Annotated in this window: 53 protein-coding genes and 2 pseudogenes (2 of these 55 cut by a window edge); 31 read left to right on the top strand and 24 right to left on the bottom strand. The window is 39.1% G+C overall.

The features are described 5' to 3' along the window. A protein-coding gene (locus tag D5018_RS01740) for a phosphoketolase family protein (protein ID WP_121837260.1) crosses the window boundary here: on the top strand, positions 1 to 1,630 show its 3' portion. The gene continues 737 nt to the left of window position 1, outside the view; 1,630 of the gene's 2,367 nt are visible here — the last part of the coding sequence; the start codon falls outside the window, past its left edge; its stop codon occupies positions 1,628 to 1,630. Between the two features lie 78 nt (positions 1,631 to 1,708). On the opposite strand, the gene D5018_RS01745 is transcribed toward D5018_RS01740, so the two are convergent. Next, complete coding sequence (locus D5018_RS01745; RefSeq protein ID WP_121837261.1) at positions 1,709 to 3,175, bottom strand: hypothetical protein; 1,467 nt, start codon at positions 3,173 to 3,175, stop codon at positions 1,709 to 1,711. A gap of 434 nt (positions 3,176 to 3,609) precedes the next feature. Here D5018_RS01745 and D5018_RS01750 point away from each other — a divergent pair, with 434 nt between their 5' ends. The 8 genes and pseudogenes from D5018_RS01750 (at position 3,610) to D5018_RS01785 (ending at position 11,125) form a co-directional block, all read left to right on the top strand. Further along, on the top strand, positions 3,610 to 4,098 hold the full coding sequence (locus D5018_RS01750) for a YqaA family protein (protein WP_243637356.1): 489 nt from the start codon (positions 3,610 to 3,612) through the stop codon (positions 4,096 to 4,098). Between the two features lie 204 nt (positions 4,099 to 4,302). Then, a complete protein-coding gene (tal, locus tag D5018_RS01755; RefSeq protein ID WP_121837263.1) occupies positions 4,303 to 5,259 on the top strand; it encodes a transaldolase in 957 nt (318 codons plus the stop codon). A 108-nt stretch (positions 5,260 to 5,367) separates the two neighbouring features. Continuing rightward, positions 5,368 to 7,005 (top strand): glucose-6-phosphate isomerase, encoded by a 1,638-nt coding sequence (gene pgi / locus D5018_RS01760; protein ID WP_121837264.1) that lies wholly within the window; start codon positions 5,368 to 5,370, stop codon positions 7,003 to 7,005. 193 nt (positions 7,006 to 7,198) lie between these two features. Beyond that, entirely contained in the window at positions 7,199 to 7,384 is a 186-nt protein-coding gene (locus D5018_RS01765; RefSeq protein WP_121837265.1) for a DUF3545 family protein, read from the top strand. 86 nt (positions 7,385 to 7,470) lie between these two features. After that, positions 7,471 to 7,953 (top strand): annotated as a pseudogene (locus D5018_RS01770) (FKBP-type peptidyl-prolyl cis-trans isomerase); the annotation flags it as partial. A 166-nt stretch (positions 7,954 to 8,119) separates the two neighbouring features. Then, positions 8,120 to 9,175, top strand: a complete 1,056-nt coding sequence (locus D5018_RS01775) for a bifunctional transcriptional activator/DNA repair enzyme AdaA (RefSeq protein ID WP_121837267.1) — start codon at positions 8,120 to 8,122, stop codon at positions 9,173 to 9,175. A 66-nt stretch (positions 9,176 to 9,241) separates the two neighbouring features. Next, on the top strand, positions 9,242 to 9,697 hold the full coding sequence (locus tag D5018_RS01780) for a c-type cytochrome (protein WP_121837268.1): 456 nt from the start codon (positions 9,242 to 9,244) through the stop codon (positions 9,695 to 9,697). 159 nt (positions 9,698 to 9,856) lie between these two features. Then, the gene (locus D5018_RS01785; protein ID WP_121837269.1) at positions 9,857 to 11,125 is read left to right on the top strand and encodes an IS4 family transposase; all 1,269 of its coding nucleotides are present in this window, start codon (positions 9,857 to 9,859) and stop codon (positions 11,123 to 11,125) included. Positions 11,126 to 11,146: 21 nt separating this feature from the next. Here D5018_RS01785 and D5018_RS01790 read toward each other — a convergent pair whose 3' ends face one another. Further along, entirely contained in the window at positions 11,147 to 11,824 is a 678-nt protein-coding gene (locus D5018_RS01790; protein ID WP_121837314.1) for a cytochrome b/b6 domain-containing protein, read from the bottom strand. A 239-nt stretch (positions 11,825 to 12,063) separates the two neighbouring features. Here D5018_RS01790 and hpf point away from each other — a divergent pair, with 239 nt between their 5' ends. Next, positions 12,064 to 12,420, top strand: a complete 357-nt coding sequence (hpf, locus tag D5018_RS01795) for a ribosome hibernation-promoting factor, HPF/YfiA family (protein ID WP_121837270.1) — start codon at positions 12,064 to 12,066, stop codon at positions 12,418 to 12,420. A 137-nt stretch (positions 12,421 to 12,557) separates the two neighbouring features. On the opposite strand, the gene D5018_RS01800 is transcribed toward hpf, so the two are convergent. From D5018_RS01800 to rpsP, 6 genes are all read right to left on the bottom strand, one after another. Next, complete coding sequence (locus D5018_RS01800; protein WP_121837271.1) at positions 12,558 to 15,248, bottom strand: magnesium and cobalt transport protein CorA; 2,691 nt, start codon at positions 15,246 to 15,248, stop codon at positions 12,558 to 12,560. A gap of 85 nt (positions 15,249 to 15,333) precedes the next feature. Beyond that, entirely contained in the window at positions 15,334 to 16,476 is a 1,143-nt protein-coding gene (gene tyrA / locus D5018_RS01805; protein ID WP_121837272.1) for a bifunctional chorismate mutase/prephenate dehydrogenase, read from the bottom strand. Positions 16,477 to 16,607: 131 nt separating this feature from the next. Then, the gene (rplS, locus tag D5018_RS01810) at positions 16,608 to 16,958 is read right to left on the bottom strand and encodes a 50S ribosomal protein L19 (RefSeq protein ID WP_121837273.1); all 351 of its coding nucleotides are present in this window, start codon (positions 16,956 to 16,958) and stop codon (positions 16,608 to 16,610) included. Positions 16,959 to 16,993: 35 nt separating this feature from the next. Next, positions 16,994 to 17,737 carry a tRNA (guanosine(37)-N1)-methyltransferase TrmD gene (gene trmD / locus D5018_RS01815; protein ID WP_121837274.1) on the bottom strand — a complete coding sequence of 248 codons (744 nt, stop codon included), beginning with the start codon at positions 17,735 to 17,737 and terminating at the stop codon, positions 16,994 to 16,996. A gap of 2 nt (positions 17,738 to 17,739) precedes the next feature. Continuing rightward, positions 17,740 to 18,270, bottom strand: coding sequence for a ribosome maturation factor RimM (rimM, locus tag D5018_RS01820; RefSeq protein ID WP_121837275.1), 531 nt, complete (start codon positions 18,268 to 18,270; stop codon positions 17,740 to 17,742). A gap of 20 nt (positions 18,271 to 18,290) precedes the next feature. Then, positions 18,291 to 18,542 (bottom strand): 30S ribosomal protein S16, encoded by a 252-nt coding sequence (gene rpsP / locus D5018_RS01825; protein ID WP_121837276.1) that lies wholly within the window; start codon positions 18,540 to 18,542, stop codon positions 18,291 to 18,293. A 310-nt stretch (positions 18,543 to 18,852) separates the two neighbouring features. Here rpsP and D5018_RS01830 point away from each other — a divergent pair, with 310 nt between their 5' ends. Next, complete coding sequence (locus tag D5018_RS01830) at positions 18,853 to 19,905, top strand: hypothetical protein (RefSeq protein ID WP_121837277.1); 1,053 nt, start codon at positions 18,853 to 18,855, stop codon at positions 19,903 to 19,905. Positions 19,906 to 19,934: 29 nt separating this feature from the next. Here D5018_RS01830 and ffh read toward each other — a convergent pair whose 3' ends face one another. After that, a complete protein-coding gene (ffh, locus tag D5018_RS01835) occupies positions 19,935 to 21,308 on the bottom strand; it encodes a signal recognition particle protein (protein ID WP_121837278.1) in 1,374 nt (457 codons plus the stop codon). 563 nt (positions 21,309 to 21,871) lie between these two features. Here ffh and D5018_RS01840 point away from each other — a divergent pair. The 3 genes from D5018_RS01840 (at position 21,872) to D5018_RS01850 (ending at position 24,720) form a co-directional block, all read left to right on the top strand. Further along, entirely contained in the window at positions 21,872 to 22,660 is a 789-nt protein-coding gene (locus tag D5018_RS01840; protein ID WP_121837279.1) for a cytochrome C assembly family protein, read from the top strand. 96 nt (positions 22,661 to 22,756) lie between these two features. Beyond that, entirely contained in the window at positions 22,757 to 24,028 is a 1,272-nt protein-coding gene (locus tag D5018_RS01845) for an HlyC/CorC family transporter (protein WP_121837280.1), read from the top strand. Between the two features lie 242 nt (positions 24,029 to 24,270). Beyond that, positions 24,271 to 24,720 carry a hypothetical protein gene (locus D5018_RS01850; RefSeq protein ID WP_121837281.1) on the top strand — a complete coding sequence of 150 codons (450 nt, stop codon included), beginning with the start codon at positions 24,271 to 24,273 and terminating at the stop codon, positions 24,718 to 24,720. 35 nt (positions 24,721 to 24,755) lie between these two features. Here the strand turns inward: D5018_RS01850 and D5018_RS01855 are convergent, their stop codons facing one another. Next, the gene (locus D5018_RS01855; protein ID WP_121837282.1) at positions 24,756 to 25,283 is read right to left on the bottom strand and encodes an Mpo1 family 2-hydroxy fatty acid dioxygenase; all 528 of its coding nucleotides are present in this window, start codon (positions 25,281 to 25,283) and stop codon (positions 24,756 to 24,758) included. Positions 25,284 to 25,448: 165 nt separating this feature from the next. On the opposite strand from D5018_RS01855, the gene D5018_RS01860 reads away from it, so the two are divergent. The 4 genes from D5018_RS01860 (at position 25,449) to D5018_RS01875 (ending at position 30,437) form a co-directional block, all read left to right on the top strand. Further along, entirely contained in the window at positions 25,449 to 27,281 is a 1,833-nt protein-coding gene (locus tag D5018_RS01860; protein WP_121837315.1) for a DUF885 domain-containing protein, read from the top strand. A 167-nt stretch (positions 27,282 to 27,448) separates the two neighbouring features. After that, positions 27,449 to 27,964, top strand: coding sequence for a TRAP transporter small permease subunit (locus tag D5018_RS01865; RefSeq protein WP_243637357.1), 516 nt, complete (start codon positions 27,449 to 27,451; stop codon positions 27,962 to 27,964). Next, the gene (locus tag D5018_RS01870; RefSeq protein WP_121837283.1) at positions 27,964 to 29,328 is read left to right on the top strand and encodes a TRAP transporter large permease; all 1,365 of its coding nucleotides are present in this window, start codon (positions 27,964 to 27,966) and stop codon (positions 29,326 to 29,328) included. The genes D5018_RS01865 and D5018_RS01870 overlap by 1 nt, the downstream gene beginning before the upstream one ends. Before the next feature lie 14 nt (positions 29,329 to 29,342). After that, positions 29,343 to 30,437: a TRAP transporter substrate-binding protein gene (locus tag D5018_RS01875; RefSeq protein ID WP_121837284.1), complete on the top strand. Its 1,095-nt coding sequence runs from the start codon at positions 29,343 to 29,345 to the stop codon at positions 30,435 to 30,437. Between the two features lie 336 nt (positions 30,438 to 30,773). On the opposite strand, the gene D5018_RS01880 is transcribed toward D5018_RS01875, so the two are convergent. Then, positions 30,774 to 31,262 carry a hypothetical protein gene (locus D5018_RS01880; RefSeq protein WP_121837285.1) on the bottom strand — a complete coding sequence of 163 codons (489 nt, stop codon included), beginning with the start codon at positions 31,260 to 31,262 and terminating at the stop codon, positions 30,774 to 30,776. Between the two features lie 262 nt (positions 31,263 to 31,524). Here D5018_RS01880 and D5018_RS01885 point away from each other — a divergent pair, with 262 nt between their 5' ends. Beyond that, positions 31,525 to 32,556, top strand: coding sequence for an ankyrin repeat domain-containing protein (locus tag D5018_RS01885; protein ID WP_121837286.1), 1,032 nt, complete (start codon positions 31,525 to 31,527; stop codon positions 32,554 to 32,556). 4 nt (positions 32,557 to 32,560) lie between these two features. On the opposite strand, the gene D5018_RS01890 is transcribed toward D5018_RS01885, so the two are convergent. Next, positions 32,561 to 33,094 carry a LysR substrate-binding domain-containing protein gene (locus D5018_RS01890; protein ID WP_121837287.1) on the bottom strand — a complete coding sequence of 178 codons (534 nt, stop codon included), beginning with the start codon at positions 33,092 to 33,094 and terminating at the stop codon, positions 32,561 to 32,563. A 3-nt stretch (positions 33,095 to 33,097) separates the two neighbouring features. Here D5018_RS01890 and D5018_RS01895 point away from each other — a divergent pair, with 3 nt between their 5' ends. After that, positions 33,098 to 33,334, top strand: a complete 237-nt coding sequence (locus tag D5018_RS01895) for a hypothetical protein (protein ID WP_207819189.1) — start codon at positions 33,098 to 33,100, stop codon at positions 33,332 to 33,334. Between the two features lie 390 nt (positions 33,335 to 33,724). Here the strand turns inward: D5018_RS01895 and D5018_RS01900 are convergent, their stop codons facing one another. Together D5018_RS01900 and D5018_RS01905 are read right to left on the bottom strand one after the other, a co-directional pair. Further along, positions 33,725 to 34,666: a LysR family transcriptional regulator gene (locus D5018_RS01900; protein WP_121837288.1), complete on the bottom strand. Its 942-nt coding sequence runs from the start codon at positions 34,664 to 34,666 to the stop codon at positions 33,725 to 33,727. Positions 34,667 to 35,051: 385 nt separating this feature from the next. Next, positions 35,052 to 35,237, bottom strand: a complete 186-nt coding sequence (locus D5018_RS01905; RefSeq protein WP_165904977.1) for a hypothetical protein — start codon at positions 35,235 to 35,237, stop codon at positions 35,052 to 35,054. Positions 35,238 to 35,355: 118 nt separating this feature from the next. Between D5018_RS01905 and D5018_RS01910 the strand changes: the two genes are divergently transcribed. Further along, on the top strand, positions 35,356 to 36,015 hold the full coding sequence (locus tag D5018_RS01910) for a nitroreductase family protein (RefSeq protein ID WP_121837290.1): 660 nt from the start codon (positions 35,356 to 35,358) through the stop codon (positions 36,013 to 36,015). 21 nt (positions 36,016 to 36,036) lie between these two features. Here D5018_RS01910 and D5018_RS01915 read toward each other — a convergent pair. The 4 genes and pseudogenes from D5018_RS01915 to trmB all read right to left on the bottom strand — a co-directional run bounded on the left by D5018_RS01915 (position 36,037) and on the right by trmB (position 38,791). Then, positions 36,037 to 36,729: pseudogene (locus D5018_RS01915) on the bottom strand (substrate binding domain-containing protein). Positions 36,730 to 36,750: 21 nt separating this feature from the next. Further along, complete coding sequence (locus tag D5018_RS22070) at positions 36,751 to 36,963, bottom strand: helix-turn-helix domain-containing protein (RefSeq protein WP_243637358.1); 213 nt, start codon at positions 36,961 to 36,963, stop codon at positions 36,751 to 36,753. A 127-nt stretch (positions 36,964 to 37,090) separates the two neighbouring features. Then, the gene (locus tag D5018_RS01920; protein ID WP_121837291.1) at positions 37,091 to 37,903 is read right to left on the bottom strand and encodes a YggN family protein; all 813 of its coding nucleotides are present in this window, start codon (positions 37,901 to 37,903) and stop codon (positions 37,091 to 37,093) included. A 171-nt stretch (positions 37,904 to 38,074) separates the two neighbouring features. Further along, the gene (trmB, locus tag D5018_RS01925) at positions 38,075 to 38,791 is read right to left on the bottom strand and encodes a tRNA (guanosine(46)-N7)-methyltransferase TrmB (RefSeq protein WP_121837292.1); all 717 of its coding nucleotides are present in this window, start codon (positions 38,789 to 38,791) and stop codon (positions 38,075 to 38,077) included. 108 nt (positions 38,792 to 38,899) lie between these two features. On the opposite strand from trmB, the gene mutY reads away from it, so the two are divergent. From mutY to nhaC, 5 genes are all read left to right on the top strand, one after another. Continuing rightward, on the top strand, positions 38,900 to 39,976 hold the full coding sequence (gene mutY / locus D5018_RS01930; RefSeq protein WP_121837293.1) for an A/G-specific adenine glycosylase: 1,077 nt from the start codon (positions 38,900 to 38,902) through the stop codon (positions 39,974 to 39,976). A gap of 3 nt (positions 39,977 to 39,979) precedes the next feature. Then, positions 39,980 to 40,252 (top strand): oxidative damage protection protein, encoded by a 273-nt coding sequence (locus tag D5018_RS01935; RefSeq protein ID WP_121837294.1) that lies wholly within the window; start codon positions 39,980 to 39,982, stop codon positions 40,250 to 40,252. A 155-nt stretch (positions 40,253 to 40,407) separates the two neighbouring features. Beyond that, positions 40,408 to 43,998 carry a hypothetical protein gene (locus D5018_RS01940; protein WP_121837295.1) on the top strand — a complete coding sequence of 1,197 codons (3,591 nt, stop codon included), beginning with the start codon at positions 40,408 to 40,410 and terminating at the stop codon, positions 43,996 to 43,998. Positions 43,999 to 44,163: 165 nt separating this feature from the next. After that, positions 44,164 to 47,739 (top strand): hypothetical protein, encoded by a 3,576-nt coding sequence (locus D5018_RS01950; protein ID WP_133309217.1) that lies wholly within the window; start codon positions 44,164 to 44,166, stop codon positions 47,737 to 47,739. A gap of 103 nt (positions 47,740 to 47,842) precedes the next feature. Beyond that, positions 47,843 to 49,294: a Na+/H+ antiporter NhaC gene (nhaC, locus tag D5018_RS01955; protein WP_121837298.1), complete on the top strand. Its 1,452-nt coding sequence runs from the start codon at positions 47,843 to 47,845 to the stop codon at positions 49,292 to 49,294. 38 nt (positions 49,295 to 49,332) lie between these two features. On the opposite strand, the gene D5018_RS01960 is transcribed toward nhaC, so the two are convergent. The 6 genes from D5018_RS01960 to D5018_RS01985 all read right to left on the bottom strand — a co-directional run bounded on the left by D5018_RS01960 (position 49,333) and on the right by D5018_RS01985 (position 55,059). After that, on the bottom strand, positions 49,333 to 50,661 hold the full coding sequence (locus D5018_RS01960; protein ID WP_121837299.1) for an NAD(P)/FAD-dependent oxidoreductase: 1,329 nt from the start codon (positions 50,659 to 50,661) through the stop codon (positions 49,333 to 49,335). A 68-nt stretch (positions 50,662 to 50,729) separates the two neighbouring features. Next, entirely contained in the window at positions 50,730 to 51,914 is a 1,185-nt protein-coding gene (locus D5018_RS01965) for a hypothetical protein (RefSeq protein ID WP_121837300.1), read from the bottom strand. Between the two features lie 89 nt (positions 51,915 to 52,003). Beyond that, a complete protein-coding gene (locus D5018_RS01970) occupies positions 52,004 to 52,789 on the bottom strand; it encodes a hypothetical protein (protein WP_121837301.1) in 786 nt (261 codons plus the stop codon). Positions 52,790 to 52,842: 53 nt separating this feature from the next. Next, entirely contained in the window at positions 52,843 to 53,403 is a 561-nt protein-coding gene (locus tag D5018_RS01975; protein ID WP_121837302.1) for a GNAT family N-acetyltransferase, read from the bottom strand. Continuing rightward, positions 53,400 to 54,422: a low-specificity L-threonine aldolase gene (gene ltaE, locus D5018_RS01980; RefSeq protein WP_121837303.1), complete on the bottom strand. Its 1,023-nt coding sequence runs from the start codon at positions 54,420 to 54,422 to the stop codon at positions 53,400 to 53,402. Before ltaE ends, D5018_RS01975 begins: the two co-directional genes overlap by 4 nt. Before the next feature lie 82 nt (positions 54,423 to 54,504). Next, complete coding sequence (locus tag D5018_RS01985) at positions 54,505 to 55,059, bottom strand: DUF4136 domain-containing protein (RefSeq protein WP_121837304.1); 555 nt, start codon at positions 55,057 to 55,059, stop codon at positions 54,505 to 54,507. A gap of 160 nt (positions 55,060 to 55,219) precedes the next feature. Between D5018_RS01985 and D5018_RS21540 the strand changes: the two genes are divergently transcribed. The 5 genes from D5018_RS21540 to D5018_RS02005 form a co-directional block, all read left to right on the top strand. After that, complete coding sequence (locus D5018_RS21540; RefSeq protein WP_133309218.1) at positions 55,220 to 55,531, top strand: hypothetical protein; 312 nt, start codon at positions 55,220 to 55,222, stop codon at positions 55,529 to 55,531. A gap of 164 nt (positions 55,532 to 55,695) precedes the next feature. Beyond that, entirely contained in the window at positions 55,696 to 56,025 is a 330-nt protein-coding gene (yciH, locus tag D5018_RS01990; RefSeq protein ID WP_121837305.1) for a stress response translation initiation inhibitor YciH, read from the top strand. Positions 56,026 to 56,054: 29 nt separating this feature from the next. Further along, positions 56,055 to 56,618, top strand: a complete 564-nt coding sequence (locus D5018_RS01995) for a YqgE/AlgH family protein (RefSeq protein WP_121837306.1) — start codon at positions 56,055 to 56,057, stop codon at positions 56,616 to 56,618. 9 nt (positions 56,619 to 56,627) lie between these two features. Next, complete coding sequence (gene ruvX, locus D5018_RS02000) at positions 56,628 to 57,053, top strand: Holliday junction resolvase RuvX (RefSeq protein WP_121837307.1); 426 nt, start codon at positions 56,628 to 56,630, stop codon at positions 57,051 to 57,053. A 193-nt stretch (positions 57,054 to 57,246) separates the two neighbouring features. Beyond that, a protein-coding gene (locus D5018_RS02005) for an HAD family hydrolase (RefSeq protein WP_121837308.1) crosses the window boundary here: on the top strand, positions 57,247 to 57,671 show its 5' portion. Its footprint extends 1,216 nt past the window's final position; 425 of the gene's 1,641 nt are visible here — the first part of the coding sequence; it begins with the start codon at positions 57,247 to 57,249; its stop codon lies beyond the right edge, outside the window.

A 57,671-nucleotide genomic window follows, 5' to 3' on the forward strand; every position in this document is an offset into this window, starting at 1 on the left:
TGAGGCTATGGACAAAGCATACGAAATCATCAATGACGTTCAAACTCGTGCTCGTAACGGTGAAGATGTAGAAAAACCACGTTGGCCTGTAATCTTAATGCGTACAGCTAAAGGTTGGACTGGTGTTTCTGAAGACAACGGTAACAAGCTTGAAGGCAACTGTGACTCTCACCAAGTTATCGTTAACAAGTGTGCGACGAATAAAGAACACCTTGAAGCATTAGATGCTTGGTTAGCAAGCTACAAGTTCGATGAGCTATATAAGCAAGACGCTCATGGTCATTTAACTTTCGATAAAGACATTCAGTCTTTACTTCCACCAAAAGAGTTATGCTGTGGTCGTCAACACCTAAGCTATGGCGGTGAAGTTGTTCGCGCACTGAACAACCCAGATCTAAACAAGCTATCTTATGGTCCAGAAGTACCTCGCGGTCACCGTGGCTTCTCGATGAACAAGATGGGTGAGTGGATGCGTGAAGCGTTTAAGCTAAACCGCGATCAACGTAACCTACGTATCTTCAGCCCTGACGAAACATACTCTAACCAGCTTCAAGCGGTATTCGAAGAAACTGACCGTGCATGGCAGTGGCCTATCGAAGAATGGGATAAAGACATGGCTCGTGATGGTCGTGTACTAGAACTACTTTCTGAAAACTTACTGTTCGGGATGCTTCACGGCTACACAGTAACGGGTCGTCACGGTATGTTCCCAACTTATGAGTCTTTCTCACAAGTTATTTCTTCAATGGCTGACCAATACTGTAAATACGTTTATGCAAGCCAAGGTGTACATTTCCGTAAGCCTTTACCATCTTGCAACGTAGTATTGTCTTCACTACTAGAGCGTCAAGATCACAACGGTTACTCTCACCAAAACCCATCGTTCTTAGGTGCGATGCTAGAGAAACACCCTAAGATCACTTCTGCATACTTACCAGCGGATGCAAACAGCACTCTGGTATATACAGAAAAAGCATATGCAGGTCGTGACAAGCTAAACATTCTAGTTGCTGGTAAGAAAGAACTTCCTCAATGGTTGAACCTAGAAGAAGCTCGTAAGCAAGCTGCTGATGGTGTAATGGTTTGGGACTTCGCTTCTGACGAAAACCCAGATGTAATTCTAGCGGCATGTGGTGACTATGTAACTCAAGAAGCCATGGCTGCTCTAGTACTTATCCGTGAAATGCTTCCACGTGTACGTGTTCGTTTCGTGAGCGTTACTGAACTAACTTCAAGCGGTCTAGGTAGCCCAGAGTTCCAAGCTAAACCTTGGCTAATGGATGAAATCTTTACTGAAGATAAAGGTGTTGTATTCAACTATCACGGTTATCCAAACACCATTAAGAAACTTATCTTTGATTACAAAGGTTGTAAGCGTTTCCGTATTAAAGGTTACGAAGAAGAAGGTTCTACTACAACTCCATTCGATATGGGTGTACGTAACGGTACTTCTCGTTTCCACTTAGTCATTGATATGGCTTACAAGTTGTTCCAACAAGGTGTTATCGACGAGCCACAGCATGTTGATATCACCACAGATATGTTGCAGCGTCTTGTTGACCATAACAACTACATCAAAGTACACGGTGTGGATCCTAAGCACATCGAAGACTGGGTGTGGACTCGCTAATCTAAGCGCATTCGCTTTAATGGCAAAAAGGCCGTCAGTATAAGCTTGACGGCCTTTTTTATAATATTAGATCTAATTTTAATTCCATTTTGCCCAATTAAAAACAAAAACCGTACCTACTTTAGGTGCATATTTCCCTGTTGCGGGTTGACCATTATGCAGTTTAAGAAATGCGTATTTTCCTCGAGGATCATGCCAACCAAGGTAGCCATCTCTAATAACTAATTTACCGCTAAGGTCGGTTGAAAACCAACGAACAGAACTTCCATACCAGACTTTATCGCCATTAGCGATGTCTTTTAAACTGATATTTTGCGCTGTTTTATCTTCACCGTGTAGTTTATTTAGTGGCTTTAACTCTATACGACCCTCTTTATCATACTTGCTTACAATATAAAATCGCTGTTTATGAAATTCTGGCTGTTCCAAGGGCTTAGGATCAAAATAACGATTCCCTTGGGAAGTATTGACGTGAGTGATGAGCGAAACAATTTCGCGGTCTAACTCTGACACTCTAACATTGGGTTTGTTAGGTTGCTTTTTAATCGTTCCAAAATCGCTTTGATAAGGATATCTTGCACTCATGTATAAAGAGGGTTCATACCAACCAGAACTTAGCCCTTTTCCAAAGATGTCATCACCAAGAATGACCGTACTCGGTAAATACCCAAGAGGTAAAGCATAAACGCTTCCAGGTGCATGACCTAGTTCTATCTCTTCATATGTCTGGAAAAAAATGCTATTCCGTTTGGGATCTGAATAAATTTTATTTGATGATCTTTGTTGAGGTCTAACGTAATCATTGACATATGAAACTAAGTGATTTGTTGTATATGTTCCTTCTTTTTTTTGCTTAACTTTATTGCTTTTTAAAGCATAAAAAAAGTTTCTTACTGGATATGAATCAGGAATATCGATCCTACCTGTTCGTACTCTAACGTCATTAAAATATGTTTCCCCTTCAATATAAATGTGAGTTTTATAATTAATATTGACAATCTCAACAGGTATAGATGTCTTAGTTATTTCTTCAGCAACACCACTAATAATATTTTGATTCCCATCAATTAAAAAAATGTCATAGAATCTGGAACCTTCAAGGTCAACCCTATCTGCTCGATTTTTGAAAGGCGTATCAATGACGAAACTTTTGAAATCAACTTTTATCCGACGAATTCTTTGCCCCTGCCTGAACACATCACTAACGATATCATCGTATAATATTTCCCCTCCCAACACAGCCCCCTCACCTGAAACAGATGCTGTTTCAGCACCTAGATCATAGGGAGATATTCTTATTTCTTTTTTTGATCTTCTCTCCCTTAAAAGCAAACCGTATCTTGGTAATGTATCTATGTTATTAACCCTAAAAAAACCAAGTGTTTTGTTTATCTTAACGGTCGATTGCCTTTGGTTTTTTATCCCTATCTCTAATAGAATACCTCCATCTACTTTAGCTGCATCTTGCCCTTCACCTGCTATAGTTGATGCAGAAATGCAAACTAATATCACTAATGAAACTATTCGTATTACTTGACTGTACATAACTCGTCCTTGCCCATAGTTATAACTAACGTTAACTATAGACAAAAGAATTCCGCTAAGCAGATACGAAAAGCACATAGCTTAATATTTAACGAAGTTCAGTACGTATATTTTCTTCACTCTGTAGTTTTCTCAACCTAGGGCGTGTTGATCTTTCAGGATTAAATTTTGTGCTATTTGAGCACTTTTCTGTTCAAGGCGTGAGCAGTGAAGCTTAGTCAACTCAGAGAGCTGCTCACAACAAAGAACAGGAAGTGCTCAAAAGCATCGAAGACAACGTAAATTGGTCACTTCTGCTGCGTTATCGTCTGTTTATGTGGGGCAGCCACACTTCACAAACTCTGCCTTGCATAAGATAACCAATTTATCGCTGCAAAAATAAACACGAAAGATCAACACGCCCTAGAATACAAAAACGATTTAAGCCAAGCATCTTGAAATCCACTTATGATAAAATTCGACTTTTGTATCAATCTAATTTTATGGATTTTTTAGTTGATTTTGGGTATGCAGGACTGTTTTCTGCCGCATTTTTAGCCGCTACGATACTCCCCCTTGGCTCAGAAGTTATTTTGGTTTCTTTATTGATATCAGGGTTATCACCGACAGCATTAGTCGTTGTAGCCAGCATAGGTAATGTTCTTGGTTCTTACACCAACTATCTTATCGGTGCATATCTTTCCCAAAGCAAAGCGCAACGTTGGCTAAAAATCTCAGACAAAGAACTTGAGCAAGCTCAACAAAGATTTAAAAAATACGGTACTTTATCGTTGTGTTTTGCATGGTTGCCTGTCATAGGTGATCCTCTAACATTAATTGCGGGAGTATTAAGAGTTAAATTACTTCACTTCTTCACACTCGTCACAATAGGAAAAGCAGGTCGTTATTGTGTTTTAGCCTATTTAACGTTATACGCCCTTTAACCCAGAGACTATATGGCCTCTAGTTTACTTCTCCCTCCTAAAGCAAAAATGTAAATAAAGTTACATTTTTGCTTTAGAATGCGCATTAGCTGCCACAGAAATTATCTATTTCAAGTATTTTTAGTAATTTAATTTCAAGATATTGGAATTTACTTTAAAATAGTTTTTAATACTGAAAACTCTTTTTATGTTAAGAAGTATCTCATGACAAACAGCTTAGAACAGCTAAAGCAACACACCACTGTAGTTGCCGATACTGGTGATATTGAAAGTATCAAACGATACCAACCAGAAGATGCCACCACCAACCCATCACTTATTTTAAAAGCATCTGAAATTCCACAGTATGCGAATTTAATTGAAGACGCCGTAAATTGGGCAAAATCTCAAAGTGGTAACCTTGAGCAACAAATTGAAGATGCTGCTGATAAACTGGCAGTCAACATCGGTGTTGAAATTCTTAAATATGTACCAGGCCGCATGTCTACCGAAGTAGACGCACATCTGTCTTTTGATAAAGAAGCATCTATCGCTAAAGCTCATAAGCTTATCAAGCTATATCAAGATGCTGGTATCGATAAGTCTCGTATCCTTATCAAACTTGCTTCAACTTGGGAAGGCATTGCTGCTGCTAAGGAACTTGAGCAAGAAGGCATTAACTGTAACTTAACGTTATTGTTTAGCTTTGCTCAAGCTAGAGCTTGTGCTGAAGCAGATGTATATCTGATCTCACCTTTTGTCGGTCGTATTTTAGATTGGTACAAAAAAGCACATCAAAAAGACTATACAGCTCAAGAAGATCCTGGAGTTCAATCTGTTACTGAAATTTACCAGTACTACAAAGAACATGGCTACAACACTATTGTAATGGGTGCTAGCTTCCGTAACACTGGGGAAATCTTAGAGTTGGCAGGCTGTGATCGTCTCACTATCGGTCCTTCACTATTAGAAGAGCTTACAAATTCAGAACTTACAGTTGAACGCAAGCTAAGCCCTGTTGAAGCCAGTAAAAAAGAACCTACACAACTTACTGAAGCAGAGTTCCGTTGGCAGTTTAACCAAGATGCTATGGCGGTTGAAAAACTGGCAGAAGGCATTAGAAACTTTGCGATAGATCAAGACAAGCTTGAAGTGATGCTTAAATCTAAGTTACAAGCTTAAAAAACTATAAAATACTCAGGCGACTTAGGTCGCCTGTTTTATTTATTCTACATAACTAATTTAACAGTTATTAAATCCTAAACGGACTTAACTCAGGAGAAGCGTTACATGTCCCATCTAACCGAATCTTCAGCTTGGCAAGCTCTTTCATCTCATCAGCCAAGCATCAAGCATATGCGTGAGTTATTTAAAGAAGATCCACAACGTTTTGAAAAAATGTCTTTAAAAAGCTGTGGCTTCTTATTCGACTATTCTAAAAACCGTCTCGATGATAAAGCGCTCGAACTTCTTATTGAATTAGCTAACTCAGCTAATCTCCCAGCAAAAATAAAAGCCATGTTCGCTGGTGAAGCCATTAATACCACAGAAAATCGAGCGGTATTGCACACAGCACTTCGCGCAGATTCAAATGCAGACATTCGAGTCAACGGTGAAAACATTGTTCCTGAAGTTCAACAAACACTGGCTAAAATGGAGCAATTTGTTGCTGACGTTCACCAAGGTACTTGGAAAGGTCACACAGGTAAAACCATCACAGACATCGTAAGTATCGGTATCGGCGGTTCATTCTTAGGCCCAAAAATCGCATCTCAAGCGCTTCGCCCATTTTGGACTGGCCACCTTAACTGCCACTTTGTGGCCAACGTAGATGCCACTTCAATCGTTGAAAAGCTAAAAGGGTTAGATCCTGAAACTACATTGTTCGTTATGTCTTCTAAGTCGTTTTCGACTCAAGAAACATTAACTAATACCTTATCAGCAAGAAAATGGCTGTTGGATTCTGGCGCTGAGCAATCAGCAGTAGCAAAACACTTTGTTGCGATTACGTCGAACGTACCCAAAGCCACCGAGTTTGGTATCGATGCCAATAACATTTTCCCTATGTGGGACTGGGTTGGCGGTCGCTACTCCATGTGGTCTGCTATCGGCTTACCAGTAGCGCTGTTAATCGGCTTTAATGCGTTTAGAGAGCTTCTAGCTGGTGCTGCTGAAATGGATGAGCATTTTGCAACTCAGCCATTAGAGCAAAACATGCCTGTATTAATGGGAATGATTTCTTTGTGGTACAGCAATTTCTACGGTAGCCAGTCACAAGTCGTATTGACTTACGATCACTACTTACGCGGCTTACCAGCCTATATTCAACAGTTGGATATGGAAAGTAACGGTAAATCTGTAAACCTTGCAGGTGACGAACTTGATTACACCACAGGCCCAATAATTTGGGGTGGTGAAGGTACAAATGGCCAACATGCTTATCACCAGTTAATCCACCAAGGTACTGCGTTAATTCCCGCTGATTTCATCATGCCATTAAACAGCCATAACCCACTTGGCGAACATCACGCTCAGTTGGCCTCTAACTGTTTTGGCCAAACTCAAGCCTTGATGCAAGGCCGTACATATGAAGAATCATTGGCAGAATTAGCAAACTCATCACTATCTGATGCAGAAAAAGATGTAATAGCTAAACACAAGGTTATGCCAGGGAATCGCCCTAGCAACACCATTTTGATGGATAAACTTACACCTAAGACGCTGGGTTCACTGATTGCACTTTATGAACACAGAACGTTTGTTCAAGGCGCTATTTGGGATATCAACTCATTTGATCAATGGGGTGTAGAACTAGGCAAAGTACTTGGTGTGAACGTATTAGCTGAACTTAACCCATCTAATCAATGCAATAAATTTGATGCATCTACTAATGCACTTATAAACTGCTTCAATAGTAATCAAATCTAGCTTTTCTTTTAGGCGCTCAATCGAGCGCCTTTTTTAGGCTCAACTCGCTCCTGTCATTTTAAAGTAATAATTACCTATTAGATTGTCCCTAAGTCAGAACAATAAAATTTAACAAAATGAAAACAAAGTATTTGCACTAATCATACAAATCATGATATCTATGAATTGTTCGATCAAACAACAGGAGGTTGCTATGGGACAGTTGGATTATGCGAGCGTATTGGACAACGTTGTTGAAAGACCTACAAGAACGAAAAGCTCTAATAAAAAGCGCAAATGGCGTGAAATCGAAACCCTAAAAGATAAACATAAGCTATTAAAAGAACTCAAAGAAATAGATAATAACTTTCAGTTGGATTACAACGATATCCTAGCTTAATACCTTTCTAGTAACCCCAAAGAGCGCCCACTGGCGCTCTTTTTGATTTGTGTTATCATCCACACAAAATCAAATCCGGAGTAAATATGAAAATCACCAAACACAGTGCTGTTACCGTACATTATCGTCTTTCTGAAAAAACGGGAGAGCTGATTGAGGATTCATTCGCAGCAGAGCCTATGTACTATCTACATGGTGCTAACAATATGATTCCTGCATTAGAATCGGCGCTTGAGGGCAAAGCCAAAGGCGAGAAAGTTGACGTTGAAGTTGCAGCCAAAGACGCTTACGGTGAGCCACAAGAAGAACTAATCCAAGAAGTACCATTAACAGCGTTTGGTGAAATTGAAGATATCGTTCCGGGTATGCGTTTTATGGCTGAAACCGATAACGGCCAAGTACCAGTTGTAGTAACTGAAGTTAAAGATGAAAGCATCATCGTTGACGGTAACCACCCACTAACAGGCAAAGATTTAAGCTTCCACCTTGAAGTTGTTGATGTGCGTGAAGCTACCGAAGAAGAAGTTGCCCACGGTCATATCCACGCTCCTGGCGCAAGTTGCGGTCATTAATGATTTAAAAAGAACAGCCTAATCAAGGCTGTTCTTCTCTATTTTGCATACATTAAAACACCCTATATCCATTTCAAAAAAATACTTGTCAATTTTTCGGTTGCGGCTACAGCTAAGTATTTCTAAAGTAGCGGTTATCGAATTATTTTATTAGTAAGCTCAAATGCACATAACCGATCAGCAACAAATCAAGACCTATTACAAAGCATTACTTAATAGAGATGCCAGTTACCTTGGTAGTTTTATCGTCGGCGTAAAAACCACTAACATTTTTTGCATTGCGACCTGCCGAGCTAGAAAGCCTAAATTCGAGAACGTGGAGTTTTTCTCTGAGATTAAAGATGCACTTAACGCTGGTTATCGTCCATGTAAAGTTTGTAAACCAACGGCGAATAACCAAGAGACACCTGAGGACGTTCAACAAGCCATTCAATTAGTCCAAGATAACCCTAAGCAAAAAGTAACCGACTATCAATTAAGACAGCAAAACCTAAGCCCCGAGAATTTAAGGCGTTGGTTTAAAAAGCATTACGGGATCACATTTCAAACTTATCAGCGAATGTTCCGTGTCAATACCGCCTTTGAAGAGTTGCAATCAGGCAAAACGACTACGGAAACCGCTCTTGATAGCGGCTATGACTCACTCAGTGGCTTTGGCTATACCTTTAAAAAGGTCTTAGGAAAGTCTCCTAAGCAAGCCCACGAACAACAAACCATTTTAATATCACGAGTTGGCACCCCCATAGGTCCAATGTTTGTTTGCGCCACAAATAAAGGAGTTTGTTTGTTAGAATTTGTAGATAGACGAATGCTTGAAACTGAATTTAAAGACTTACAAAAGCGTTTAAATGCTCACATTGTTATTGGCGAAAATGAACACAGCTGCCAAGCTAAACGTGAGATAAATGAATACTTTCAAGGTAAACGGAAGCACTTTGAAGTTAGTCTAGATACTCCGGGGACAGAGTTTCAACAACAAGTATGGGAAATACTTCAACACATCCCTTATGGTGAAACTCATTCATATCAGCAACAAGCGCAAGCAATCAATAACCCTAAAGCGGTAAGAGCAGTGGCTTCAGCCAATGGCATGAATCGTGTCGCTATTATTACTCCCTGCCATAGAGTCATCGGCAAAGATGGTTCTCTAACCGGTTATGGTGGAGGGCTTGAAAGAAAGCGCTGGCTACTTGAACATGAAAGCAAAAATGTGATTTAGATTTAAATCAATAAACGAATTGTTTACAATCGAAATCACAAACAAATAATAAATTGGGACGTATCCATGTTTAAAAAACTCATTGTGGCATCTGCATTAGCTACAACAATGATGACACCAGCCCTAGCTAACAACTTCAAAAAGCCAGAAAAGGCTATTGAGTACCGCCAATCTTCATTTAGCATGATTGCCTATAATTTCGGTGATATGTCTAAAATGCTTAGAAAGAAAAAGCCAATGGATGCAGCAGTTTTCAAACAAAGAGCTGAAAATGTTGCTGCGCTAGCTAAATTACCTTTAGAAGCATTCATCCCTGGTACATACAAAGGGAATACTGAAGCACTCGCTAAAATTGATACTAAAATGGCTGACTTTGAAGGCAAAATGAAAACTTTTATCAAGAATTCAGAACTGTTGGCTCAAGCTGCAAATAATAACGCAAGCCATGGTCAACTGAAAAAAGCCTTCGGTGCAGTAGCGAAGACATGTAAAAGCTGTCATGACGCTTATAAGAAAGACTAATTAGTCTTTCTTAACAAAAAAGCGAGCTGATAAGTAGCTCGCTTTTTTATGTTCAACTCATAGACAGGATCTTAAGCATAAGATGATAAAAAGATAGAAAAAAGGCTTCATTCGTGATCAAATCATTTCGCCAAAAACAAACAGATTACTCAGAAGCCGATGAGTATTATTTCAGTAAAGCAACAAATTACCAAATTCTTTATTTCATCAAACCTAGATGCTCAAGCGAAAAGTACAGGTTTTATGAAGCGGATTCGAGCCATAAAGCCACTTGAGTTTGTTACCAGCCTCGTCGCAGCTTTGAGCAAGAGTAACATTGCTTCGATTAATGAAGTCGTTAGACAGTTTAATGGTATGAGACTATCTGAAGATGAATTTGTTGCCTATAAACCGTTTCATAATCAGTTAGCTAAGAAAGAGTTTCCAAAGTTTATCAAGCAAATAACAAAACAAGCTTTGGCAACTTTATTACCACAAGAACAAGAAATTCCTGAGAGGCTAAAGCAATTTAAACAGGTTATTTTGCATGATGGTTCATCGCTCACAGTTCACCCGGAATTAGCTACGGATTTTAAAGGACGTTTTACCAAACATGCGCCAGCGGCTATTGAGTGTCACGTCAGTTTGTCATTGTTTGAACGCAAAATAATTCACATGGATATTGATGCTGACTCAGTTTCAGAACACGATTACTTACCAGCAGCATCCACCCTAAGAAGTTGTTTATTTCTCGCTGACTCTGGTTATGTGAATACACCTTACTTTGCAGAACTAGATACAAATGATGCGAGCTTTATTGTAAAAGGGAAAAGTAGTTTAAACCCAACGATTACCAAAGCTTACAACGGCAATGGTAAAGAGCTAAAGCGCCCTATAGGTAAGAAGCTTAAGGACGTTTCGCAAAAACAAAATAGCCAGAAAGTTATGGATTTCGATGTTGAGTGGGGTAAATACAAATGTCGCCTAATCCGACGCTGGGTCGCATCAGAGCAAAAATTTGTACTTTGGTTAACGAACTTGCCTCGCTCCGAATTTAGCGCAGATGAAGTTACCATGCTTTACCGTGTACGTTGGCAAGTTGAGCTGCTGTTTAAGGAGCTGAAATCTCACAATAACCTGAGGAAGTTTAATACTCAGAAAAAGCCAATAGTAGAAGGGTTGATTTGGGCGAGTTTACTCACGCTTATTATAAAAAGAGCAATAGCCACTCAAGCGGTAAATGCCATCTCAATGTTCAAAGCCTCAATGAACGTAGATGTTTGGTTTATTCCAATACTTCAAGCGGTCGCAGACAGGGAGTATATTGCACTAAAAGAACGAGTTGAGTGGGCGTATATTTATCTCCAGAATAATGCCGTTACCAGCCAGCAGAAAAAGTCTAAAGGTTATAGTAAGTTAGACAATATTTACGCCCACTTTAATTCTTAAGGTTCAGTCTATGATGTTCAACTATAACTGCTTTAACAAAGGCCAAATTAAGATATAACCAATGATCCCCAATATAGTGGCTAAAATGGTTAGTCCTACAAAGCTAGAACGAAAACTAAGGGGTTTTGATGGCTGTTCAGATAAATATTTCTTACCATGAAACATCGCTGGGACAAGGTTTTCACCTTTGATAGTATGAATAATTACCGCAATTACATGGAGTACAATTAACCCTAAAATCAGATTAAATGTATTTTTATGTAGCCAAGTTAGTAGACTCGCGACATCTTCACTTACAAGGCTATATAACGGCCCTTCAGTAAAAATATCATCGGTAGTAAATAATCCAGTTCCGAATTGAAAGCTGATAATGAGTACTAGCGCGATAACCATATAACCGCCTACAGGGTTATGACCTGCAAACTCAGGCGCTTTTTTATTCTTTAGTTGAGAGATGTATTTCAGTGTCTTTACCGGGTGAACCACAAATTGGCTAAAACGAGCACTATCACTGCCTATTATTCCCCAAATCACACGGAAAATTAGGATTGAAACCAAGCTATAGGCAAAAATCTGGTGTAATTCCATTTCACCATTCTCACCGCTCCACCAAAGCAAACCCATTAATACAACTAATGACCAGTGAAATAAACGAGTAGGAACATCCCAAACTTTAACTTCAACACTCGCTTTTGACATCATTTCTCCAAGGACAAAAAGTGATTTTTTATAATTCTTCTCAACAAATCCCATCAAATATGCGGCTAATTTGTTCCTTATTCAAGCAAATTTTACCAGTTTGTAATTAATTTGAGACTGTTCGAACACTTTTACTCCAAGTAAACCTTTTTCGAAAAAAAATGTGATAAAGATCATATCTTTTGTGCTGGCTTTTGTTAGTCTGGGTACACGGAAGCAATAACAAGAAGGTTCGAAATATGTTAAAAATTACGAGCAAACACCTTGAAGTAACTCCTAGCATCAGAGAGCGTATCGAAGCAAAACTAGAAAAACTCTCGAGACATGATGTACCACTGATCAATCCTCATATCATTATTACGCAGGAAAAACAGCTATTTAAAATTGAAGCGACAGTGGGTATTCCAAATGGAGAACTCTTTGCTCAAGCAAAAAGCGATAACCTATATTCTGCCATTACAGCGATGGGACAGAAACTACAAAAGCAATTGAATCGAACCCAAGATAAACCAACAGCTAATCGTCGAGATACTCCCGAGTATGTTGAGGAAGTGATCGGTGATGAAGAGTTTGAAGATGAAGAATATGCGGCCTAGCAAGGCCGCTTGTTAAAACCTTACATGGAGGAAACTAGTTATCATTTGCAACTAAGCTGAGAATCTATCCCAAGATAAATGATAAGATTTCATTAATGACTTTGGTTACAACCAGAATTGATGGATCCTCAGCACTCTTATAGTTTCTTAATTAAATCTTTACTTTGTGCACCTTTCGCTAACATTTCAGCATTTATCTCTTCGATTTTAGTCTTTGGTAAGTAAGCAACGTCATCACATAAAAAAGCTCTATCCTTAACCATTAATTCGGCTATCACGGTAGAAGGCAATTGCTCTAAGCAGCTTATTTTCAAAGGCATCGATTGAATACTTCCCAAATAACCTTTAAGTGCCACGATCTTAATTGGTGCTTGACACACTTTCTGTAAAGCATCAATGAAGCATTGCGTACTCAGTTTTAAGCTCGCACTCCCCAATTTAGACATTAGTGCGCCATCATATTGAGCGCAGAGAAAAACATCAGCTACCGAGTTTTTGTGTAACTCTTTTATCATCCGAACAATCCATTCTTCTGGAAGAATATTAATTAGACGAAGTAAAGTTATGGGCAGCATCCCATGAGTTTCAAGCAATAGCTCTTTTATAAAATCATTATCTTGCACTCTTAATATTTCAAGAACTTGTCGAGCCTCTTCGACTTCTAATTTTTTCAATATTTCTATTTTGTATCCTTTTATCTCGGCAACAAAAGGGGCAAAACACTCCACTAACGATTGGTCATGTAGCATTAACCTTATCTTAGTCAGCAGTTCATTAGTATCCCCCTGCTCCATGAGTGCTCTTTTAGTTTTCTGCTGCATAATAGGTACAAGTCCCATTAAACATGATTGGGTATTACTATGTGTGGGCACCACTGTTGCTATGGCTGAGATGGGGAATTCAGCCATTAAATAGAACAAACAACTGTGCTTTTGGTTTGCGAAAAACTGTATTAATCTGGCTAAATCTTCTCTGTTCTTCCATGTATCAAACATCAACTGGCTAGCACGAATATAACTAATCCTCTCAGGCATTCCTTTAAAGTCTCTAGGATCTAGATTTAATAACAACTCACGAAAAGTAACATCAGTATCTAGTACTCTTGTGATGAACAAATAGTGTTCTTCATCTAAACACAGTAATACTGTAAGTATTGATTGAGATGGTTGTGTAAATAACGACCTACACATAGAAATGAAAACCGCAGAATCGGATCTACATGATAAAGCATTCAACGCTGTGGCTATGACCTCAGGAGAGTTAATATAGTCAGTGATCGTGGGAAAACTTGCTTTATTGCATACCCTTACACTTGCTTTTGCTTGAGTTTCTGAATCATCTCCAACTGATTGAGATCTAGAGCTATTGCATTCAATAGATACATTTTGAAAAGTAAGACAATTGAGTTGCTGCGCCAGTAAGTCAACGATTAAGTAATTAATAATATTATCAATGTAATGTAATTGAGATTTCATTGTTTCAAAAGGTAAGGAATTCTGTTGATATTTTAAAACAATAACCCTTCGTTTTTGGTCTAAAGCCGAAAGCCATTCATTACAAGTTACTTTGTTGAATCGGGAAAAAACGATTACTTTAATTCCATTAAAACAACTGGATGTCGACATATGTGCAATAGTCTCAGCCGTTAATAAAAAGCTCCACTGGCTTGCTATTGGCTTACCGACAATTATCATCATGGATTTAAACTCTTCCGGAGCAGAAACAGCAAACTGGTTCAATTTAATCGCAAATATTTCTGGATTATTAAGTTCAATTCTTTTGAAGCACTCCCCGCATTCATCTGCCTTCAGCGATTTAAAATATTCGCTGCTTACCTCTTTATTTGCAGTGACTAATAAAGCCATATAGCGCTTATTGAGGTGAGCTTTTCGTTCTGGCTCATAATGTGTCGTATTACGGAACACATCCAGTAAAACATAGGGCATTGAAGTATCAAACGTTTCTTCTTCGTCCAATTGCAATGCATAGAGCACCCCCGCCGCTTTATCTGGTGACAAAAGTGCTAACACCGCTTGAGCCTTATCAAACGGAAGATCCGATAGTAAGAGAGCCGTTAGCATAGCGGGCCATAAATTGGCGGCCCCAGCTAACGACTCAGGCTTGAGCTTAGCAATAAATTGAGGGTCAAAATAAGCGGCTGTATTGCCATCAACCTCTATGAGCCCTGGAAGTCCACTCTTAGCTCTCAAAACAGTAGCTTTTTGTTTGTCATCTAAGGCTTCTATCTGGGCAATTAACCCTTGATGATTGACCACACTATTTATAAAACTATAATCACTGGCTCCAGCTTTAAGTAACAGTTTGATATTATCCTGTTGCTCGCAAATGACGGTTAAAACATCCTCACAAATATCTGGAGTGACACGATTTAGTTCGCTCAATAGCTCAATGATTTCAGCTATCGATTTGACTTCATCATCTCCACCTACCCGTTCTAATAAATAATTTAGCCAAACCAAACGCTTTTCCGGTGAGCATTGTAAGAAAAAATCTGTAAACACTTGAAGATTACAGCGACGTAGAGTTTTAGCTGTTATCTCTACAGGTGTTGAATTCGAAACAAGCACGCTATTTCGATATTGAAGTGCAATCTGCTGCTCATCTGAGCTTGGCCATTCAGTTGTCACTTGTTCTCGTCGATTTCCCGAATCAACTAAGAAAGCCCTTAATTCTTGACTTTCATCAACTACGGCTACTTCATATACATCTTTAAAAATAATACCGGTCGTAAACCTTGCTGGAGTTTGTTGAAGATCTATATAATCATTTTGTAGAACAGAAGAAAAATGCTCTGTCTTTAGAAACATCAATACCTCTCCACAACCAAGTTTTATATCTTTGTATTGGATGTTTAATATATTGATTTATCGACGTAACATCATGAATGGAGTATTAGCGATTGTTAATCATATCAGCAGCAGACTGAAGCAATACTCGACTTTCTTGTTGAAACTGTTGAGCAAAATCACCTAAGTAGTTTGAAACCTCTATAAACTTATTGATGAATTTTTCTCTATCTCCAGATTCCAATAATGACAATAATGATTGATAGCTATTGGCATAGGAGCTAATTTTTTCAATGCTCTTGGTTTGAGCATAAATGATATCAGCATAGAGTTTGGGGTTTTGCGCAAACAAACGCCCAACCATAGCCAGCTCTAACCGATAAATGGGTGAACTATATTGCAAGAGCTTTTCAACATCTGCTTGCGAATCAAATAATGCAACACCATACGCAAAAGTAGAAAAATGTCTTAATGCTTGTACCGTTTGCATGGCTTCATCATGTTCATTTGCACAGGCTTCAACTAAACTGGCTCCCCATATTTCCATTTGTTGAATAAGCCATTGATATTGTACTTGCCCTCTTCCGTGACAAACCACAATAATTTGTTTTGCCAAACTCTTTACATCACCACCAAACATAGGGTGAAATCCGACTACAGGGCCTTTGTGAGATTTCATCATCGCTTGTAACGGCTCTGATTTGATTGAGGTTAAATCAGCTAAGATGCAGTGCGGTGGAAGCTCAGTAAGTCTTTGACGGATCAATTCACAAGTTGCTGAAATTGGAACAGTAACAATAATGACACCTGCTTGTTCAAACCATTTGGGCGCCTGTTCCCAATCACCTTCACCTAAACAACGAACACGATAACCAGATAGTCGGAACATTTCAGTAAACAACTGTCCCATGTGCCCTTTACCACCAATGATGACAATATCACCACAATCTGGATTCAATTGCTTAAAGCCACTTTTGTTTTCACTCCGATAGGACTCACGCATTAAGCGCCTAAGCACATCTTCGATTAACTGTGGTTCCACTCCTATCTCTTCGGCTTCTGCGCGGCGCTTGCTGAGCATAACCGCTTCTCTTTCTGGCGCATAAATAGGTAAACCCGCCTCATGTTTTACATGTCCCACTTGCTTGACTAAATCTAAACGTTGTCTCAATAAATCCAACAATTGCTGATCAACAGCATCAATTTGAGTCCGCAACGCCTCTAATGACTCTGTGGTTTTTTCTGACATGACAAAGGGTTACCCTGAATGAATAAACCTTGATTATGTCGTTGAACTAAAATTTAGACAACAAAAAACCGCCACTAGGGCGGTTTTCTGTGCGAACACTACGTCTTTGTTTACTATGGCTTAAGTAAAAATTACTTAGCCAACTTTTCGCGGATACGTGCAGACTTACCTGAACGCTCACGTAGATAGTAAAGCTTAGCGCGACGAACGCGACCACGACGTTTAACTTCAATCTTAGCTACTGCTGGGCTGTGCGTTTGGAAAGCACGCTCAACACCTTCACCGTTAGAAATTTTACGAACAGTGAATGCAGAGTGCAAACCACGGTTACGTTTAGCGATAACAACACCTTCGAACGCCTGTAGACGCTCTTTGTTACCTTCTTTTACACGCACAGAAACAACAACAGTGTCACCTGCGCCGAACTCTGGTACGTCAGTTTTCATTTGCTCATCGTTGAGCATTTTAATGATATTGTTCATTTATTACTCCGTCCTAGTATTAACTGATGCCTAGGCTATTTGTTTTCTGTCTTACTTGTTACTTCAGACAAAAGCGCCATTTGATGGTCAGTCAGAGCTAGTTTTTCAAATAGTTCTGGTCGTCTTTGTAAAGTTCTTAACAAACTTTGCTGATGACGCCAGCGTTCAATTTTTTTGTGGTTGCCACTTAGCAATACTTTTGGGACACCAACACCATCCAAGGTTTCAGGTCGCGTATAGTGGGGACAATCCAGTAATCCGTCAGAAAACGAGTCCTGCTCGGCTGAGGCTTGCTTTCCTAGTACACCAGGAACCAATCTCGATATTGAATCAATCAAAGTCATCGCTGGTAATTCACCGCCCGAAAGCACGTAATCACCAATTGACCACTCTTCATCCACTTCTTGCTGAATAATGCGTTCATCAATACCCTCGTATCGACCACACACTAAAATCAGCTTTTGATTTTCTGCCAATTCCTCAACCCCGTTTTGGGTAAGCTTACGCCCTTGAGGGGACAGATAAATCACTTTTACACCTTCACCCGCTGCCGCTTTAGCAGCATGAATGGCATCTCTTAAAGGTTGCACCATCATCAACATCCCAGGGCCACCACCAAAGGGTCGGTCATCCACAGTACGATGTTTATCATGGGTGAAATCACGTGGATTCCACAATTGCACCTCTAATAAGCCGTTTTTAACGGCTCGTCCAGTAACTCCGAAGTCTGTAACCGCACGAAACATCTCTGGAAACAGAGTGATGATCCCTAGCCACATGCTTAGAAGTCCGGCTCCCAATCCACTAAAATTTGTTTCTCAGGCAATTTCACCTCAAGGATGAATTGCTCTGTGACAAAAGGAATTAAACGTTCCTTTTTGCCAAACGCATCTTTGATATTGGCTTTTACCATGAGTACATCATTGGAGCCAGTTTCAAGTAACTGTTCAACTTTGCCCATGTTGTAGCCTTTAGTATTGATTACTTCACAACCTATTAGATCTTTCCAATAGAACTCGCCTTCCGGCAATTGTTGCATTTCATCTGGCATCACTCCAATTTCACAATGAGTGAGTAGTTGAGCTTGCTCACGGTTTTCGATTCCTTCTATTGAAGCAATCACCGCTTTGCCTTGCTGACGCCAGTCAGTAACCTTTACCTCTCGCCATTGACCGTTTTCTTTAAGCAGCCAAGGTGAGTAATCAAAAATACCTTTAACAGAGTCGGTATAAGCCGTGATTTTCATCCAACCCTTAACACCATGACTGGCGCCAATTTTACCAAGTACGACTGGTTGTTGGTTACTGCTCATCAATTTATACCTTAACGCTATTAAGCAGCTGCTTTACGAGCGTCTTTGATCAGTTTTGCAACACGATCGCTTAGTTGAGCACCAGTACCTACCCAGTGTTCAACACGGTCTAGGTCGATACGTAGAGTCTCTTCTTGACCTTTAGCTAAAGGGTTGAAGAAACCTAAACGTTCGATGAAACGACCGTCACGAGCATTACGGCTGTCCGTAACTACGATGTTGTAAAATGGACGCTTCTTAGCGCCACCACGAGCTAAACGAATGGTAACCATGCGTTATAAATCCTCTAACGATTTACCTTTCGGTAAAAAATAAAACTGGAACCCTGTGTTCGCATAGAGTTCCAGAAATGAAAGCCGCAAAATTCTACCTGAACTGGCGGTAAATGCAACTAAAAACCTTTTTTTTATGTGAACCAGCTAGACATATAACTATTACAATTAAGTTTTATTCATAATGATGCAGAATGGCTTTAAATTTGAAATGGATAATTTTAGACTGCTAGGAATTTAAGGTATTGATAAGTTAACAAAATGAATAACTCTTTAGTGTTTATTACTGTTTTAAGATCACTCTAAATAGATGGCTTTTGCAGATCAAACTGGACAGCCCAAACTTTTACAAATCCCATCAGGATATTTTTATTATGATGTCAAAAAGTCCATTGAAACCTGCCCATTAGGTGATAGTGACACGGTTGCTTGTTGGGAAAAAATCTCAAAACTTTGCCCCCAAGAAGCCACATCAAATTTATTTACTTTATTTCGGCAAGTTACTACTACATGTACGCCCTCATTAATATTGAACTTGCTCGGAGAAATAAATTTTTTAATTGAAGGTTCCTGTTATCGATTAGTCTACTTATCTAAAAAAAATGCTCCTCAAAGTTATTCTTGCATCAATTGCATACATCTAATAAAAATTAAACAAGAAGATGAGCCCTGTATTAGGAGGTTCTTCAGTTCAACACGACCTGTTTTTAATTTTAGTGAGATCCCAACTAAATGCAGTGTCAAAATACAGCCTACAATCAGTCTTTCTTCACAAACTGACAAGCCAAAACTTACAAGGGTAAAACTAGAACCTTGTTATTTAGCCCCTAAACAAACACAAACGTCCAGTTGCCAAACTGACAAACCAACGCTTTCAAGGGTAACACTTGAGCCTTTTTCTTTTGCTCCGAAGCATAAACAAACTGCCAGTAGTCAAACTGACAAACCAACGCTTTCAACTGTAACACTTGAGCCTTTTTCTTTTGCTCCGAAGCATAAACAGGATACTAGTACTCAAACCAAACTACCTTCACTCACAATTACAAAGCAGGCTAATGTCCCCACTCCACTAGTTACCCCCAAAATACCAAAACCAAAGACGCCCCAGCAAGAACCCACCCTACCATTACCTGAACTTCAACCTGCGCTTACAATCGTAAAAAAAACTCAACATGAGCCCAAACAAGCCTACAAAAACAAATCGTTAATACCTGATGATTACGCAGTAAACAGAACTTACATGCTACGCTCAGAGAAACAGCGGATTGCTATTTGGTGCTGCTACACACATTCGGGGCCAAAACCGAAAGGAGTTGAAATGAAATACCTCTGCAAACAAAAAAAAAGCAATAAAAAAGGTTAGCTTTTTGGCTAACCTTTCGAGTCGTTACCTTATCTACCTGGCATCTTCATACCCGGTGGGGTCATACCTTTCATGCCACGCATCATTTTCGCCATACCGCCTTTTGATGACATCTTCTTCATCATTTTTTGCATTTGGGTAAATTGTTTAAGCAGTTTGTTGACGTCTTGAATTTGGGTACCCGAACCTGCGGCAATACGACGCTTACGAGAACCTTTAATTAGATCTGGACGAGCGCGTTCTGCTTTAGTCATAGAGTTGATGATGGCTTCCATTTGATTAGTTAACTTACCATCTTGAACTTGAGCTAGTGCTTCTGGTGGTAATTGTCCAACACCCGGCAGCTTTTCAATCATGCTCATCATGCCGCCCATGTTTTTCATTTGAGCTAGCTGTTCACGGAAATCTTCAAGGTCGAATTTACCGCCTTTCTTCACTTTCGAAGCCAGCTTCATGGCTTTGTCTTTATCTACGCCACGTTCGATTTCTTCGACAAGTGACAGTACGTCACCCATACCAAGAATACGAGAGGCAACACGATCTGGATGGAATGGCTCAAGCGCATCCGTCTTTTCACCCACACCCAAGAATTTAATTGGCTTACCAGTAATGTGACGAATCGAAAGCGCCGCACCACCTCTTGCATCACCATCTACTTTAGTTAAAACAACACCTGTTAACGGCAATGCTTCATTAAAGGCTTTAGCAGTATTCGCCGCATCTTGACCTGTCATGGCATCAACAGTAAATAAGGTTTCTACAGGGTTGATACTGGCATGAAGCTCTTTGATTTCGTCCATCATGGCATCGTCAACATGCAGACGACCTGCGGTATCGACGATCACAACATCAATGAATTTTAATTTAGCATGAGCAATTGCGGCATTGGCGATGTCAATTGGCTTTTGGCTGATGTCAGATGGGAAAAACTGTACATCAACTTCATTGGCAAGGGTTTCAAGCTGCTTAATCGCCGCAGGACGGTATACGTCAGCACTTACTACCAATACTGATTTTTTATGGCGCTCTTTTAACAGTTTAGAAAGCTTGGCTACCGAAGTGGTTTTACCCGCACCTTGTAAACCCGCCACCATAACAACCGCTGGTGGCTGAGCCGATAAATCTAATGCTTCATTAGATTCACCCATGGCTTTTTCAAGCTCACCTTGAACGATTTTAACGAAAACTTGACCAGGGGTAAGGCTCTTAGCAACTTCCTGACCAACCGCACGTTCTTTTACGCTTTTTACAAATTCACGAACTACAGGTAAAGCAACATCGGCTTCTAATAAAGCCATACGCACTTCACGTAGTGTTTCTTTAATATTGTCTTCAGTCAGGCGACCACGGCCACTGATATTCTTTAAGGTACGGGACAGTCTGTCACTAAGATTCTCAAACATATCTTGAGCTTTACCTATAATCCATCTAAAAAATTGGGACTATTATCCTAAAAACATCAGCCGAACGCTAGTTAAGTTAATGACTATCTGCTGAGCCACTAATTTTTGAGTTTTCACATTCCTTAAATTTAGTAATATGCTCTACACTCACAAGCTTGCTAAAATACCCGCTAGCTGTGTTGTAACTTTTGCAAGTAGAGCAATTACTTGCTGCAAGCTACGCCTTGCTAGCAAACATTTTTGCTACGCTTGAGAACGTACCCAGCTAATATTTTTAGGATTATACGCAAATACTTATCAATGAGGGCATTCTCAATCAAAGATTTTTGATTTATCACCAATCAGGACTGGTAAAGATTCTCATTTTTATCTAGAAAAATAAAATTAAACTCGCTCTTAGCGCAAAAAACAGTTAAATTTTACCGTATCAATCAAAACCTAGAAAAAACGTTAAAGCTCTCTGTTTTTTAGCGATATTTTGATTTTGTAGAAGAGAGTTTAATTAAGGCTCTTAACCTCTTTTCTAGGCTTAAGGACACTAATTCAGGACAGGTTATATACTAATGGTTATTTTTTCTGCCGCCGCTATTTTCTTTTACTGCTGGGCATTTTATCTAGTCTCTAGCCGTTTATTTCATACCGAAGGGCCAAATAGAAAACTGGTCGTGCTTATTGCTGCGTTTGCTGTTTCGCTTCATGGTGCAGCCCTTAGCGAAGCCATTATCACCGCTGATGGTCAAAATTTTAGCCTTACCAATGTAATATCTTTAGTTAACTGGATTATCGCCCTTACCTTTACGATTGTGTTGATCAGAATGAAGGTTATTGTCGTTGTTCCTGTAATTTACGCCTTTTCCATTATTTCTGTGGCATTGCTTTGGTTAGTGCCGCCTGAATATATTTACCACTTTGAGCAATATCCTGAAGTGCTCGCTCATGTCATTTTATCTTTAATGGCATACAGCACCCTGATGATTGCCGCTCTGTATGCTATTCAATTAGCCGTCATTCAACACAAGCTTAAAAGTAAGCAATTAATCATGAGCTCTGCAATTCCACCGTTAATGACTGTTGAAAAGCAGCTTTATCACTTGGTTGTTATTGGCGTTATTTTACTGAGCTTGGCTTTAGCTACTGGCTTTATCTTCTTAGATGATATGTTTGCAGAAGGTAAAGGTCACAAAGCCGTATTGTCTATAATTGCTTGGTTTGTTTATATCGCGATGCTTTGGCAGCAATATCAAATCGGAGTAAAAGTTAAAACAGCGGTGATTTATACTCTTACTGGTGCAACCCTGTTATCGGCTGGTTACTTTGGCGCGAGAATTGTCAAAGAGCTGATACTTTCGTAAAATTGTTGACACAGAGGCTATTTAACACAATGATAGCCTCTCAGTCCCCTAAACAATTGGACTGATTGTAAGTTTAATCACCTAACGGAGCCCTTCTTGGACGCTATCTCAACCGGAACCCTTCTGGTTACCTTAATAATCCTCATCATGTGTTCGGCGTATTTCTCAAGTTCAGAAACTGCCCTAATGACTCTAAACCGATACCGCCTTCGTCACCTTGCTGACAGTGGAAACCGTGGGGCACAACAAGCTGCAAAACTATTAGAAAAACCCGATCGATTAATTGGCTTGATTCTCATTGGTAACAACATTGTAAACATCATTGCTCCGGTAATTGCCGCAGAAATTGGGCATCGTATGTCTGGTGACCTCGGTGTCGCTGTGGCAACAGGCATTCTTACATTAGTCATTTTGGTTTTTGCAGAAGTAACGCCAAAAACACTTGCTGCACTCCACCCAGAAAAAGTCGCTTTTCCATCCAGTTACATTTTGCGAGTGCTCGCCGTAGTAATGCAGCCCTTGGTCTACGGGCTAAATCTGATAACCATGTTCTTCTTGCGCTCTTTGGGTACAGATAAAGAAACTTCAGCTAATGCCTTAACTCAAGAAGAATTAAGAACCGTGGTTAACGAAGCTGGCGCACTTATCCCACAACGCCACCAAGACATGCTACTGTCGATTTTAGATTTAGAAAAAATGACAGTGCAAGATGTGATGGTGCCTCGTTCAGATATTTATGCCATCAACATGAATGACGACTTTAAACTCATCAATAAGCAAGTGATCCAAAGCCCTCATACTCGTGTTCTGGTTTATCGCGATAACATTGATGATGCTGTTGGTTTTGTCCATTTACGAGATGCGCTACGTCTTCAATCGAAGCAACAATTTAGTAAATCTTCTCTACTTCGTGCGGTAAAAGAGCTGTACTTCATTCCTGAAGGTACACCACTCAACACGCAGCTTGCTAATTTCCAGCAAAACAAAGAGCGAGTCGGTTTGGTTGTAGACGAGTACGGTGATATTCAAGGCCTTGTTACAGTAGATGATATTCTTGAAGAAATTGTTGGTGACTTTACTACCTCAATGCTGCCTGCACCAAGTGAAGAGATCATTCCTCAACAAGACGGTAGCTATTTGATTGACGCAGGTATTAACGTCCGTGACCTCAATAAAGAAATGAAGTGGGATATGCCGATTGACGGTCCTAAAACGCTAAACGGATTGATTTTAGAATATTTAGAAGATATCCCAACCGAACGAACCAGTTTACGTTTAGCTGGTTATCCAGTTGAAGTGGTTGAAGTCGCTGGAAATATGATTAAAACAGTCAGAGTTATGCCTCAATTTTATAAACAAACGCATTGATCTTATCAACGCTAAGCACTGAAATTCTTTTCAGTGCTTTCTTTATCTCATCTAATAAACATTTACTTTTCTCTTTTTACTTTTCTCTTTTGTTAAAAAAATAGTTATACCTCAAGATGTAAGCTCTTACCATCAAAGTAGTTGCGCACCTATAAACTTAAAACACTTTTAATTTAACTTTAAGAAACTAAAGGATTATTTGAATCATACTTAAGACATCAACCCTCATTATGGAAAATATTATGTTACAAGCTGCTATTGGAGTAAAAACACAAACATCCATAACATCTACACAAGGATCTCTTGAATTAAAACCTTTGGCTGCTGATACTACAGATGTTCAGCCTAAGGCAGATACTACTATTGTTACGATTAATAATAGCTATCAAGTAGATGCACTTTTTAGGCGTAAAGATGTAGGAGTTATTCGTAGTGCTTATATTTCCCGATTTTTAAAAATAGCACCACCAGTACAAGCTGGAGTATCAGTAATTACAAATGCATTTACAGTAACAAATAATAAAGTTACTAAGCAGGCTGAAGCTATCCCTCAACAGCAACTTGATAGAAGACAGCAAGAGAATAATGAGTTACACAACAAGATGTCTTCTGAACAAACTGTTGCTGTTGAATATAATCCCCAAATTAGTAAGGAAGACCAAGCTTTAATAGATGAATTAGAACTGTTCTAGAAACGAGCCTGATTGATATCAGGCTATAAATATCTCTACTTTTTCCTTTTAAGCGCATCCAATTTGATGCGCTTCTCTACAGCTTGCTCACTCACCTTTTGGTTCAATTCGTTAAGCCAACCAAAGGAAAAATAAATCTCTGCAACAAGAAATAGAGGGCCAATAAAAAGTTGGCTTAGATCATCAATAAACGCTGGCTTCATCTCTTCAAACTTATGCCCTAAAAACTGTAAAATCCAGCCAATAACAAAAACCACCAACGCCACCCAGCCACTTTCATTAATGACTGAGATACTATTTGCAAGCCAAAGCAGAGGGCCAAATAACACCAACATCCCTATAGCTAACTTTACATTAAGGTAAAAATAATAGGCCATAACCACGGCAGCTAAAATCATTGCGGCTGTAATTTCATAACCCGACCCAAGAGAAAAACTAAATAAACTTAACCAAACCATAATTGACCAAATAATGGTTGGAATGCCTATAAAATGAGTGATGATATTATTGGTATTTAGGTGAACGCTTTTATAGTTAGCTAGATGCTCTTCAATCGTTTTCATCGCTACTCACTCCTTAGAATAGTGCTACCAATCTAATTCAACCTCTTATCTTGGTCAAGATTCAACCGTCGAATCACAATTGAAACATTTGCTAACATTCACAACTGTAAATGAGCCTATAACTTGATTAAAATCACAGTTTGTCAAAGAAACCGTGGTTTTGTTATGTCTATAAAAACATCATTAAGTGCAGTAGCAGTATCTCTTTCACTTCTACTCACAGGCTGTAACACAGCACCAGCTCCAGAGTCAGCTAAAAGTGTGGTTGCTAAGCAGTCTGAATCTGAGAAAGCCAATAAACTGTTTGACGACATGTTTATGGAATCAGTAATGGCTAGCCCTGTAAGCCAAACTTATTTAGGCATTAAAAAGGATTACGGTAAGTGGGACGATTTAAGTGATAAGTCATACGCTGAAGATCTGGCTCGTACAAAAAGCAATCTAAAAAAACTTGATAACCTAGATTACGCAAAGCTAGATACTCAAACCAAACTAAGTTATGACCTACTTAAGCAAAGCTTAGAGCAAGACATCGAAGACTATCAGTGGCGCTATCACACCTACCCAGTGAACCAAATGTATGGCGTTCACTCTACAACTCCATCATTCTTAATCAATCAACATCGCATTGATAATGTTGATGATGCAAAGGCTTACATCAGCCGATTAAACGGTGTTAAAGCGCGTTTCGAGCAATTAGAAGATGCGCTAACCATTCGTGCTGACAAAGGCATCATTGCACCTAAGTTTGTATTTAACTACGTGATTTCTGATAGCAACAACATTATCAAAGGCGCTCCTTTCGCTATAGGTGAAGACAGCGTATTGTTGGCAGACTTTAAACGTAAAGTGAATAAGCTTGAAATCAGCCAAGCCGAAAAAAACCAGCTAATTGCAGACGCTAACAAAGCGTTACTCAAGAGTGTTGGTCCTGCGTATAAACAGTTCATTGCATACGCGAAAAACTTACAAGCTAAAGCGGATACTCGTGATGGTGCGTGGAAGTTACCTAACGGTGAAACTTTCTATAACAACGCACTTGCGCGTACGACTACCACCGACATGACAGCAGACCAAATCCACAAACTTGGTCTAAAAGAAGTCGCTCGTATTCACAATGAAATGCGCGCCATTATGAAAAAAGTGGGCTTCAAAGGCTCATTACAAGAATTCTTCAAATTCATGCGTGATGACGAGCAATTCTACTACCCTGATACCGAAGAAGGTCGTCAAGCTTACTTAAAAGAAGCAACGGCTATGATTGACAACATGCAATCTCGCTTAGATGAAGTGTTTAAGATCAAGCCTAAAGCACCACTTATCGTTCAGCGTGTAGAAGCTTTCCGTGAAAAGTCTGCAGGTAAAGCTTTTTATCAGCAACCAGCACCAGACGGTTCTCGCCCGGGTATGTACTACGCAAACCTGTATGACATGAAAGCTATGCCTAAGTACCAAATGGAAGCTTTGGCTTACCACGAAGGTCTACCGGGTCATCACATGCAGATTGCTATCTCTCAAGAGCTAGAAGGTATACCTAAGTTCCGTAAATATGGTCGTTATACCGCTTATGTAGAAGGTTGGGGACTTTATACTGAATATTTCCCTAAAGAAATGGGCTTGTACAAAGATCCATATTCTGATTTTGGTCGCTTAGCTATGGAACTATGGCGTGCATGTCGTCTAGTCGTTGATACAGGTATTCACGAGAAAAAATGGACTCGTGAAAAAGGTATTAAGTATTACACAGACAACACACCAAACGCGGTATCTGATGCCGTGAAAATGGTTGAACGTCATATTGTAATGCCATCACAAGCAACAGCTTACAAAATCGGTATGATCAAGATCCAACAGTTGCGTGCTAAAGCTGAAAAGCAAATGGGTAATAAGTTTGATATACGTGACTTCCACACTCTAATCCTGAAAAATGGCCCATTACCATTAGACGTACTAGAGCAGAAAGTTGATAACTGGATTGCTAACCCACAAAGTATTTAAACCATTTTAAATATGTGACAAAAGGCAGCTGATTAGCTGCCTTTTTTATGCTGAAAATAAATTTAAATCTTTCACTAACGTTCCTTTATTATCCAAAAGTATATATTGCTATAAAAACCATCATTCGGTATAAAAAAGCCACATAACAATTATTATAAGGCTGTAGCGTGCTACACGGAGAAGGAACAGAAAAGCTTACCACTCAAATAGATAAGCTATCTACACTGTCAGGAAAAGGGATTGCATGGCTAACATTAGTCATGGTGCTTACAATGACCACGGTCGTTATTTTAAGATATGGCTTTGACATAGGCTGGATTTGGCTACAAGAAAGCGTACTTTACATGCACGCTTTTGTATTGATGATAGCAATGAGCTACACACTCCTCGTCGACAAGCATGTACGAGTAGACATTTTCTATCGCAATTTACCTAAAGCGAAAAAAAATAAAATTAACCTCTTTGGGCATATCTTTTTTCTATTACCCACTTGTGGTTTCATCTTAATCATGAGCTGGCAATACGTTGCTCAATCTTGGTCGATTTTAGAGTCTTCACAAGAAGCAGGCGGATTACCACTTCTGTTTATTCTTAAATCTCTACTCATCATCACACCCGTGTTATTAATTCTGCAAACAATCGCTGAAATTATTAAGGTTACCTTGATTAAGGAGGCAAACTAATGGAATGGATTGCCATCTTAATGTTTGTCGTCACATGTGTGGTATTGATGTTAGGATACCCTGTTGCTTTCTCATTGGCTGGAACAGCTCTTATCTTTGCGACCATAGGCGTTGTAACAGGGACTTTCGATTTCACCCTACTAAATGCCTTACCCAGTCGACTGTTTGGCATCTTAACCAACCAAACGTTATTAGCCGTACCCTTATTTGTGTTTATGGGAGTAATGCTAGAGAAATCTAAAATTGCCGAGGAGCTGTTACTTTCTTTAACCAAAGCATTTGGCAAGCTGCCCGCGGGAATGGGCATCGCTGTGATTATTGTAGGCGCATTAATGGCAGCAAGTACGGGTATTGTAGGCGCTACCGTTGTGACAATGGGTTTATTGTCTTTACCCACCATGCTTAAACACGGTTACAACCAAAGCTATGCAACGGGTGTAATTGCATCTACTGGAACACTTGGTCAAATCATTCCGCCATCAATCGCCTTGGTACTGTTGGGGGATGTGTTATCAAGTGCTTATCAACAAGCACAAATGTCTCAAGGTATTTTTTCCCCTGAAACAGTTTCTGTCGGTGATCTCTTTGCCGCTGCCATCATTCCCGGTTTGGTACTGGTGGGCTTGTACCTCATTTACTCCTTGATGATTGGTATTTTCAAACCAGAATGGACACCTAAGCAGACTCAAGGATCAAAACTTAAACTCAGTGAGCTGTTAACTGGTTTAATTCCACCATTGGTATTAATTATTCTGGTATTAGGTTCGATTTTATTGGGCTATGCTACCCCAACTGAAGCCGCAGGTATTGGGGCTTTTGGCGCTTTAGTGATCGCTCTACTTAAAAAGAAACTCTCTATAGCGACATTAAAAGACGTCACAATCAACACCACAACCATTACTTCAATGGTGTTTATGATACTCATCGGAGCCTCAATCTTTTCTCTCGTATTCCGTGGCTTTGGTGGCGAAGAACTGGTGCATTCTATGTTCGAGAATATTCCCGGTGGTCAATTTGGTGCCATTTTGATTGTAATGGCGGTGATATTTTTACTTGGTTTCATTCTGGACTTTATCGAAATCACTTTTGTCGTCGTCCCGCTTGTTGCCCCAGCTTTATTTATGATGGGTGTCGATCCTATTTGGCTGGGCATAATGATAGCCATCAATTTACAAACCTCATTTTTAACCCCGCCCTTTGGTTTTGCTTTGTTTTATTTACGAGGTGTAGCACCAAAAGAAGTGAAAACACCGGCAATCTATAAAGGCGTCATTCCTTTTATTCTGATGCAAGTATTGCTGATGGTAGCGCTAGCAATATGGCCTGAAATGGCAACGAGTCTTCCGAAAATAATTTACAGCTAAATGGAGAATTAACAATGAACAAATGGATAAAAACACTCTTTATCGGGATTACCTCCCTGCCCTTGTTGGTAGGTTGTGGTAAGGATGACTCAACAAAGAAAGTAACTGCTGAACAAAAAGTTTATAACTGGAAGTTAGTCACCAGTTGGCCTAAGAACTTTCCGGGGCTAGGTACTGCACCAGAGAACTTTGCTAAACAAGTAAATGAAATGAGTAACGGTAGGCTAAACATTAAAGTCTACGGCGCTGGTGAAATTGTACCGGGATTCCAAGTATTCGATGCAGTCTCTCAAGGCTCTGCACAAATGGGACACGCCGCCGCTTATTACTGGAAAGGTAAAATGGCCGCCGCACCTATCTTTACTGCATTACCTTTCGGCTTAAACGCACAAGAAACCAATGGTTGGCTGCATTATGGTGGTGGTCTTGAATTATGGCGTGAACTCTACAAACCTTTTGGCGTAATACCATTTGCAGGCGGTAATACTGGCGTACAATCGGCAGGATGGTTTAAAAAAGAAATCAATTCTGTAGACGATCTAAAAGGTCTTAAAATGCGTATCCCGGGTTTAGGTGGTGAAGTGATCCAAAAACTTGGGGCAATTCCGGTTGCATTAACTGGTGGTGAGCTATTTACCTCTTTGCAATCAGGTGCCATTGATGCCACAGAATGGGTTGGCCCGTACAATGATTTAGCGTTTGGTTTTCACAAAGTCACTGATCACTATTATGCTTCAGGCTGGCATGAGCCGGGTGCAATGCTTGAGTTCACTGTAAATGAAAAAGCCTTTAACGAGCTACCGAAAGATCTACAAAAGATTGTTGAAGTCGCCACCAGAGCCGTCAACCAAGACATGCTTGATGAGTACACTGCACGCAATAATGCCGCTTTAGAAACCTTAAAAACCAAACATGGTGTTGAGGTTAAAACTTTACCAGCGGATGTTATGCAAGCTTTGAAAAAAGCCAGTGCAGAAGTGTTAGCAGAGCAAGCGGCTGCGGATCCTATGTTTGCAAAAGTGATGGAATCGTATTCTAAGTTCCAAAAACAAGTTGGCGCTTATCATATGATTTCAGAGGTTGAGTATTATAAGAATCGTGGGTTATGATTTACATCGTTGAATGAGACTTTCTTTTTCTAAGGGGGAACTTGGAGAGCGCTCTCTAGATTTCCCTTTCCATTTCCCATTTTTATTTTGTGACAGCGATTAGAGCCTGTTGTTCGTTCGTGTTTATTTTTGCAGCGATAAATTGGTTGTCTTATACAAGGCAGACTTACTGAAGTGTGGCTGGACCGACATTCAAAACTGTCGTTACTTCGTTTCCAACATAAACATACAATAACGCAGCTGCTCGCTGTTTCAAAGAAAGTACCAATTTACGCTGTCTTCGATGCTTTTAAGCACAAAATTTAATCCTTAAAGATCAACACGCCCATAAAACTTTTAACTTGAAGATAAGCTACCTTCGTTGGGAAGGTCTAAGGTTCCATGATTTGTTGAATATGTAATTGCTCCATTAGGCTCAACTTTTCGCAAACCGCCATGCTCTTTTGTTCCAAAATTGTCAGGTTCAAAGTTTTGCTCTTTTTCGAAAAGGAGTAAGCTCTCCACCATAAAATTTGTTGGTTTATATTCGGTCTCGCTTAGCTTTATCAGCAATCCAAATTGAGTGGCGTTAGAATAAAGTTTGTTTTCCATCCGCTCTTCCAAACTTAGCACGTATGTAAAATGTTTTGGATTTACAATACTGCAAGCCAACTTTTTCTCCTGCGTAACCGGATCCGTAGTAGTCACCAATTGAACCAAGCTAACTAAATTTTTCCATTCATTTATCGAAAGTTTGCTCTTGATTTCAGCAATACGTACTTTGTTGGTTTTTAAAGACGTATCTACCCAAACTTCGCTCACAGTATGAACTCCAGAAACAGCCATACCTTCTCCCCCGCTATTAAGTCATGTAATAAGTTTATAACTTGAACAATTAGTTGTCATATTAATGATTCATCATAACCACTTAATATCCATCTAATCATCTAACAACCACTGATCACTCACAATGCTTTATAAAGGAGAGTATTGATACACTTGGAAGTTTGTTGGTTGTAAAAACAACTGGTGAAACTTAAACAATATTTAACTGTTATTTTTAGCTTATTGATTCACAATCTAAAAAATTTCTTTAGAAACAATACTTATGGCTGCTTCATTAGAACCTATTTTAGTCAAAATACCTGCAGATTTGCATTGGCAAATGTCAACTAAAGACTTAACTCGGGTAGCAGAGTTATCAAGCAAAGTATTTACTGTAAAATTTAATGACTTAAATCAATCGACATATCAAATGAGCATAAAATCCGAAGCAGGCAAAACTCCTCGAATAAGCTCGTTTGAATTTTCATCAATGCAACCTCTAGAACCAGTAATGCTCGTACAAAGATCTAGAGGAACTGCGTACTCGATAATTGTCCCCAAGGATTTAGCTCAAATACCCAAAAAAACCATAGAGAATTTCAAGTCATTTCTAATTCAAAAGCTATCGAGTTCATACTCTCAACTTGAAAAGGCATGCGCTAGCGATAACTTACCCCAATTACAGCAATTATGGGCAGAAGGAGTAGACCTCTTAGCTTGTGATAAGCAAGGAAATACAGCTCTACACATAGCCGCAGTAAATAATAGTACTCAGTGTATTGAGTTTTTAATAAGTAATGGAGTTTGTGTAGATGTATGCAACAAAGCAGGTATAACTCCCTTACATTGCGCTTGTTACAATGGAAATTTACAGGCTTATGAGTTATTAGTTAACAAGAATGCTAATGTTGATTCAACATGCCAAAAGGGCTGTAACATACTACATTATGCAGCAGAAAGTGATGATTTAGAATTGTTAAAAACACTATTGAATGAGCATCCAAATTTAATTTACAAAGAGAATATCAAAGGACACAATATTGCAATCTATTTAACCTTTAGAGGTGAGACTGCATTATTAGAAGATTTATTGGTTCGCCGCCCTGACCTCGTCAATTCCAAAGGCAAAGATCGCAAAACACTATTACATTGTGCAGCAGAAAAAGGGCATACAGGATGTATCCAAGTACTCCTGAATAATGGTGCAAATCCAAAGCTAAGAGACAACAATTTTGAGACGCCTATGTCCCGTGCTCAAGAAAAAAATCAGACTGAGGCTATTACTGTATTAAAGCAACATAGAAGCAAAAAATAATTGCTTACGGGTTTCCTTTAGCCCCCAGTTGTCTCTCTATCTCAGTCAAAATAACCCTAACATTCAAAGGTAGAGTATCCATAAATGGGTATACAGCATAAACCTTATTTATTGGTAACTGATATTCAGGAAATATTTCCACCAACTCGGGCTTCATTTGCTCAAATAAAAAATCAGGGACGACTCCGATACCAACTCTGTTGTTCAATAAAGAAAGGCAAGTGTGGAATGAGTTAGCCACACATTTAGCTTTAGCGGTGAATTCCAATTCAACCTTAGTCTTACGGTGCTTAAATTGATGGTAAATATGAGCCCCTTGCCAACTGTTGGCAATATAAGCATTAGCCACATCTGCACCATCTTTCATAAAACTTGAATGCCCACATAGTACGTCCTTAAACTGACCTATCCTTCGTTGCTTCATACCACTATTTGGCGATGGACCTACTCTAATGGCTAAATCGATATCTTCTTTACTGAGGTTCAGTAAGCGGTCATTACTGATTAATTCAGGCTCAAGTTCTGGATAGATTTGCATTATTTGGGAAGAGAAGAAATCCAAACTTTCTGGCAGAACATCATCGACCAAGGCTTCAAGGATGTCGATTACACAGAGGTTAAGTGGACACCAGAAGAAAATGGAAATGGATTTATTCTGACTTCAAGTTGGACAATGAACAAAGCTTATGGGGTTGTGCACCGTGAACACTGGGTAATTGATACCGATGGAAAAGCACGCTTAGCTAGCGATAAATTTGAAGTGCAAGGTGAGAGATAAAAATAACCCCAGCAAATTGCTGGGGTAACCAAATGAGGGTAATGGTTTCAAAGTCAACAACTTGAAATAGTTAAGTTATTGACACCATCGCAAAACTTGTTAATCAGATTAACTGATTTGCCTATCTCAGATAAAAGGGGTCGTTTTTTATCTCAAACAGGAATCAAATCATTTTGTAACGGTAAAGCCATTGTATTGATATCAGAACAGAGTTCAATACCACGTTACCTTTTTCTAACAACAAACTTTACTGCTCAAAATACAGGCAATTAAAAACCCAGAAACATAACCACTTGTTTTCAAATGGTTTTACTGTAAAAAACAAAACTTATTGGAACAGTATTCTATAAATAAAACAATGTTTTCATATTTTTCATATATAAAAACAAGCTACTTTCTTTCTTCATAAAGGCTTGCAAGGTTTTTATCCCAATATGGCGGTGTACCTATATGCTCTTTGATGAACTCAATGAACACGCTAACTTTAGGTGCTAAATGTTTACGGCGAGGATAAACAGCTTGTAATGGTAAATGATGACTTAACTGCCAGTCTCGAAGTAATGGCACTAATGTACCCTTTTCAATTTCATCTTCTAACAAATAAGAAGCCAAATAAACCATACCTAAACCACTAACAGCCGCTGATTTAAGCGCTGGTGCATTATCTACTTTGAAGTTACCTGACACTCCAATTTCACAGTAGTCATCGCCACGCCTGAACTGCCATGTGCTATGTTCATGCCATTCACCGTGATATACCAAACAGTTATGCTCAACCAAATCTTCAGGGCGCTTAGGTTCTCCGCATCTTGCAATATATTCTGGAGAGGCCACCAGCACAAACTGACTTTTCATTAGTGGTCGAGCCACCATTCCTAGAGGAAGTTGTTCTGACATCGTTAGCAACAGGTCTAACCCTTCGTTCACAACATCAACTTTGTGATCAAGCAAGCTAACTTGTAGTGACAATTCAGGGTGTTTTGCCATAAAGTCAGGTAAAGCAGGGATAATATGCATGGTACCAAAAGATTGAGAAATACCGACTTTTAGTACACCTCGTGTTGACTCATTTAGATTATGAACACTGGCTACAGATTGCTCAACATCTCTAAGCAACTCTTCACCTTGCTCATACAACATATTACCAGCTTCGGTAAGGCTCAAACTACGCGTGGTTCTTTGAATAAGTTGAATGCCGAGCTTATGTTCTAAGTCAGCAACTTGAGTACTAACTTTTGATTTTGAAATGCCTAATTTACGTGCTGCTGCACTAAAACTACCGGCACGAGCCACATGGGTGAAAATAGCAATTGGTTCTAACAATTCGAGCATGGAAGCCGCCTCAAGTAACGCACATCAATTGACACCGGATCTGATCTAAGAGGTAAATACCGCTTGGTATGATCAAATGAGATATTTGTTCACTAGCTGCAAAATTTGAGTAATACAGAAGTGAATATTTGTTATTAGTTATGCATTATATCAAAATGAGTTGACAATATTCCAGCGATTGAAACAGTGTGTTTATATTTTTCAACCGCTGTTTGTAGTTAAAAGCACCAAACGACTTCATTTACACCAATAATACTTTGATAAAAAAATCAATAAATATTCGTTTTTTATCGGTAAACATGAAATTGGTATAGGTACTAAATACATCAAAATGCAGTTAAACGATGTCTACCTGCATACGTAAAAGATAGTGACTTTAATTGTGCTATCGAGTTGTGAATTCTGGATAAGCTTCCATACCACACTCTAAAAGCTCTAAACCTTGCAGCTCTTGTTCTTTACTCACTCGTAATCCAACCAACTTATCGAGTATCCACCAAAGACCTAACGAAACATCAAAATTGATTATAAAAATAAGTAAGAAAGAGTATTTCGCACCAGGGTAGTGCAAAATTCAACCTTCTAGATTGTAGGTAATTTTGTCCACAGTGATTGGAAGCAACTGTTATTTATCAATACAATCAAATTCCCTATCATGCCCTCAATTTGAAAGCATTGAGGAAAAAGCGATGACGCACCCAATTATTAAAGATTTGAACAACCGCTATACCGCAAAAAAATACGATGCAAGTAAACGTATCTCTGCTGAACATATTAATGTCATTAAAGAAGCAATCCGTCTTTCTGCATCTTCCATTAACTCACAACCTTGGAAGTTCATATTTTTGGAAAGTGAAGAAGCAAAGAAACGTTTTCATAATACCTTTGCCAATATGCTCCAATTTAATCAGCCTCATGCAACTGAAGCTTCACATATCATTTTGTTTGCTCATAATCCTAAATTTAACAAAGAGGATTATAGAAAAGTGGTTGATGCTGAAGTTGCCTCTGGCCACTTAGACGCTGAACACTATGACAATATGCTCAATGGCGCCTTTGCCTTTGCTGAATTAAATACTGATGAGACTGGTGTAAACAGAAACTGGACTAAAGCTCAAACTTATATAGCACTTGGTAATATTCTGCACGTTCTGGCGCGTTTAGGCATTGCTTCAACACCGATGGAAGGCGTTGTTCCACAATTAATCGGTGAAGAATTTGCCGCTGAACTTGGTGGGTTTGAATGTGATTTTGCTCTGGCTATGGGCTACCACTTAGATGGTGAAGATTATAATCACGGTCGCCCTAAGGCTCGTTTACCTATTGAAGACGTTGTTACTGTTCTTTAGAGGTGTGTATACGGTCTCTAGTCAGTCTAAATTTGAAAGCCAACGTGGAGGAGTACCGATATATTCCTCCACAGCTTGTAAAAAACGCCGTGCCAGCATAGAACTTTTAATATGCGGATACAAAGCATAGATCCCCGCCTCTTTAGTGCCAATATAATAGTCTGGTAACAGCATCACTAAACCTAATTTTGATATTGAATTGTCCAGTATTGATACGTCAACGTAAGCGTAACCGAGTCCATCTTTTACTGCGTCTAATAAAGTTCGAATGTCATTCACCTTGTAACGCCCATGAAGTCGAATACTTTCCTGTTATTCGATATCCCCTTTATGAGTAAGCGTTATTTGATCGAGGGTAATTTCAGGGTTTTTATAGATCACACAAGGTAGGTTTTCCAAATCTTTAGGGCTAGATGGTTGACCGTTTTTATCGATAAAACTTTGAGCTGCGATTAGCACATAATTTACATCTACGATTTTTTTTGCAACCAGCCGAGAATCCACTAATTTTCCTAACCGAAAAGCCAAGTCAAAGTTCTCCGAAATAATGTCAGATTTAATGTCTGACAATGAATGTTCGATTTCTATCTCAGGGTAAATATTAATAAATTCAGCAATGACGGGCGCTAAATATTGATGACCAAAATATTTAGGAGACGTAACTCTTAATCGGCCTTTGGGCTCAGATTGATAAGAGCTGGTAATATATTTGATTTCGTTTAAGTTATCTTTGAGCTAAAGAGCTGTGGTCAATACTTCCTCACCAGCAAGAGTAAGAGAAAATGAACGAGTTGAACGATTAAGCAGCCTTACTCCTAAATCCGCTTCTAGCTGTTTAATTTTTTTTGATAAAGACGATCTATCCATATCGTGTAAAGCCGCCGCTTTCGTGAATGAACCTTGTTGCACTACGTCTAAAAATAACAATAGCTGACTGCTTAATGCCACTGTAAATTATCTCTCAATTATTAATTGGCATACTTTACCTTAAACAACAAAAAAAGGCGCTACAAGAGCGCCTGAACTTCCAAGGAGATAAGGGAAGATAATATAAGGGAAAGGTTTAAGTTAAAAATTAAATACTATGTTCTTTATGTACTTTCTGGTTGTTAATGGTCACTGGTAAAGCTTTTAATTCAGGAATCGCCAATCTTACTTCTTGCTCTAATTTAGCTAAAGACTTGAAGTTATCGCACATTTGATCAGCTTGTTGCTCAAAATCGGCGGCCTGCGCTTCGATACGAGTCTCTAAATCTTCCGCCATTGTTTCCATTTTTTGCTCTAATGCGGTCAGTTTTTCACTAAAGCTTCCGCCATCCGATGACATTAATGCAGCACCAACATTCATAAGAATACTGCCAATGGAACTTTTCACTGCATTTTCGATTTCTTCTTCGAAGTTTTGGTCAAATGCTTGCTCAATCGTAGATTCAGTAGCACCAAGGTAGTAGGAGTTACCATCTTGATATGCAACTTTGCCTATACGCTCTTGAACCTTTTCCATAACTTCTTCAAGCTTACTACCCGCTTCATCGCCAAGTAGGGGAGTAAGTGCTGAACCCATAGCATCAGACGCAAGTTCTACAGCCCCATTCACTAATTCGATCACTTGAGGAACCTGATCGACTACCTCTTGGCGATATTCAGAAACCAAACGTTTTTGACCTGCATCTAAATCAACTTGTTCGTCATTAACAAATAAACGATCACCTACTATGCGGTATTGTTCATTACCATTATCACTTACCGTTAACTCATTTGAAGAAGCAGTGATGTCATAATTAAGTGAGATATTACACTCTTGACGATGCTCATCATGAGCAAAAGCCGAAGAAGCCATAAATGAACTAGCAATGATCATTGAAGTTGTGGTTTTAGCAAAAGTCATGGTGAAGTTCCTTTATCATTAAGTTGTACTAGCTATATCAGGAACTGTGCCAAAAAACATAAAAAACTGTTTTAAAAGGATTTTTTAAATGGAGAGGAAAATATGGACAAGTGATGGAGAATATAGAAAACCAAGAGTTAGCAAAAATCACTAACTCTTGGTTAAAAATAACTAGGCAGTTTTTTCAAACATAAGATCCCAAACACCATGACCCAATCTTTGGCCGCGTGCTTCGAATTTAGTTAATGGGCGATGCTCAGGGCGCTCAACATAATCTTGAGTTTTAGACTGATTTTTATAACCTTCAGCAGCATCCATTACTTCTAGCATGTGCTCTGCATAGTTTTCCCAGTCAGTAGCCATGTGGAATACACCGCCAACTTTCAACTTACGTCTTAGCAGTTGAACAAATTCAGGCTTAACAATACGACGCTTGTGGTGACGCTTTTTGTGCCAAGGATCAGGGAAGAATAACTGAACGCGTGCTAATGAGCCGTCTGCAATCGAGTTTTCTAATACTTCAATCGCATCGTGGTGATAGACACGAAGGTTAGTCACTTCTGCTTCTGCTGCGCTAGCTAAGCAAGCACCAACACCCGGTTGATGAACTTCAATACCGATATAGTTTTGCTGTGGAGCTGCAGCAGCCATTTCTACTAAAGAAGCACCCATACCAAAACCAATTTCGAGAACGGTGTCAGCTTCACGACCAAATACAGACTCTAAATCAATTGCCTCTGGGCTGTAATCCAATCCCATTGTTGGCCATTGAGTTTCAATAGCGTGGGCTTGTCCTTTGGTTAAACGACCTTCACGTAATACAAAGCTTCTAACTTTACGAAGGTACTTGCCTTCTTCATTAAATTCAGCGGTGGTAACTTCGCTCATTATTGCCTCAAATATCTACAGCATCACAAAAAGAAGATGCATTATCTACAAAGTGAAAAACAGTGCAAGTATCTTGTTTAGTTAATCGATGCCGATTACACTGCCGCCATGACTAAAATACCCTCTTTTTCAGATCGTATCATCAACTGGTACGACATTCACGGACGTAAAACCTTACCTTGGCAGCAGAATAAAACCCCATATAAAGTATGGATTTCTGAGATCATGCTTCAGCAAACTCAAGTCGCTACGGTTATTCCCTACTTCGAAAAATTCATGGCTAGCTTTCCTAGTGTGTCTGATTTAGCCAATGCAGAACAAGATGAAGTTTTGCACCACTGGACAGGGCTTGGTTATTACGCCAGAGCCAGAAACTTACACAAAGCTGCTCAACTGATCAGAGACAAGTATCAAGGTAACTTCCCCACAAACTTTGAAGATGTCATTAACTTACCCGGTATTGGTCGCTCAACCGCAGGTGCGGTACTTTCATTATCCTTAAGTCAGCACCACGCCATTCTAGATGGTAACGTAAAGCGAGTTTTGGCTCGTCATGGTGCAATTTCAGGTTGGCCGGGAAAAAAAATTGTTGAAAACCAACTTTGGGAAATTGCAGAACGATATACACCAAAAAACGAGATACAAAAGTACAATCAAGCCATGATGGATATTGGTGCCATGATTTGTACTCGCTCTAAACCAAAATGTGAGCTTTGTCCAGTTGCGGTAGACTGCCAAGGGCAGCGCCAAGGCAATCAAACCGATTACCCTAGTAAAAAACCAAAAACGGAAAAACCAGTCAAAACCACTCATTTTTTAGTACTAAAGCAAAATGGGAAGGTATTACTAAAGCAACGCCCACCAAAAGGTATTTGGGGCGGGCTCTGGTGTTTTCCTGAGTTTGAAACAGCTACTGAGTTAGAGCAATACTTACTATCGAACAAGATATCCACTGATAATGTCCTGTATTTATCTGGATTTAGACATACCTTTAGCCACTATCATTTAGATATTAGTGCTTCTTTGGTAGACTTAAACGATAATAACCATCAAGTTAATGAGCCACTTGTTTCTAACAGTTATTCGGAGCTATGGTTTAATTTAAATCAGCCTGAAAAAGTAGGACTCGCGGCGGCTACGGAAAAGATCTTAGCCGAAGTAAGATCGATAGAAGATGAGGAATAAAATATGGCTCGCACAGTAAATTGCGTGTATCTAAATAAAGAAGCTGACGGTCTAGACTTTCAACTTTACCCAGGTGAAATTGGTAAGCGTATTTTTGATAACATCAGTAAAGAAGCTTGGGGACTTTGGCAAAAGAAGCAAACCATGCTGATTAATGAGCACAAGCTTAACATGATGAACGCAGATGACCGTCAATTACTAGAAAAAAAGATGGTTGAATTTTTATTTGAAGGCAAAGACGTCAAAATTGAAGGTTACGTTCCTGAAGATAAATAACATCACTTGTTGCTCTGCAAAACTAAACATTAGTTTTGCAGAGCAATGCTGCTTTGAGCCCCACTCTAAAAATCATAAAAAAATTCAGCCCACATACAGCGCCGTTAAAATAATTTGTAGGTCATTCTCCTCAACAGGGCTTTTTTGCAGACTCTATGGCCGTTTCCTCTTGTACTACTACACAATTTCAAGCTCCCGACAAAGCCCCCGATGAGTGGCCAAATTTAGATCAAAAAACTCCAAAAAAAGAACTAGAAACAAATAAAACTGAAACTATTCGTGAAGCTGCATGTTCACCTCTAGATCACTCTACAAAAGTTGTGCCACACTCAATTTCTGAGGCTAGAGAACAGAGTAACCATGATGAAGTCAATTCTACGGAATCAACAAAATTAAACTTTGAAACAGTATGTGGTCAGTGGCTAGATAGAAACTTACCTCCACTTTACTTTCAAGCTATTGAAATATACTCCCAAACCATCAATGACTCTGCACATCAAGCAATATTCAATCACGCTGATTCTCTGCCATTATTACAAAAAACAAACCTGTTAATGGAACAATACCTTGAACATCTCGAAACCTACCCAGATGAAGTCACACTAATACGAACATTTTCTAATAATAGTGAAGAGATATCTTGGTCAGAAAACGGGTATGTTCAAATGCACTTAAAGATATTAGAAGTACTCTGTAAATCAAAAGTGGTGCTAGAGAAATTCAATATCTTTTTAATGCGATTAGGTTTTATGAGTTCCATAGTACTGACGCAAACTAACCTGCAAATGGGGGAGCAAGAGCATGCAGCAATTGCTTTCTATCACGAGCAAGGTCTGGACAATCATTTATCCAAACAAGTAAAGTTATTTAACCTATATTTAGACTCGGTCAAACCTTTTCAATCTGATCCTAAAAAATTTTATCTATCAACGTTAGAATTTTTTGGGCTTTTTATTGAGAACGCCTCATCAGTGCTTGAAACCGTCGAATGTGCTACCCAGGTGGGGATCGAAATTTGTAGCCTATTACCCCTTTCCAAAGCACAAGTAGAGCAGTTAAACGTATTTGATCAAATAGATAGCTTCATGCTTAGAGAAAGATACCCCCTCGGAACACAGCATATAAAATACATAGTATCGAGTTTAAAGTTCACACAATACTTACGTAAGCCCGATGAAGCTGTTTTTATATTGGAACATTTAAATTTATACGATCTTATTCCTGATGAAGATGCATGCAATGTTTTGTGTTCAATTTGCTCTTTATTCAAGCAACACCCTGAATTACAAGTTGATGTACAAAGTGCGTATTCGATTCCTTGGACACCTTTTATAGCCTGCATATTCAAACTGAATTCAGAGGCATGGTATATAAATGCACTTAGCAGCCCATATGTACTTAGCAACTTAAATCTTCATGAATTTCAAGTACAGGTAGGTTGGCTTAAGAGCATACTCCAAAATAAATACTGTCGTATTCAAGCGATAATGAACAGCAAACAACCTGAACGCTCAATACATGGAACGGCTCCACAAAAAGTGTCACTAAATCCGCCTGCCGCTTTGATGATAAGAGCTAAAATACCTAAGCCTCCTAAGGAAGAAAAAGTTAAATACAAGCCAGAAGAACTTCCCCCATTCAAGCAGGAACAATTTATACAGGTATTTCAACTTCCGGCTTTTAAGCCCCCAAAAATCAATGACGATTCAGCTCCAGGAGTTGATACCCAACTATCGAAACAACAACTAGGACTTCTTTATCAAAGATATCGGCCTTTAAAGCCTCCAAAAGGGAAAACTGTAGAATCCCATATAAATGAACAATTAAAACAAGGAAAAACAAAAGCCAAGAAGTGTGATTCTGAGCAAAATTCATGGCGTTATAAAGCAAATTCGATCATGGAAGAATATGAAGATTTTTTTTCAGAACATAGCCACCCATTAAATCTTATGAGTATAAAAAAAGCTTACAAAACAGAGCGGGGGAGATTAAAAGCTGATGAAGTTCAAGATAAACATTTCGCTTTAAGAGAATTTTGCTTCTATTTAAAAAAAGCAATCTTTAAGGAAAAAAATCATTTTCAAAAACTAAAGCTTCACTGCACTGTGATTCTAACAAAAGCAATCAACAATCCTGAAATGGTAGAGGCTGAAATTGATAAACTAATCATAACAATAAAGGAGTTGCAAGATACACTGCTTGAATTAGCTTATTCTCGATTACTTCAAGGAGCAACGTCCGATGATAAAGCTCTTGGTAAAGGAAAGCATGGTTTTATCGTTGGCGAAGTATGCGATAGTTTTTTTGAAGCATGGCATAGTATTTTGCATTGTTTTGATGATTTAAGATCAAGCTCAGTTGCGACTCAATGCCCCGAAAAATGCTCAGAACTATTTAAGATCATTTGCCAAGGGAAATTTTATCAAAATAGAAGCCTTCTTTTTAATATATGGGTTCAAGCCCCTGTCCTTTTGACTCCTGACAGGCAACAAACATTGTGCTATATGGAGTTAATTACCTGTTGTGTAGATACTATGCCAACAGCGCTCAGGAGATTAGATAACCTTGAATGTCAATCTAAACCATACCTGCTTAAAACCGTCATGTATTCAATTTCACAACATATTATTTATACGAGAGCAAATAACCCATCTCTATACAAAAAAATAATGAAATCAGTATTAGAAAGCTTTAAATTTGGTTGGCTTCATAATACATGGCTATATGCGGTAACTTTAGATGAATTTTTGCTTCAACAACAAAATAACCCTCTGCTGTTATTAAAGCAATTTCTAGCAGATGAGCGCTTTAGGGCTCAACGAGCCTCACAATGCGCTTCGAAAACGCAAAAGCAGATTGAATTAGAAGTTCAACAACAACTTTCCACATTTACAGAAGAAGAATTAAAAGTTGAAGATAAAACTCCCCCCCCAGCTACAACACACAAAGGTAAGAAAAAAGCGAGGCCGTATCGAAAAGTTATCCTATCAAACGACATGCAATGCACATACACACCACAAGTAGGGGTTGCCAAGGCTGATTCAGCAAAGTCCTCTTCTCATGTACCACGAGAAATAATTCAATTAGAAAAAAAAATTCCAAACGCATCACTCTTTACTATTGCAAGATTCAATGCTCTTCTTTTTAAGTATCAAGCAGACTTTCAATTATCCTTACGATTACAGCATGATTTAATTGATGCATCTTGTTACTTAATGGCTCCAGCAATCGAAGCAATAAATAGTCTGGAGACTAGCGCAGATCGTTTATTGTCGATGCTTGAAAACTCTCGAGTTGCACCATATAAATTCAAAGATACAAGTATTTATGAAGTCATGCTGATCGAGCTACGGCATCTTCCGAGTCATTGTGAAAAAATTGAAACCAGTCTTCAAGTATTCTGTACTCATGCAGAGACCTTAAAGCACCTAGAATTACCAGAAGAATCTGATGAGCACTACTTTTTTTTAGAAAAAATAGAAATAACAGAGGCTAAAATAAATACTGTTAGAACAACCCTCGCAATAATACAATCCGCATTAGATTGCAGAAGGGAGGTCATACTGTATAGAAGAAATTATAAGAGACAGACAAACCCATTAACGCCTGAAGAACTACAAACGAAAAAGACATCAAATATTCCAATCGAAAACCATAAAACATGCACTGATGCCGATGATGCTATTTCAAGAGTTCAAGATCGAGTCAGTATGTTTAAGAACATGGTCTCCGCAACTGAACCCTAGAGCCTGTTATATGCCACTGAGAAAATAATATTTCCGAGCTTGTTTTCATTTAGCCAACAAAGCCATTTTTCAATCATTAATAATCAGTAAGTCAGCACATATACAGTGCAAATAGAATAGTTTATTCGTCATCGAATCAATGATGTAGACTTTGTACATTCCATTATGACATCTCCTCTGTTAACCCTAACAACCTCAAGCACCAGAGTAGAAGATTGGCAATGTACCGCTACAACACCTCCCTCGTCTCCAACATCCAGTACTCCTAACATAACATCATCTTCCCCTTCAGAGTTGATGTCTACTTCGACCTCTACAATCGAAACATGCACTTCTAAAGAAACTATGGCCTTGAACCTTCAAACGATAGACGGTCAATGGCTAGATAGAGGCCTACCAGCTCTATACTATCGAGTGATGCGACTAAAAGAAAAAATGCCGGAAGGTACGAATGCGATGACACTCACTGATTCAACAATTTCTATCCCATTATTGCAGCAATCAAATGCACTAGTCACGGAATACCTTAAACACCTTAATACATATCAAGATGAAGTTACTCTGATACATTCCTATTCTAATAATCGCAAAGAATCAACACTTTCAGAGCAAGGTTATGCACTCATGCATTGCCATATACTAAAGGTACTTTGTAATGCAATTATCGTACTGGAGAAGCTCAATATCCCATTAATAAGTTTGGGGTTTCTAAAACAATACTTCACTCAAGACGCTTCACTAGAAATCACCGAACAACAAGATGAATTGGTTTCCTATTACCAAAGCCAAACATTACATGACTATTTAGCCACTCGGATTGAGCTGTTTGATTTATTTTCAGACGCCGTGCTCCCTTTTGAGTCTGGTCCTAAAGAGTACTATTTATTTCGATATGAATTATTTGGTTACTTTATTGAGTCCACTTCAGTGCTACTATCAACACTTGAAGCAGTATATGTAGATATTCACAGTCAATTACCCCAAGTAAAAGAAAGCATATCCAAACTCAACATAGTGGATCGTACTGACAAATATATGCTGGCAGTTAAGTATCAAGCTTCTCCTAAATATGCGGGCTACATATCATCAAGCTTGAAATTCTGCCAATATTTACGCGAGCCGGACTCCGCCTGCTTCTTATTAGATAGTTTATTTATATTAGATAAGTTATACCCAACAGATAAACTTCCAACCACTGAGATTCAGCAAGTATTACATTCGATACAGTTTTTACTGACAAGTTTACCGATTGATTTATCAACTGTTAAAGTTTTGTCTTCAACGCCTTGGGTCCCCTTTTTAGCCTGCTTATTTAAGCTTGATACAAAAGAATGGTTTCACTCTGAACTCATTTCTCCAGAGCACAGAGCCCTCAGCCAGCAAGTTTTTTTGCTCAAAAGTGCACTTCATAATAGATACTGCTCTGTCAAAAAAAAAGGACATAATGCATTACCTCCCCATCTTCGAAAGTGCCAATATACCTTTACTCCTACAGAAACATCCCTAGACCCACCCAGCGTGTTTATATCAAGAGCTTTTATTCCGACTATCACTGGAGAAACGAGTATAGAGTATGATAACAGTGATTTAGCTTTATTCAGTCAGACTCAATTTCTCAAAGTGTTTGCGCTTCCTGCATTTAAGCTGCGAACAGAAAGTGATGAAATCACAATGGAGGTTTACTCATTAGCATCTATTAAACAACTTAATGAGCTTTATAAAGCCTACCTAACATTTGCTCCCCCAAAAGGAAAAACGTTAGAAACACACTTAAAGGAGCGGTTTACGCAAGAAAGCACGAAAGCAAAAGCCAGTAAATCGAAACTTGAAGGTACAGCTTGGTTCCAAAGAGCACAACAACTTGTTCAGGCTTACGAAACGTATTTGTCTGCACATGACAATCAACTCGCCTTAATTATTTTACAAAGAATTTCACAATCTGATGACTCAAAAAGCGAAGCGTTCAATGTCCAATTTGCACACTTTGCTCTTAGAGATTTTTGTTATTTTTTTAAAAAAGCTGTATTTGAACATTTTAATCATTTTCAACGGCTCAGAGTGCATTGTGACCTTATTCATGACCAGCTAACATCTCCGCCATTGGAGTTAGCAAAGGCTGTTAATGGGTTAACCAATTCCATTAAAGGTATGCAGAAAGCCATGATAGAACTCAATCGATGCCGCTTACTTCTAGGAACCGTAACAGATGAAGATTTTATCGATGGGAGTCATAGCATTCTTCTGAATGAGGTTTGCTCTCACTTTCTTACGGGGTGGCATCGGAGTATTGAATGTTTTGAAAAATTAAAATTTACACAAGTCGAATTAAAAGCTTCTGAAGAATTTGAAGAGCTCCGAAAGGTGGTATTCGAGGGCGCTTTTTATGAAAACCGTGGCTTGATTTTCAACATATGGACTTTATGCACTATACCTAAAACCATGGAAATATTATCAGTGCTCTATTCAATAGAAATAATAACTTGTCCATCGAAAATACCCAATTCACTCAGAGGCCTTGATAACCTGCCTATATCAAGACAGCTTTTTGGTCTCAAAACTGTGATGAGCACTCTTGCACAGCATCTTATTAACGCAACTGCAACCAACTCGCCAGATTACAAGCCATTATTTGAGTCTGTTCTCAAAAGCTTTAAAAACGGTTGGCTAAAAAACACTTGGTTTCTAGCGGTAACCTTTAATGAAGCCATGTTAAAAGAAGAAAATAACCCTTTATTATTAGCAAAAAAGTATCTTGCCACAGAAGCAGAGCTATCTGAAAGAGCGAGATTAAGTCGTCAAAAAACACAAAAGCAAATCGATTTAGAAGTTCAACAACAACTACAACGATTCAGTAAAAAAGAGAGGGAACCTGAAGATACAACAACGCAACAGCCCGTGAGCAAAAAAGAAAAAAGGAGAAAAAAACAACAAAGAAGAACTCTCCTCGCGGTAAGCATGCAACGCCAAAGCTCATCACTGTCCTCTACTAAGTCGAGTGCAAGTGACACTCAAACCCAACACTACTCATCAGCCCATACAGTCCCCCCTTCACCAGCCATTTTAGAAATTGAAAAAGCAGAAAGAGGCATCAAGCATCCATCCTTCGCTACTATTGCAAGGCTGCACTTTTTACTCAACAAATACAGGTATGATTTTGACCTTTCATTACGATTGCGACACGATCTTATTGAAGCATCAAGCCAATTAATGGCACCAGCAATCACAGCAATAAAAGCGATGAAGCCCAATGCACAGTGTTTATTGGAAATGCTCCAAAATTCAATATCAAGCCCTCCCTATGTATTCACTAAACCAAGGGTTTACACTTCTATGCTTCTGGATTTAAAAAATATTCCAACGAACTGCTTAAAAGTCGAAACAGGACTTCGAGTATTTTGCACTCATGCAGAAGAAGTAAAACAGGCACAAATACCCGAAGATTCTGAGATTCATGAATTCTTTTTAGATCAAATTGAAAAAGTTGAGCAAGACCTAGCAGTGTTTAGAGCAACGCTACTCACTTTGCAAGCTGCTCTAGAATGCAGAAGAGAAGTGCTCGACTTAAGAAGAAACTATAAAACATACACTAATCCACCACTACATAAGCAGTTGAGAGGAAAATCATACTCTGAAAAGCCCAGAGAAAATGAACATATCTGCTCAGAAGCTTATCTCTCAATTGACCGAGTAGGAAAACAAGTTCTCCTATTTGAAGATATGGCATCATCAAACGAATTTTAACTCATCGTCTCACATGATTTTAATATCAATTCGACAACAGACTAACTTTTATGTCAGGATTTATATATAAATAATGCAAACAAAATTTCAAGGACAATGAATAATGTCTCAACATAAGCCAGCCTCTTTGCTGGATGCGATTCTGCCAGTTCTCGCATTAATATGCATGTTAATGGCATCTGTTTATCTTTTTTCATCTGATAGTTCATCTGGTGCGAACCAAATTGCCTTGATCCTAGCAGCCTGTGTTGCATTAGTCGTAGGTGTAAAAAATGGATTTACATGGAAAGAGATGGAACAAGGGATCATTGATGGTGTTAGCGTTGCTACCCCAGCTTTACTTATCTTATTTAGTGTAGGCTCACTCATTGGTACTTGGATTTTATCTGGCACTGTACCCACCATGATTTATTATGGAATGCAGATCCTAAGTCCTACTTATTTTTATGCAGCCTGTTGTATTTTATGCGCTGTTATCGCACTTAGTATTGGCAGCTCATGGACAGTTGCTGGTACTTTAGGTATTGCCTTAATCGGCATTGCTGGCGCTATGGGGCTCAGTGTTGAAATCACCGCTGGAGCTATCATTAGTGGCGCATACTTTGGCGATAAAATGTCACCACTTTCAGACACCACAAATTTAGCCCCAGCAGTTGCAGGTACTGATATTTTCAAACATATACGCCATATGACTTGGACAACAGTACCAAGTATTCTTATCGCGTTGGTGTTGTTTTTCATCATTGGATTAAATACCGATACCTCACAGTTTACTTCTAACCTATCAACCAGTATGGAAGTGCTTCAGCAAGAATTTGCTCCAAGTCCATTGCTATTACTTCCTCTTTTAGTTGTTCTTGGCTTGGCTTATAAAAAAGTACCTGCGTTCCCAACTGTCATTATTGGCACGCTAGCAGGTGCAGTATGTGCAGCTTTGTTCCAATATGACGCCATCATTAAGTTTGTTAACGATGATTCTTTACCAAATGTTGTAGCGCTAATCAAAGGAATTTGGATTGCAATGTTTGACGGTTATACATCAAATACTGGTGACACTGTTTTAGACAGCTTACTAAGCCGTGGCGGCATGAGCAGTATGGTAACGACAGTTTGGCTCATCTTGTGTGCAATGGCATTTGGCGGCGTAATGGAAGTCACTGGATTATTAGCACGACTACTTGAAGGCGTATTAAAAGCCGTTCGGGGTAGTTCAAGCTTAATTATTGCAACATTAGGCTGCGGCATTGGAGCCAACGTGGTTTGTGGCGACCAATACATAGCAATCTTACTGCCCGGTAGAATGTTAAAGTTTGAATATCCAAAGCACGATTTGGCACCTGTAAACTTAAGTCGAACGCTTGAAGATTCAGCAACCATTACCAGTCCTTTAGTACCATGGAATACCTGTGGTGCATTTATGGCAAGTACACTAGGAGTAGCAACGTTAGCCTACCTACCTTTTGCTTTTTTCAATTTAATTTGTCCATTAGTGAGCGGCACATACGCTTACTTCAAGTTCAAGATTGAACCTTTAGAGCAAGAAGCTGTTGCATAGCAAGACAAAGGGAGCAACTGCTTCCTTTTCTAATTCCATTAGAGAATTGCATCTTTGATACAACCATAATGGTAGTAAGCCCATTGCCCCCAGCGTCTAAAATGACTGAATGGCACACTGGGTAACTGAGAAGAATACAAAGGTAAATTAGGTACTGGCTGTCCTGCTATAGACTGCGCTAACCGATATCCAGCTTGGACACTGTACGAGACTCCAGAGCCACAATAACCAAGCGAATACCCAACACCATTTTTTTCAAAAATATGTGGCATATCATCAAATGCAGCAGCAATCCAGCCAGTCCAATTATAATCGACCTTTGATTGAGTTAAGGCAGGAAAGGCTTTATCTAATGCTCGTTTTAATCTTTGACCGTATTTAGGATTGGCTGCATCTTTACCCCATACTGCACCTCGACCGCCAAACAACAAACGGTTATCTGGTAGCAGGCGGTAATAGTATTTAAGAATACGAGTATCCATAACCACTTGATGAGTTTTTAGCCCAGCGGCTTCCAAAGTATCGCTACTCAAAGGCTCAGTCACAATCACATTACTCAAAATTGGTAAAATTTTATTATCTATTTGAGGATTAAAACGCTTAGGAAGATAAGCATTACCACAGCAAACGACTTTATTAGCAAAGACTTCACCTTGAGCAGTAACCAACCTGTGCCGACCTTGATCCTGTATCCAATCCCCGATGCTGGTATTTTCATAAATTGGAATGCCAGCCGATTGAACTAGCTTCTTATACCCTAGCAGTAACTTAAGAGGATGAATGCCAAAACCTTTATTAATACGCAAAGCGCCATGAGCTTGATGGTGCTGCATATATTCATCAAATAATGTTTGTTTTGAGAGGATCTGAGAATCGCCACCAAAGTGACTTTGCATGTATTCATTAGCAGACGTTAACTGCTGCATCGCCTTAGCGCTGTGAGCAATTTTCAAATAACCGTTTTCTTGTTTATTACAATCAATTTGGTTCTCTGATATCAAGGCTTCAACACGCTCAACCGCTTCTCCGAATTCATTAAAGATCCCTTTAGCAATGGATAAATCCCAGCGTTTAGCCATTTGAGGATAACTCAAGCGTCCAGAGCCTTTTAGAACAAACCCGGCATTGCGAGCACTGGCTCCAAAGCCGACCTGATTAGCTTCAATGACTACGCAATCAAGACCATGTTCGGTAGCGAGGTAGTAAGCCGTCATTAAGCCAGTGTAACCACCACCAATAATGGCGACATCGGTTTGGATTGATTGTTGAAGTGAAGCCTGTGCTGTACCTAACGAAACAGAGTCCGCCCAATAACTTTGAGCAAACTCTTGTTGGAATGGTGATTTATTGACTAAAGGGTCGTACATCCTTGACTCATTCTGTTCAAAACATAATGAATGGATGATACAAGTTTGCAGCCAGAATAGAAAATAAGCTACCAGCCTTGGAAGCTTCTGTATTGTTCATTAATAACTTTGCGTGCCACATTTAGGCAAAGAACCTGCTCACGGCTAAAACTACTTTCAGGACTATTTAGGGATTTATTGAGCAAATGCTTAACAAACCCAGCATCCCCTATTTTTTCTATTTCTGGCAGAGCAGCTATTCTCTCACAAATACCATCTGTTATTTGGTAACCAGCTTCATTTAGTTGACGCACCAAATTTTTAGCATTTGATCGGTTGAATTCTTCACGTTGAGCAGAGTTTGCTCTTTGAACGTAGGCCCTTTCCATTGCATTCAAAAGTATATTTTGGTTATAAGTAAGTTCCGCATTTCCATAGATTGCATTTTTCAATTCTTGCTGAACGTAAGCAGGGTTACCTAATTCTCCAACGCGCACATCCCTACAAATTTGTTGTGCGAGACTAGAGTCTACTTGTAAATTGATACTTTTTGCCCAGCTTCTCAAATCACTTGCTCTTCGTGTCTCATAAGAAATTAATCTTTCCGCAGCTTGTAAACAGGTCACTTCTTCAGGCTTAAGATAAGCATTTCTTGTATCAAGAGCTGATAAAAGGTGATGCTTAACATGGCTTCCCATTGGAGCAATATTAGGTTGCTGACTGATTACAGCTACTAATCCATCATTCATCTGATATGGATTTTTTATTGCCCAACCTCGAAACTGCTGAAGTGCAGGAGATAACACGTACTTATCACCTGGGGCAGCACCTATAACTTGCACTGGAGTACCGAAAGAGCGGACTGGCTCAAAAACGGCATCTCCAATTAAGTTTCTGAACCCTCTCTCAGCCTGATTCATTAAATGATTTAGACCAGAGTCAAAATCGTGCTCATTATGGTTTGGTATATGATTTTGAGTCGCGGAAACTTGATACTGGTGAAAATTAAGACGAGTTGTTAAATCCGTTGCTTCCTTAGAGCGTCCCCCAAATATCGCCCAAAACTTTTGAAGTATACTTGTATGGATATCGTTTACTTGATACTGACCTTGTGAATTTTTAGAGACGGTAAAACTCTTTGCGACCGCTTTTCCTTTAGGAGATGTGTAATTTAAACTCCATTCCCCCTGATTTGTACCCTTTTCATTTTGTTCATTTTTTATATCAGAAACAAGAGTAGCAAGTCTGGCATCATAGGTACTATCAATTGACATACTTCACCTTTAGCTCATCCTTTAGTAGTAAGAGAAGTATAGTCAAAAAAACAAAGTCAATAGTTTACGACATACAATCTAATTACCCCCTAATAACTCCGTCTTCCAAAAAAATGCTTGTACACTATACTTTTAGCCGCTTCTAAACAAACTAGATGCTCATGCGTAAGTTCAATACTAGGGTCAGCTACGGCCTCAGAAATTAGATTTTCCACACTTTCTTCATCCATTTTTATATTTGGTAATCGTGCAATTTGAGCTATATGTTTTTGCGTTACCTTCACACCATCTTTTTTCATTTGCTCTAGAAAGGATTTTGCACTAATCACTCTACGCATATCTACTTTTTGCCCAAGCTTTACACCTGAGGCATAAACACGGTCACAAACACTTAATAATGCAGCTTGGGTAGAGTTGAGTGCTACACCTTTTTGAAGTGCAGCTTTCAGCTCAGATTGAAGTTCTTCAATACTTCCTAACCGATTAACTCTTTCATCATTAACAACTCTTTTTACAAAATCTGGTTCTACTCTTAACTTAGTCGCTTTGGCCAAGCTTCTAAATTCAGTAGCCCTTTGAGTTTCTGAAGCGATAAACCTCTGAGCTGCATCTAAGCAAACCACCTCTTCTAATGTTAGTTTCTGATTTATTGGGTTAACAGCACTTTGTAAATGCTGTTTAACGGTATTACTGTCACCTAATCGAGCTAAGCTTGGATTACGACTTAATTGAGCAACTAAACCATCATCCATTGGGAAGTTATTTTCAATCATCCAATTGCGAAACTGATTCAATGTTGGAGATAAGGACACTGTTGTTCCTGCTGAAGGTGACGTTTGAGGTTGTGCTGTCGCCCCAATAAAGCCTCTGAACACACCTCCAACCTTCTCACCTTCAGCTCATCCTTGAGTAATGAAGAAAAGTATAGTCAAAAAACCAAAATCATTTCACACGCAGTACATTGGCACTCCCCTCTACAAAGGGCACAGTCATAATCAGGGTTAAACTCCCAGTTCCAACGGTTAGGGTGCTCTTTAATTAACTCCCCACCAGCCTTGGTAAAATATTTTACCGCTGCATTGTTTGGGCTTTGTTTCCAAAGGTGGGAAACGCCTGCTTTAGCACCTTGCTGTTTAACTGCTTGTATTGAAGCATCAAGGAGCTTTCCTCCTAACCCTTCGCCTCTTGCTTCTTCTGCGACTGTATTGCATTTGAAATAGCACACATCATCTGGTGAGGTAGGCCACTTCTTGCTAGTACACCATCGGTCTAACTGCCACTGCCCAGCTGCGTAAGTTAAACGAAAACCAACTAATTCATTATTTTTGTAAGCCACAAAATGAGGATTAATTCCATTTTTAATCCCCTTTAAATAGATTTCACTCAACTCTTTATCATCAATGTAGCCTGCACCATGTACTTTGCATCCTAGTTTGATTACAGCGTTAAAATCTTCTTTTTCTAATGGGCGAATAATCATAAGGTTCATTTTGTATTATTTTTTATACAATCCTTTATAGCTGTGACAACTTTATGAATATCTTGCTGATTTATGTCTTTATGAGTAACCAAACGTAAATGACTTGATGGATAAATCAAAATCCCTCTTTGTTTTAAGTCCAAAGCTAACGCTTTGGGATCTACATAATCAGGTAAGTCAGCAAAAACCATATTGGTTTGTACTTGCGTTGGATCTACTGTTAATTCATCAATTTTTTCAAGTTCAGTTAATAGAAACTGAGCATTTTCATGGTCTTCTGCCAATCGTTCAACTTGATCCGTCAAAGCTAACTTCGCCGCTGCGGCTAAAATTCCCGCTTGACGCATGCCACCACCAAGCACTTTTCGCCAGCGCCTTGCCCGATTAATAAAATCCTCAGAACCTAAAAGCAAAGAACCGACAGGAGCACATAAGCCTTTGGATAAACAGATAGAAACAGAATCAAAATGATCAGTTATTGCACTAATCGATAAATTTTGAGCGACGGCAGCATTTGCCACTCTTGCACCATCTAAATGGATTTTTAAACCATGATTAAATGCAAAGCTTTGAGCTTGAGCTAAGTAATCTTGAGGTAAGATTAGCCCACCTATGGTATTTTCCAAGCTAAGTAATTTAGTACGCGCAAAGTGAAAATCATCAGGTTTGATAGCAGCTTTCACATCATCTAAATTAATTGTTCCATCTGATTGATTTGCTATGGGTTGAGGCTGAATACTTCCTAATACTGCAGCACCGCCACCCTCAAATTTATAATTGTGGGCTTGCTGACCGCAAAGGTACTCATCACCGCGCTCACAATGACTCATTAAAGCTAGTAAGTTGGCTTGAGTACCAGAAGAAGTAAATAAAGCGGAATCAAAGCAGAACATTTCGGCCGCTAAGTCTTGAAGCTCGTTAACGGTAGGATCGTCACCAAAAACATCGTCACCAACGTTAGCATTCGCCATCGCTTGACGCATAGCAGCTGTTGGTTGAGTAACGGTATCACTTCGTAGATCAATCATAGAGTGTTGTCATTGTTAGAAATAATGACAACACTCTACCGATTATTTGAAACTAAAAAAAGTCGAAAGCTATATTGTTCAACTACTTCTCAGGTTTAGGAGGGAAATTAGATAAAATGTCGGCCACCATCTTATTAACATTGGCTGTCTTTTTTTCTGGTGTTTTGTAATTGCGAATGATATCTCGGCTAGAGCCACGCCAAATTAACTCACCAGTTTTGTTGTCAACGATATCTACAAACAATGTTCCGACTTTATATTCACGAACATGAGTCGTGGTTGAGCCAGTTCCACCCCACCACCAGTTACGGGTATATGGAAAGTAACCGAATCTTGAGTGAAAAGTATCGACATCAAACTTCTTTTCTTTCTTTGTGATGTAATTCACTAGCACATCAGCAGAACGCTTATTGGTCTTAGTCAATCCTTTCGCTTGTAATTGCTCATTCACAGCGCGATGTATACGTTGGCTCATTAAGCCATCTAATTGATAGCCCTCTTTTCCAGCTTTTTTATTTACCCAAGCGAATGTTTTGTACTGACCAAAATCCACTTTTGGATTGTAGTCCCAATTTCCACGAGTAGAACTGCATGCCGTTAGCATTAACGCCATGACCAATATTAAGTACTTTTTCACTTTGCATCTCCTAAATGACTCTTAGAACCTCAGACAATCAAACTTTACTCTGTAATTATCTGTTTCTCAAACACATTTGCATAACTTTACCATTATAGTTGACAACCCCAAATACATAAATGATAATTATTATCATTACTAATAATTTGGAGTTTCAATTATGTACTGGATTATCTCAGCATTAATTTTGGGTAGCCTAGTCTTTATTTGGTCTCCTCAAGCGATATCCTCAACAGCAACTTTTGAGTCTAGGCTCAAACTCAATAGCAAGCTTGTTAAAAGTCTAGTCTCGATTGCTATTGCAGGTTGCATATTGTGCTTAATCGTCACCTACTATTCGCCTTCACCTAAAAGCTATGTTGCAATCGGCTTTGCACTAACTTCTGTATTTATTGCATTTCCAAAACTGCATCGTCTATTACTCCCCTGCGCTATCACTACGGGAGTTCTGCTTCTCTCGACTCTGTTTTAGTGAACCATTGTTAATCGTGTTAGGTTTGGGTATTAATTGAGCCTTTGTTAAACTTATGGTTAAAGGCTCAATTTTTTTGGTTTAGTTCAAGCTGAGTCTTTTGGTAAACTTATTTCAACAATTATTTCCAGTAGAATTTTTACTGATTTTAGGGATTCTAAATCATGAGAATCGACGATGATGTTGCCTTAGTTTTCAGCACTGAAACCGGCAGGATTAAACAAGAAAAACAAACCGATGATATCCCTCAAGGAGATGGTATTGTTCGCATTCATAAAGACAGTAAGGGTAGAAAAGGTAAAGGTGTTTCCATTGTTAAAGGCTTAGGTCTAGATGCAAAAGCACTTAAAACACTCGCTCAAAAACTAAAAAAACAATGTGGCTGTGGTGGTACTGTCAAGGACTTCAATATTGAAATACAAACCGATAATCGTGAGCAGTTAAAGTCTCTGTTAGAAAAACAGGGGTATACTGTTAAGTTAGCAGGTGGCTAATACCTGAGTTGAGCAGTACAGGAGTTTTTATGGAAAGCTTACAAAACCAATTTCTTATTGCCATGCCCTCTCTCGATGACACTTTTTTTGAGCGCAGTGTCATTTACATGTGTGAGCATGATGAAAAAGGTGCAATGGGCTTAGTCATTAACCGCCCAATTGGTATAGAAGTGAATGAGCTATTAGATCAAATGGAGCTAAACACTCATACGACTCTTCATTCCGTAGTTCAAGATTCACCTGTATTAGTTGGTGGCCCCGTCAGTCCCGATAGAGGTTTTGTGCTCCACTCAACTCAACCAGGCTGGACTAACAGTTTAGCGATCACTCCTGAAATTATGGTAACGACTTCCCGAGATGTTTTGAGTGCCATGAGTAACCAAAAAGGGCCTGATAGTTTTATCGTTGCCTTAGGCTATGCGGGTTGGGGACGCGGTCAATTAGAAGAAGAAATAGCTCAGAATTCTTGGTTAACTATTCCAGCATCTAATGAAATTCTATTTGAAGTCGAGCCAGAAAAACGTTGGGAAATGGCGTGCAAATCACTCGGATTTGAGCCTTGGCAAATGTCTTCACAGATTGGGCATTCATAAGAGAAAATAATGACAACAGAAACCGTTCTAGGATTCGACTTCGGTACTAAAAGTATTGGTATAGCTGTCGGACAAAATATCACCTACCAAGCATCACCTGTTCAAGCAGTAAAAGCCAATGATGGAATACCTAACTGGAACACCATTGAGGAAATCATAAAAAAATGGAATCCGACACTTTTAGTTGTTGGCTTGCCATTAAATATGGATGGAACAGAGCAACCTCTGACTCAACGAGCGAGAAAATTCGCTAATCGCTTAAATGGGCGCTTTGGTATCAAAACCGAACTGCAAGATGAGCGGCTTACCACTACAGATGCCAAAGCTCGATTGTATGAGTTAGGTGGATATAAAAAATTAGCTAAAAATCAAATTGATGCCGTTTCAGCTGTATTGATTGTTGAAAGCTACTTTGAAAATCAGTTTGGGGAGTGATGACTCCCTTTCTGCTCTTTTCAAATATAAGCATGACCTTTGTCCAAATTCAGATTCATCACCTATCTACAAAAACATCTGTTCTTTATCTAACCCCATAAATTTAAACAAATAAAAATTTAATCTTCTATTCATTCTCCTTTTCGTCAATTGGACTATGCTTCAATTAATTACTTTTTTGTAAAGGTTCCTCATGGCCTCTAAATCACCATCATTACTGCATCATGGTCAGTCTTTGACTTTCACACTTACTGCCAATAACTTCCATGACCCTTCAACATTTACTTTAAAATTAAATGATGTTTCAAAGCAGTACTTAATAACACAGTATTCTAATGCTACAACTGAAGACATCACTATTAATCCAGAAGGGACATTAAGGCTCTTAGAGGATGAAGTCCTTCGTCGAGACGCAACAGAGGTTTCTAATCTCAAGCCTAAGTTTAAACTTTCGTTTGACGGAAAAAAGTACAGTATTAAGGCTGACTGTAGTGCAGCTGGGCGAAGTGGTTTACTCGAAGTGCAAGTCAACTTTATTGCTGCCGATCTAACTAAGCAGTTGAATCAATACTTAACTGAAACTAAATCAAGTTCTAATCCCAAAAAATTGAGAGAGCT

It is taken from the genome of Parashewanella curva, assembly GCF_003675895.1.
GTDB lineage: Bacteria > Pseudomonadota > Gammaproteobacteria > Enterobacterales > Shewanellaceae > Parashewanella > Parashewanella curva.

Bases quoted from the DNA above. Each gene is read 5' to 3' on its own strand.
- D5018_RS01745 (WP_121837261.1), bottom strand. From the start codon at position 3,175: ATGTACAGTCAAGTAATACGAATAGTTTCATTAGTGATATTAGTTTGC.
- tal (WP_121837263.1), top strand. From the start codon at position 4,303: ATGACAAACAGCTTAGAACAGCTAAAGCAACACACCACTGTAGTTGCC.
- pgi (WP_121837264.1), top strand. From the start codon at position 5,368: ATGTCCCATCTAACCGAATCTTCAGCTTGGCAAGCTCTTTCATCTCAT.
- D5018_RS01765 (WP_121837265.1), top strand. From the start codon at position 7,199: ATGGGACAGTTGGATTATGCGAGCGTATTGGACAACGTTGTTGAAAGA.
- D5018_RS01775 (WP_121837267.1), top strand. From the start codon at position 8,120: ATGCACATAACCGATCAGCAACAAATCAAGACCTATTACAAAGCATTA.
- D5018_RS01780 (WP_121837268.1), top strand. From the start codon at position 9,242: ATGTTTAAAAAACTCATTGTGGCATCTGCATTAGCTACAACAATGATG.
- D5018_RS01785 (WP_121837269.1), top strand. From the start codon at position 9,857: ATGAGTATTATTTCAGTAAAGCAACAAATTACCAAATTCTTTATTTCA.
- D5018_RS01790 (WP_121837314.1), bottom strand. From the start codon at position 11,824: ATGTCAAAAGCGAGTGTTGAAGTTAAAGTTTGGGATGTTCCTACTCGT.
- hpf (WP_121837270.1), top strand. From the start codon at position 12,064: ATGTTAAAAATTACGAGCAAACACCTTGAAGTAACTCCTAGCATCAGA.
- D5018_RS01800 (WP_121837271.1), bottom strand. From the start codon at position 15,248: ATGTTTCTAAAGACAGAGCATTTTTCTTCTGTTCTACAAAATGATTAT.
- tyrA (WP_121837272.1), bottom strand. From the start codon at position 16,476: ATGTCAGAAAAAACCACAGAGTCATTAGAGGCGTTGCGGACTCAAATT.
- rplS (WP_121837273.1), bottom strand. From the start codon at position 16,958: ATGAACAATATCATTAAAATGCTCAACGATGAGCAAATGAAAACTGAC.
- trmD (WP_121837274.1), bottom strand. From the start codon at position 17,737: ATGTGGCTAGGGATCATCACTCTGTTTCCAGAGATGTTTCGTGCGGTT.
- rimM (WP_121837275.1), bottom strand. From the start codon at position 18,270: ATGAGCAGTAACCAACAACCAGTCGTACTTGGTAAAATTGGCGCCAGT.
- rpsP (WP_121837276.1), bottom strand. From the start codon at position 18,542: ATGGTTACCATTCGTTTAGCTCGTGGTGGCGCTAAGAAGCGTCCATTT.
- D5018_RS01830 (WP_121837277.1), top strand. From the start codon at position 18,853: ATGGCTTTTGCAGATCAAACTGGACAGCCCAAACTTTTACAAATCCCA.
- ffh (WP_121837278.1), bottom strand. From the start codon at position 21,308: ATGTTTGAGAATCTTAGTGACAGACTGTCCCGTACCTTAAAGAATATC.
- D5018_RS01840 (WP_121837279.1), top strand. From the start codon at position 21,872: ATGGTTATTTTTTCTGCCGCCGCTATTTTCTTTTACTGCTGGGCATTT.
- D5018_RS01850 (WP_121837281.1), top strand. From the start codon at position 24,271: ATGTTACAAGCTGCTATTGGAGTAAAAACACAAACATCCATAACATCT.
- D5018_RS01855 (WP_121837282.1), bottom strand. From the start codon at position 25,283: ATGAAAACGATTGAAGAGCATCTAGCTAACTATAAAAGCGTTCACCTA.
- D5018_RS01860 (WP_121837315.1), top strand. From the start codon at position 25,449: ATGTCTATAAAAACATCATTAAGTGCAGTAGCAGTATCTCTTTCACTT.
- D5018_RS01870 (WP_121837283.1), top strand. From the start codon at position 27,964: ATGGAATGGATTGCCATCTTAATGTTTGTCGTCACATGTGTGGTATTG.
- D5018_RS01875 (WP_121837284.1), top strand. From the start codon at position 29,343: ATGAACAAATGGATAAAAACACTCTTTATCGGGATTACCTCCCTGCCC.
- D5018_RS01880 (WP_121837285.1), bottom strand. From the start codon at position 31,262: ATGGCTGTTTCTGGAGTTCATACTGTGAGCGAAGTTTGGGTAGATACG.
- D5018_RS01885 (WP_121837286.1), top strand. From the start codon at position 31,525: ATGGCTGCTTCATTAGAACCTATTTTAGTCAAAATACCTGCAGATTTG.
- D5018_RS01890 (WP_121837287.1), bottom strand. From the start codon at position 33,094: ATGCAAATCTATCCAGAACTTGAGCCTGAATTAATCAGTAATGACCGC.
- D5018_RS01900 (WP_121837288.1), bottom strand. From the start codon at position 34,666: ATGCTCGAATTGTTAGAACCAATTGCTATTTTCACCCATGTGGCTCGT.
- D5018_RS01910 (WP_121837290.1), top strand. From the start codon at position 35,356: ATGACGCACCCAATTATTAAAGATTTGAACAACCGCTATACCGCAAAA.
- D5018_RS01920 (WP_121837291.1), bottom strand. From the start codon at position 37,903: ATGACTTTTGCTAAAACCACAACTTCAATGATCATTGCTAGTTCATTT.
- trmB (WP_121837292.1), bottom strand. From the start codon at position 38,791: ATGAGCGAAGTTACCACCGCTGAATTTAATGAAGAAGGCAAGTACCTT.
- mutY (WP_121837293.1), top strand. From the start codon at position 38,900: ATGACTAAAATACCCTCTTTTTCAGATCGTATCATCAACTGGTACGAC.
- D5018_RS01935 (WP_121837294.1), top strand. From the start codon at position 39,980: ATGGCTCGCACAGTAAATTGCGTGTATCTAAATAAAGAAGCTGACGGT.
- D5018_RS01940 (WP_121837295.1), top strand. From the start codon at position 40,408: ATGGCCGTTTCCTCTTGTACTACTACACAATTTCAAGCTCCCGACAAA.
- D5018_RS01950 (WP_133309217.1), top strand. From the start codon at position 44,164: ATGACATCTCCTCTGTTAACCCTAACAACCTCAAGCACCAGAGTAGAA.
- nhaC (WP_121837298.1), top strand. From the start codon at position 47,843: ATGTCTCAACATAAGCCAGCCTCTTTGCTGGATGCGATTCTGCCAGTT.
- D5018_RS01960 (WP_121837299.1), bottom strand. From the start codon at position 50,661: ATGTACGACCCTTTAGTCAATAAATCACCATTCCAACAAGAGTTTGCT.
- D5018_RS01965 (WP_121837300.1), bottom strand. From the start codon at position 51,914: ATGTCAATTGATAGTACCTATGATGCCAGACTTGCTACTCTTGTTTCT.
- D5018_RS01975 (WP_121837302.1), bottom strand. From the start codon at position 53,403: ATGAACCTTATGATTATTCGCCCATTAGAAAAAGAAGATTTTAACGCT.
- ltaE (WP_121837303.1), bottom strand. From the start codon at position 54,422: ATGATTGATCTACGAAGTGATACCGTTACTCAACCAACAGCTGCTATG.
- D5018_RS21540 (WP_133309218.1), top strand. From the start codon at position 55,220: ATGTACTGGATTATCTCAGCATTAATTTTGGGTAGCCTAGTCTTTATT.
- yciH (WP_121837305.1), top strand. From the start codon at position 55,696: ATGAGAATCGACGATGATGTTGCCTTAGTTTTCAGCACTGAAACCGGC.
- D5018_RS01995 (WP_121837306.1), top strand. From the start codon at position 56,055: ATGGAAAGCTTACAAAACCAATTTCTTATTGCCATGCCCTCTCTCGAT.
- ruvX (WP_121837307.1), top strand. From the start codon at position 56,628: ATGACAACAGAAACCGTTCTAGGATTCGACTTCGGTACTAAAAGTATT.